Origin of the sequence: Shewanella livingstonensis (genome assembly GCF_003855395.1) — a bacterium.
GTDB classification, from domain to species: domain Bacteria; phylum Pseudomonadota; class Gammaproteobacteria; order Enterobacterales; family Shewanellaceae; genus Shewanella; species Shewanella livingstonensis.
The window spans coordinates 57672-115342 of sequence record NZ_CP034015.1 but is presented as its reverse complement, the minus strand read 5'-3'; the positions used below and the strand labels follow the sequence as shown (position 1 = coordinate 115342).

Annotated in this window: 50 protein-coding genes (2 of these 50 cut by a window edge); 16 read left to right on the top strand and 34 right to left on the bottom strand. The window is 41.3% G+C overall.

The window, feature by feature from the left end; all coding sequences use genetic code 11:
• Nucleotides 1-881: the 5' portion of an imidazolonepropionase gene (gene hutI, locus EGC82_RS00525; protein ID WP_124729037.1), read on the bottom strand. Its footprint begins 352 nt before the window's first position; 881 of the gene's 1233 nt are visible here — the first part of the coding sequence; it begins with the start codon at nucleotides 879-881; its stop codon lies off the left edge, out of view.
• 133 nt (nucleotides 882-1014) lie between these two features.
• On the opposite strand from hutI, the gene hutC reads away from it, so the two are divergent.
• The 5 genes from hutC (at nucleotide 1015) to EGC82_RS00500 (ending at nucleotide 8125) form a co-directional block, all read left to right on the top strand.
• On the top strand, nucleotides 1015-1722 hold the full coding sequence (gene hutC / locus EGC82_RS00520) for a histidine utilization repressor (protein ID WP_124729036.1): 708 nt from the start codon (nucleotides 1015-1017) through the stop codon (nucleotides 1720-1722).
• A 94-nt stretch (nucleotides 1723-1816) separates the two neighbouring features.
• Nucleotides 1817-3487, top strand: a complete 1671-nt coding sequence (gene hutU, locus EGC82_RS00515) for a urocanate hydratase (protein WP_124729035.1) — start codon at nucleotides 1817-1819, stop codon at nucleotides 3485-3487.
• A 3-nt stretch (nucleotides 3488-3490) separates the two neighbouring features.
• Nucleotides 3491-5029, top strand: a complete 1539-nt coding sequence (gene hutH, locus EGC82_RS00510) for a histidine ammonia-lyase (RefSeq protein WP_124729034.1) — start codon at nucleotides 3491-3493, stop codon at nucleotides 5027-5029.
• Nucleotides 5030-5374: 345 nt separating this feature from the next.
• The gene (locus EGC82_RS00505) at nucleotides 5375-6643 is read left to right on the top strand and encodes a mechanosensitive ion channel family protein (protein WP_124729033.1); all 1269 of its coding nucleotides are present in this window, start codon (nucleotides 5375-5377) and stop codon (nucleotides 6641-6643) included.
• A 27-nt stretch (nucleotides 6644-6670) separates the two neighbouring features.
• Nucleotides 6671-8125, top strand: coding sequence for an alpha/beta fold hydrolase (locus EGC82_RS00500; protein WP_124729032.1), 1455 nt, complete (start codon nucleotides 6671-6673; stop codon nucleotides 8123-8125).
• A gap of 71 nt (nucleotides 8126-8196) precedes the next feature.
• Here the strand turns inward: EGC82_RS00500 and EGC82_RS00495 are convergent, their stop codons facing one another.
• The 5 genes from EGC82_RS00495 to EGC82_RS00475 form a co-directional block, all read right to left on the bottom strand.
• Nucleotides 8197-8751, bottom strand: coding sequence for a lysophospholipid acyltransferase family protein (locus tag EGC82_RS00495; RefSeq protein WP_124729031.1), 555 nt, complete (start codon nucleotides 8749-8751; stop codon nucleotides 8197-8199).
• 447 nt (nucleotides 8752-9198) lie between these two features.
• Nucleotides 9199-9666 carry a DUF2489 domain-containing protein gene (locus tag EGC82_RS00490; RefSeq protein WP_124729030.1) on the bottom strand — a complete coding sequence of 156 codons (468 nt, stop codon included), beginning with the start codon at nucleotides 9664-9666 and terminating at the stop codon, nucleotides 9199-9201.
• Between the two features lie 95 nt (nucleotides 9667-9761).
• Nucleotides 9762-10310 carry a Der GTPase-activating protein YihI gene (gene yihI, locus EGC82_RS00485; RefSeq protein WP_124729029.1) on the bottom strand — a complete coding sequence of 183 codons (549 nt, stop codon included), beginning with the start codon at nucleotides 10308-10310 and terminating at the stop codon, nucleotides 9762-9764.
• Nucleotides 10311-10365: 55 nt separating this feature from the next.
• A complete protein-coding gene (locus tag EGC82_RS00480; RefSeq protein WP_124729028.1) occupies nucleotides 10366-11028 on the bottom strand; it encodes a methyltransferase domain-containing protein in 663 nt (220 codons plus the stop codon).
• A gap of 841 nt (nucleotides 11029-11869) precedes the next feature.
• Complete coding sequence (locus tag EGC82_RS00475; protein ID WP_124729027.1) at nucleotides 11870-12493, bottom strand: c-type cytochrome; 624 nt, start codon at nucleotides 12491-12493, stop codon at nucleotides 11870-11872.
• A 264-nt stretch (nucleotides 12494-12757) separates the two neighbouring features.
• Here EGC82_RS00475 and yihA point away from each other — a divergent pair, with 264 nt between their 5' ends.
• Entirely contained in the window at nucleotides 12758-13432 is a 675-nt protein-coding gene (gene yihA, locus EGC82_RS00470; protein WP_124729026.1) for a ribosome biogenesis GTP-binding protein YihA/YsxC, read from the top strand.
• A gap of 687 nt (nucleotides 13433-14119) precedes the next feature.
• Here yihA and polA read toward each other — a convergent pair.
• Complete coding sequence (polA, locus tag EGC82_RS00465) at nucleotides 14120-16876, bottom strand: DNA polymerase I (protein ID WP_124729025.1); 2757 nt, start codon at nucleotides 16874-16876, stop codon at nucleotides 14120-14122.
• A gap of 531 nt (nucleotides 16877-17407) precedes the next feature.
• On the opposite strand from polA, the gene elbB reads away from it, so the two are divergent.
• A complete protein-coding gene (elbB, locus tag EGC82_RS00460) occupies nucleotides 17408-18061 on the top strand; it encodes an isoprenoid biosynthesis glyoxalase ElbB (RefSeq protein ID WP_124729024.1) in 654 nt (217 codons plus the stop codon).
• Nucleotides 18062-18155: 94 nt separating this feature from the next.
• Here elbB and glpG read toward each other — a convergent pair whose 3' ends face one another.
• From glpG to EGC82_RS00435, 5 genes are all read right to left on the bottom strand, one after another.
• Complete coding sequence (gene glpG, locus EGC82_RS00455; RefSeq protein ID WP_124729023.1) at nucleotides 18156-19007, bottom strand: rhomboid family intramembrane serine protease GlpG; 852 nt, start codon at nucleotides 19005-19007, stop codon at nucleotides 18156-18158.
• Nucleotides 19004-19312, bottom strand: coding sequence for a thiosulfate sulfurtransferase GlpE (glpE, locus tag EGC82_RS00450; protein ID WP_124729022.1), 309 nt, complete (start codon nucleotides 19310-19312; stop codon nucleotides 19004-19006). Before glpE ends, glpG begins: the two co-directional genes overlap by 4 nt.
• Before the next feature lie 121 nt (nucleotides 19313-19433).
• Nucleotides 19434-20459, bottom strand: a complete 1026-nt coding sequence (gene tdh / locus EGC82_RS00445) for an L-threonine 3-dehydrogenase (RefSeq protein ID WP_124729021.1) — start codon at nucleotides 20457-20459, stop codon at nucleotides 19434-19436.
• 24 nt (nucleotides 20460-20483) lie between these two features.
• A complete protein-coding gene (locus tag EGC82_RS00440) occupies nucleotides 20484-21677 on the bottom strand; it encodes a glycine C-acetyltransferase (RefSeq protein ID WP_124729020.1) in 1194 nt (397 codons plus the stop codon).
• A 335-nt stretch (nucleotides 21678-22012) separates the two neighbouring features.
• Complete coding sequence (locus tag EGC82_RS00435; RefSeq protein WP_124729019.1) at nucleotides 22013-22669, bottom strand: TetR/AcrR family transcriptional regulator; 657 nt, start codon at nucleotides 22667-22669, stop codon at nucleotides 22013-22015.
• A 117-nt stretch (nucleotides 22670-22786) separates the two neighbouring features.
• Between EGC82_RS00435 and waaA the strand changes: the two genes are divergently transcribed.
• The gene (waaA, locus tag EGC82_RS00430; RefSeq protein WP_124729018.1) at nucleotides 22787-24049 is read left to right on the top strand and encodes a lipid IV(A) 3-deoxy-D-manno-octulosonic acid transferase; all 1263 of its coding nucleotides are present in this window, start codon (nucleotides 22787-22789) and stop codon (nucleotides 24047-24049) included.
• 90 nt (nucleotides 24050-24139) lie between these two features.
• Here waaA and EGC82_RS00425 read toward each other — a convergent pair whose 3' ends face one another.
• Nucleotides 24140-24868, bottom strand: coding sequence for a 3-deoxy-D-manno-octulosonic acid kinase (locus tag EGC82_RS00425; RefSeq protein WP_124729017.1), 729 nt, complete (start codon nucleotides 24866-24868; stop codon nucleotides 24140-24142).
• A 110-nt stretch (nucleotides 24869-24978) separates the two neighbouring features.
• Here EGC82_RS00425 and EGC82_RS00420 point away from each other — a divergent pair, with 110 nt between their 5' ends.
• Nucleotides 24979-26010 (top strand): glycosyltransferase family 9 protein, encoded by a 1032-nt coding sequence (locus tag EGC82_RS00420; RefSeq protein WP_164839071.1) that lies wholly within the window; start codon nucleotides 24979-24981, stop codon nucleotides 26008-26010.
• A gap of 42 nt (nucleotides 26011-26052) precedes the next feature.
• On the opposite strand, the gene EGC82_RS00415 is transcribed toward EGC82_RS00420, so the two are convergent.
• Both EGC82_RS00415 and EGC82_RS00410 read right to left on the bottom strand, forming a co-directional pair.
• Nucleotides 26053-26901, bottom strand: coding sequence for a glycosyltransferase (locus EGC82_RS00415; RefSeq protein WP_124729016.1), 849 nt, complete (start codon nucleotides 26899-26901; stop codon nucleotides 26053-26055).
• Nucleotides 26902-26942: 41 nt separating this feature from the next.
• Complete coding sequence (locus tag EGC82_RS00410; protein ID WP_124729015.1) at nucleotides 26943-28058, bottom strand: glycosyltransferase family 9 protein; 1116 nt, start codon at nucleotides 28056-28058, stop codon at nucleotides 26943-26945.
• A 218-nt stretch (nucleotides 28059-28276) separates the two neighbouring features.
• Here EGC82_RS00410 and EGC82_RS00405 point away from each other — a divergent pair, with 218 nt between their 5' ends.
• Both EGC82_RS00405 and EGC82_RS00400 read left to right on the top strand, forming a co-directional pair.
• A complete protein-coding gene (locus EGC82_RS00405) occupies nucleotides 28277-29335 on the top strand; it encodes a CDP-glycerol glycerophosphotransferase family protein (RefSeq protein WP_124729014.1) in 1059 nt (352 codons plus the stop codon).
• Nucleotides 29336-29343: 8 nt separating this feature from the next.
• Nucleotides 29344-29736: an FAD synthase family protein gene (locus EGC82_RS00400; protein WP_124729013.1), complete on the top strand. Its 393-nt coding sequence runs from the start codon at nucleotides 29344-29346 to the stop codon at nucleotides 29734-29736.
• Between the two features lie 100 nt (nucleotides 29737-29836).
• Here EGC82_RS00400 and rfaD read toward each other — a convergent pair whose 3' ends face one another.
• The 6 genes from rfaD to EGC82_RS00360 all read right to left on the bottom strand — a co-directional run bounded on the left by rfaD (nucleotide 29837) and on the right by EGC82_RS00360 (nucleotide 36614).
• On the bottom strand, nucleotides 29837-30790 hold the full coding sequence (rfaD, locus tag EGC82_RS00395; RefSeq protein ID WP_124729012.1) for an ADP-glyceromanno-heptose 6-epimerase: 954 nt from the start codon (nucleotides 30788-30790) through the stop codon (nucleotides 29837-29839).
• A 322-nt stretch (nucleotides 30791-31112) separates the two neighbouring features.
• Nucleotides 31113-32114 (bottom strand): glycosyltransferase family 9 protein, encoded by a 1002-nt coding sequence (locus tag EGC82_RS00380; protein ID WP_124729011.1) that lies wholly within the window; start codon nucleotides 32112-32114, stop codon nucleotides 31113-31115.
• A gap of 420 nt (nucleotides 32115-32534) precedes the next feature.
• Nucleotides 32535-34721, bottom strand: a complete 2187-nt coding sequence (locus EGC82_RS00375; protein WP_124729010.1) for a YjbH domain-containing protein — start codon at nucleotides 34719-34721, stop codon at nucleotides 32535-32537.
• Nucleotides 34722-34723: 2 nt separating this feature from the next.
• Nucleotides 34724-35503: a capsule biosynthesis GfcC family protein gene (locus EGC82_RS00370; RefSeq protein WP_124729009.1), complete on the bottom strand. Its 780-nt coding sequence runs from the start codon at nucleotides 35501-35503 to the stop codon at nucleotides 34724-34726.
• Nucleotides 35500-36219 (bottom strand): YjbF family lipoprotein, encoded by a 720-nt coding sequence (locus EGC82_RS00365; protein ID WP_124729008.1) that lies wholly within the window; start codon nucleotides 36217-36219, stop codon nucleotides 35500-35502. Before EGC82_RS00365 ends, EGC82_RS00370 begins: the two co-directional genes overlap by 4 nt.
• 92 nt (nucleotides 36220-36311) lie before the next feature.
• A complete protein-coding gene (locus EGC82_RS00360) occupies nucleotides 36312-36614 on the bottom strand; it encodes a hypothetical protein (protein WP_124729007.1) in 303 nt (100 codons plus the stop codon).
• Nucleotides 36615-36826: 212 nt separating this feature from the next.
• On the opposite strand from EGC82_RS00360, the gene coaD reads away from it, so the two are divergent.
• Nucleotides 36827-37333 (top strand): pantetheine-phosphate adenylyltransferase, encoded by a 507-nt coding sequence (coaD, locus tag EGC82_RS00355; RefSeq protein ID WP_124729006.1) that lies wholly within the window; start codon nucleotides 36827-36829, stop codon nucleotides 37331-37333.
• A 4-nt stretch (nucleotides 37334-37337) separates the two neighbouring features.
• Complete coding sequence (locus tag EGC82_RS00350) at nucleotides 37338-38825, top strand: capsule assembly Wzi family protein (RefSeq protein ID WP_124729005.1); 1488 nt, start codon at nucleotides 37338-37340, stop codon at nucleotides 38823-38825.
• 90 nt (nucleotides 38826-38915) lie between these two features.
• On the opposite strand, the gene mutM is transcribed toward EGC82_RS00350, so the two are convergent.
• The 7 genes from mutM to EGC82_RS00315 form a co-directional block, all read right to left on the bottom strand.
• A complete protein-coding gene (gene mutM / locus EGC82_RS00345; protein ID WP_124729004.1) occupies nucleotides 38916-39731 on the bottom strand; it encodes a bifunctional DNA-formamidopyrimidine glycosylase/DNA-(apurinic or apyrimidinic site) lyase in 816 nt (271 codons plus the stop codon).
• An 8-nt stretch (nucleotides 39732-39739) separates the two neighbouring features.
• Nucleotides 39740-40198 (bottom strand): hypothetical protein, encoded by a 459-nt coding sequence (locus EGC82_RS00340; protein WP_124729003.1) that lies wholly within the window; start codon nucleotides 40196-40198, stop codon nucleotides 39740-39742.
• 265 nt (nucleotides 40199-40463) lie between these two features.
• Complete coding sequence (locus EGC82_RS00335) at nucleotides 40464-42281, bottom strand: bifunctional molybdopterin-guanine dinucleotide biosynthesis adaptor protein MobB/molybdopterin molybdotransferase MoeA (RefSeq protein ID WP_124729002.1); 1818 nt, start codon at nucleotides 42279-42281, stop codon at nucleotides 40464-40466.
• Nucleotides 42282-42298: 17 nt separating this feature from the next.
• Nucleotides 42299-42889 (bottom strand): molybdenum cofactor guanylyltransferase MobA, encoded by a 591-nt coding sequence (gene mobA, locus EGC82_RS00330; protein ID WP_124729001.1) that lies wholly within the window; start codon nucleotides 42887-42889, stop codon nucleotides 42299-42301.
• Nucleotides 42873-43622 carry an energy-coupling factor ABC transporter ATP-binding protein gene (locus tag EGC82_RS00325; protein ID WP_124729000.1) on the bottom strand — a complete coding sequence of 250 codons (750 nt, stop codon included), beginning with the start codon at nucleotides 43620-43622 and terminating at the stop codon, nucleotides 42873-42875. Before EGC82_RS00325 ends, mobA begins: the two co-directional genes overlap by 17 nt.
• 1 nt (nucleotide 43623) lies before the next feature.
• Nucleotides 43624-44331 (bottom strand): ABC transporter permease, encoded by a 708-nt coding sequence (locus tag EGC82_RS00320; protein WP_124728999.1) that lies wholly within the window; start codon nucleotides 44329-44331, stop codon nucleotides 43624-43626.
• A complete protein-coding gene (locus EGC82_RS00315) occupies nucleotides 44328-45092 on the bottom strand; it encodes an ABC transporter substrate-binding protein (protein WP_415837573.1) in 765 nt (254 codons plus the stop codon). Before EGC82_RS00315 ends, EGC82_RS00320 begins: the two co-directional genes overlap by 4 nt.
• 353 nt (nucleotides 45093-45445) lie before the next feature.
• Here EGC82_RS00315 and EGC82_RS00310 point away from each other — a divergent pair, with 353 nt between their 5' ends.
• Entirely contained in the window at nucleotides 45446-46834 is a 1389-nt protein-coding gene (locus tag EGC82_RS00310; protein WP_124728997.1) for a sigma-54-dependent transcriptional regulator, read from the top strand.
• A 56-nt stretch (nucleotides 46835-46890) separates the two neighbouring features.
• On the top strand, nucleotides 46891-48981 hold the full coding sequence (locus tag EGC82_RS00305; RefSeq protein WP_124732520.1) for a sensor histidine kinase: 2091 nt from the start codon (nucleotides 46891-46893) through the stop codon (nucleotides 48979-48981).
• Between the two features lie 577 nt (nucleotides 48982-49558).
• On the opposite strand, the gene EGC82_RS00300 is transcribed toward EGC82_RS00305, so the two are convergent.
• Both EGC82_RS00300 and EGC82_RS00295 read right to left on the bottom strand, forming a co-directional pair.
• Nucleotides 49559-50239, bottom strand: coding sequence for a 7-cyano-7-deazaguanine/7-aminomethyl-7-deazaguanine transporter (locus tag EGC82_RS00300; protein ID WP_124728996.1), 681 nt, complete (start codon nucleotides 50237-50239; stop codon nucleotides 49559-49561).
• Between the two features lie 304 nt (nucleotides 50240-50543).
• A complete protein-coding gene (locus EGC82_RS00295; RefSeq protein ID WP_415837570.1) occupies nucleotides 50544-51902 on the bottom strand; it encodes an isochorismate synthase in 1359 nt (452 codons plus the stop codon).
• 385 nt (nucleotides 51903-52287) lie between these two features.
• Between EGC82_RS00295 and EGC82_RS00290 the strand changes: the two genes are divergently transcribed.
• Entirely contained in the window at nucleotides 52288-53481 is a 1194-nt protein-coding gene (locus EGC82_RS00290; RefSeq protein WP_124728994.1) for a cyclic di-GMP phosphodiesterase, read from the top strand.
• 34 nt (nucleotides 53482-53515) lie between these two features.
• On the opposite strand, the gene EGC82_RS00285 is transcribed toward EGC82_RS00290, so the two are convergent.
• The 4 genes in view from EGC82_RS00285 to EGC82_RS00270 are tightly spaced (at most 17 nt apart) and all read right to left on the bottom strand, a layout consistent with a single transcriptional unit that may run on beyond the window.
• Nucleotides 53516-53947 carry a group I truncated hemoglobin gene (locus tag EGC82_RS00285; RefSeq protein ID WP_124728993.1) on the bottom strand — a complete coding sequence of 144 codons (432 nt, stop codon included), beginning with the start codon at nucleotides 53945-53947 and terminating at the stop codon, nucleotides 53516-53518.
• The gene (locus EGC82_RS00280) at nucleotides 53947-54771 is read right to left on the bottom strand and encodes a DUF3034 family protein (RefSeq protein ID WP_415837574.1); all 825 of its coding nucleotides are present in this window, start codon (nucleotides 54769-54771) and stop codon (nucleotides 53947-53949) included. Before EGC82_RS00280 ends, EGC82_RS00285 begins: the two co-directional genes overlap by 1 nt.
• A gap of 17 nt (nucleotides 54772-54788) precedes the next feature.
• Nucleotides 54789-57119, bottom strand: coding sequence for a putative bifunctional diguanylate cyclase/phosphodiesterase (locus EGC82_RS00275; protein ID WP_124728991.1), 2331 nt, complete (start codon nucleotides 57117-57119; stop codon nucleotides 54789-54791).
• A gap of 1 nt (nucleotide 57120) precedes the next feature.
• Nucleotides 57121-57671 carry the 3' portion of a cupredoxin domain-containing protein gene (locus tag EGC82_RS00270; protein WP_124728990.1) on the bottom strand. The gene runs 133 nt beyond the window's last position, so only the last 551 of its 684 coding nucleotides appear in the window; its start codon lies off the right edge, out of view; it ends in the stop codon at nucleotides 57121-57123.

Here is a 57671-nt window from a genome sequence, read left to right as displayed (position 1 = left end):
AAGTAAAATGCGCCGGGTAACAAGGTTGCACAGGTACCGCTTTCGCTTATGGCTTTAATACCTGCTTCATCTAGAAACTCAATATGATCGACCGATTTAGCCCCAAGCTTGGCTGCTAAGGCGCTGCCGCCCATATTGGTTAATTGCTCAGCATGCAGTTTAATCTGCAGACCGGCCTGTTTAGCCGCAGTTAATACTCGCTCAGTTTGCTCAAGATTAAAGGCGATATTTTCACAAAATACATCAACGGCATCAGCAAGGTTTTCGGCGATTACCGCGGGGAGCATGTCATTAATAACGAGGTCGATATAGGCATCTACATTGTCTTTATATTCTGGCGGAATAGCATGTGCGCCCAAGAAGGTGGTGCAAACGTCAATGTGATGATGCTCGCCTAGCTCACGTGCAACGCGCAATAGTTTAAGCTCTGTTTCGGTGTTTAAACCGTAACCGGATTTAATTTCAACCGTGGTGACGCCTTCTCTGGCGAGAGCGTTTAAGCGTTGTCGGCCTAGCTCAAATAGTTCAGCTTCATCAGCATCGCGACAAGCATTAACCGTTGAGAGAATACCACCACCTGCGCGAGCTATTTCGGCGTAAGTCGCGCCTTGTAAACGTTGTTCAAATTCGTTAGCGCGGTTACCAGCAAAGACTAAGTGGGTGTGTGCATCGATAAGCCCTGGTGTTATCCAGCCACCTTTGCCTCTGTAAACTGGGGTTGCCAGTACATCAAATTCAGGTAGTTCACTGCGCGGGCCAACCCAAGCAATTTTGCCATCTTTTACTGCGATAGCCGCTTGAGGTATTACACCGTAAGCCCCTTGGATATTGGTATCCATGGTGGCCACGTTTACATCAATCCACACTTGATCCCACGACATGAAAACCCCTAAAAATGCATTAATTATTGATTGCTAAACAATACTTGTTTTAACTTGTATATACAAGGTAGGATGAATGATGTGTTTTTAAACAGCAATGACATTATTGTCTCAAAAACTGAGAGCTGCTGATATGGCCCAAGCAAAGTTTGCCCAAATAAAACAATTCATTTTGAGCCGTATTGAAACGGGCGAATGGCAAGAAAACGACCGCGTGCCGTCTGAAAATCAGTTAACTGAATTGTTCGCCTGTAGCCGTATGACAGCAAGGCGGGCGTTAACTGAGCTGGTGGACTCGGGCGTGTTAGAGCGCACTCAGGGAGTGGGTACGTTTGTTGCCGGATTAAAGTCGCAATCGTCATTGCTGGCTATTCGTAATATTGCCGACGAGATAAAAGACCGTGGCCATGGCTACAGTGTTAACCAGCTTGAATTGACACAAATCGAGGCCAGCACTGCGGTGGCTAATGCACTGGGGCTGGAATTGGGCAGCCCTGTATTTTATTCGGTGTTGGTACATTGCGAACAAGGCTTACCACTACAAGTTGAAGAGCGTTATGTAAACCCACTACTTGCGCCTGATTACCTACAACAAGATTTTAACTTACATACACCCCATGAATATTTATCGGCGGTGGCGCCACTGACAGAGGCTAAACATACCGTTGAAGCCATTATGGCTAATGAGCTGTTGCAGCAACGTTTAGCTATTACGGCGAGTGAACCCTGTTTACAAATTTTACGTCGTACCTGGTCACGCCAAGGTGTGGTCAGTTTTGCTCGTTTAGTTCATCCGGGTAGCAAATTTAAACTAGGCGGCCATTTAACGTTTGCGCGTTAAAAGGTGGTATCGAAAATGAAAACCGTAAGACATTAAACATACACACCAAGACCAATAAAAAACCAAATCGAATTAATCGGTTGAAGAGGAACATATGGATAAAAGACATGATCCAAGCCGTCGCATTATTGCGCCGCACGGTACTCAATTACAGTGTAAAAGTTGGCTAACCGAAGCCGCGATGCGTATGTTAATGAATAACTTACACCCTGATGTTGCCGAACGCCCTGAAGATTTAGTGGTGTACGGCGGCATTGGCCGCGCCGCGCGCGACTGGCAAAGTTACGACAAAATTATTGAAGTGCTTAAACGCCTTGAAGACGATCAAACCTTATTGGTGCAGTCGGGTAAACCTGTTGGGGTGTTTACCACTCATAGCAATGCGCCACGGGTCATTATTGCTAATTCAAACCTAGTGCCACATTGGGCTAACTGGGAACACTTTAACGAACTGGATAAGAAAGGTTTGGCCATGTATGGCCAAATGACTGCGGGTTCGTGGATTTATATTGGTTCGCAAGGCATTGTGCAAGGCACTTACGAAACGTTTGTCGCCATGGCTAAACAGCACTTTAATGGCTCGTCAGCGGGTAAGTGGATTTTAACCGGCGGTTTAGGCGGCATGGGTGGCGCACAACCACTGGCTGGTACTATGGCGGGTTATTCGGTATTAACCTGCGAAGTAGATGAAACCCGTATCGATTTTCGCATGCGTACTGGTTACGTCGACAAAAAAGCCACTTCATTAGATCAAGCATTAGCGATGATTTACGCAGCAAACCAAAGCGGCAAGCCTGTTTCAGTCGGCTTATTAGCCAATGCTGCCGATGTGTTTACTGAGCTAGTGACCCGCGGCATTGTGCCTGATGTGGTCACCGATCAAACCTCCGCGCACGACCCATTAAACGGCTATTTACCTCAAGGCTGGAGCTTAGAATACGCTGCTAAAATGCGTAAAACTGACGAAGCAGCAGTCGTTAAAGCGGCGAAGCAATCAATGGCGGTGCAAGTTAGAGCAATGTTGGCATTGCAGGCAGCTGGTGCCGCAACCACAGATTATGGTAATAATATTCGCCAAATGGCCTTTGAAGAAGGCGTCACGAATGCGTTCGACTTCCCTGGGTTTGTACCAGCATACGTGCGACCGTTATTTTGTGAAGGCATTGGACCATTCCGTTGGGTAGCCTTGTCTGGCGATCCGCAAGATATCTACAAAACAGATGCCAAAGTCAAAGAGCTTATTCCAGATAATCCGCAGTTACACAATTGGTTAGACATGGCGCGTGAGCGGATTGCGTTTCAAGGCTTACCTGCACGTATTTGCTGGGTAGGGCTTAAAGATCGTGCCCGCTTAGCGTTAGCTTTTAATGAAATGGTCAAAAACGGTGAGTTATCGGCACCAATTGTTATCGGTCGTGATCACTTAGATTCTGGCTCAGTTGCCAGCCCAAATCGTGAAACAGAAGCCATGTTAGACGGCTCTGATGCGGTGTCAGATTGGCCATTAATGAATGCCTTACTCAATACGGCTAGTGGTGCAACTTGGGTGTCATTGCATCATGGTGGCGGCGTTGGTATGGGCTTTAGTCAACATTCTGGGGTGGTGATAGTGGCCGACGGAACCGATGAAGCTGCGGTACGTTTAGGCAGAGTATTGTGGAACGACCCTGCTACTGGGGTAATGCGTCATGCAGATGCTGGCTATGACATTGCAAAAAATTGTGCCAAAGAGCAAGGCTTAGACCTGCCAATGTTAGGAGCTTAATCCATGTCGACTTATTCATTTGAACTTATTCCAGGTACGCTGACATTAGCGCAGACTCGTGCGATCAGCCGTAATAGTGTCAAGCTGACCCTTGCGAAAGAAGCGATTAAAGACATTAATCAAAGTGCTGAAATCGTCCAGCAAGTATTACGTGAAGGCCGTACTGTTTACGGTATCAATACTGGCTTTGGCTTGTTAGCCAACACTAAAATTGTTCCAGAAGATCTGCAATTATTGCAACGCTCTATTGTATTGTCCCACGCAGCTGGCATTGGTAAATACATGCAAGATGCTACCGTGCGCTTAATGATGGTGTTAAAAATTAACTCATTAAGCCGCGGTTTTTCAGGTATTCGTTTAGAGGTTATCGAGTTTCTCATTCAGCTAGTGAATGCCGGAGTGTATCCATGTGTGCCAGAAAAAGGCTCAGTCGGGGCATCGGGTGACTTAGCGCCATTAGCTCACATGTGTTTACCTTTGCTAGGTGAAGGTGAAATGAGCTATCAGGGGCTGATTATCTCAGCAGCGGAAGGTCTTGAGATTGCTGGGCTAAAACCTATTGAATTAGCGGCCAAAGAAGGGTTAGCGTTACTGAATGGTACGCAAGCCTCAACAGCGCTGGCGCTTGAAGGTTTGTTTAATGCAGAAGACTTGTTTGCCGCCAGTTCAATTATTGGTGCCATGAGTGTTGAAGCCGCTATGGGCAGCCGTAGTCCATTTGATGCGCGCATTCATGCTGCGCGTGGGCAAAAAGGCCAAATTGACTCAGCAGCCATTTTCCGTCATTTGCTCACTAACGAATCGGAAATTAGCCTAAGCCATACCAATTGCGAAAAAGTGCAAGACCCATATTCACTGCGCTGTCAGCCACAGGTATTAGGTGCGTGCTTAACTCAAATTCGTCAAGCAGCAGAAGTGCTTGGCGCTGAGGCAAACGGCGTTACTGATAATCCATTGGTGTTCCAAGATACGGGCGATATTATTTCGGGCGGTAACTTCCATGCCGAACCCGTTGCGATGGCGGCTGATAACCTCGCGATTGCGATTGCTGAAATGGGCTCTATTTCGGAACGCAGAATGGCGTTGTTGATTGATTCTAGTTTGTCTAAGCTACCGCCATTTTTAGTCGATAACGGTGGGGTGAATTCTGGCTTTATGATTGCTCAGGTCACCGCGGCTGCACTTGCATCGGAAAACAAAACCTATGCACATCCTGCTTCTGTAGACAGTTTGCCAACGTCGGCAAACCAAGAAGATCACGTGTCGATGGCGACGTTTGCTGCACGACGTTTACGCTACATGAGCGAAAATACCCGTGGAGTATTGGCTATTGAGTTGTTAGCTGCTGCGCAAGGGCTAGATTTTAGAACGCCGCTACAACCAAGTGTTGCAGTGGCTAAGGCCAAAGCTGAATTGCGTGAAATCGTATCGTTTTATGATAAAGACCGTTATTTTTCACCTGATATCGAGAACTCGGTCGACTTGTTGTATAGCGCCAGTTTTAACCGATTGCTACCGCAGGGCATGTTACCGAGTTTTTAATTGAGTGAAACTACATGTCATGAATAGGATATGTTTAGAGTAATTTGACAAAGGACCGCAAGGTCCTTTTTTATTGTCTTTTATTGCCACCGCGTCAAAGCTAATTTTTGTTTAATCTTGTGTGGGTATACTCACATTCATTGTAACTGTTAACATAATTATGAAAATAGTAACTTGCATTAAATTTATCATCTTGACCGATAGAGTCGATGTTTCGGTAACGTTATACATCAACACCATGCATAATGAGCACACTGATAAGCCTGTGAATGTTTGCTTGCATTTATGCGGTTTAATTTAAGTCTTTTGATTGAGTAAAGGGCAAACGTGGCTAAGGATTTGTTTGTGAATACAGAAGTGCGGATTGAAATTGCGGCTTGGTTAACCCGTTTGGGTATTAATAGCCAACCATCGGATGGTGTCGCGACATCGATATTAATTTTGGCTTGTGTGATTGTGGCAGGTTTAAGTTATTACATTACCCATCGATTTGTAGTTCACGGTGTGAATGCAGTGATCCGCCGGTCTTCGGTGACCTGGGACGATATTTTCATGCGCTTTAATGTGTTTGAACGTCTCGCTATTTTGATCCCCATTTTAATCCTCGATTTATTGGTCCCTATAGTACTCACCGAGCATGAATTGATTAGCGCTTTTATTGACCGTTTTCTTAGCGCGTTGTTAGTGTTTTTTATGATTAGAGCCGTGTATAGCGGATTAAATGCCATCGATGAAATTGCTGATCTTAATCACGTTAATCGTCGTTTACCGGTAAAAAGCTTTGTTCAGCTAACTAAACTATTCTTATTCTTTATTGGGTTAATTGTGGTCTTTGCTATTTTAGCCGACCAGTCGCCTATTTATTTTTTTAGTGGTTTAGGTGTTGCAACCGGTTTGGTTATGTTGGTGTTTCGCGACACTATTTTAGGCTTTGTTGCAGGTATTCAGTTAGCGGCTAACCGCATGGTGAGTAAAGGCGATTGGATCCAAATGGATAAATACGCTGCAGACGGCGCGGTTGAAGATGTCACGTTGACCACCGTTAAAGTACGAAACTGGGACAATACCATCACCATGATCCCAGCTTATGCATTAGTGTCAGATGCATTTAAGAACTGGCGCGGCATGTCCGAGTCAGGCGGCAGGCGCATTAAGCGGTCAATTAATATCGATGTGAATAGCATTCAATTTTTAACTGATGAAGAACGTTTACGCCTAGGTAAGGTCAATTACTTAAAAGAATACTTACCCCAAACCTTCAGTGAAATCAGTGTCGCTAATGCCAATATCAGTGATATTGAAATGAAAGTGAATGGTCGTCGGTTAACCAATATCGGCACATTCAGAGCCTACCTACAAGAGTATTTACGTCGTCATGACAAAATACATAAAGACATGACTTTGATGGTTAGGCAGCTTGCACCAACGACCGAAGGCTTACCCATTGAGCTGTATATTTTTACTAATGATATTCGCTGGACCTATTATGAAGCCATTCAAGCGGATATTTTTGACCATATTTTTGCGATATTGCCCGAGTTTGGTTTACGTGCATTTCAAAACCCAACAGGTACTGACATTCGCAGCATAAAGCAATGCACCGAACAACATTGATAAGCTGTCTGATAGGCGATATCTGCAGTGGTTAAATTATTGGTATTAGTATCATTGCTGTTGCTGTGGTCGGCGATGCCCGTGCAAGCTAATTGGTTTAATGATATCAATAGGCAAGTTCGTTCAATAGGCGCTGCAAAGCCAGTGACAGCCGAACCGTTAACCGCCGCAGAGTTAGCGGATTATCCTGCAAACTATCAATTTGAACGAGTGATGGCACCCAGTCACCAAGCGCCGCTGTTTGTGGTGCAAGCTGGGCTTGAGCATAGTGATACCGTTGTGCTTATTCATGGTTTGGGAGATTTAGCCTCTAAAGATTGGTTAACGGTTATTCCTGCACTAGCTAAGCAGTACCATGTTGTTGCTATCGATTTACCCGGCTTTGGCTTATCACAAGGGGCGGTATTTACCTACTCGCCAAAAGAATATGCCAAAGTTATCGATTGGGTTATTAACCATTATCGCCATCACAATGCTCAGGTACATCTTGTGGGACATTCGATGGGGGCGGCGATCAGTTTATACTATGCCAGCCAATATCCAGGTAATATTAAGCAACTTGTGTTAGTTGATGCGGCGGGTATTTTAGACCGTACCGCCTATTTAAAGCAGATTTCGAAACGAGATATGGCTAACAGTGAATTACCCCAAGGATTACGCCGGGTGTTGGCGCGGGTTGATAATTTTGCGGATAAAATATTAGAGAAAACTGGAACGGGATTCGATCCCACTAAGTTGTTAAGCCGTAACGAGTCTATTCGTAATATGACCATTGGCGAACAAACGAATACTAATGCGGCATTAGCGCTAATGGAACAAAACTTCTCTGTGCTTAATTACCAACAGATGCCCGCTACGCAGTTAATTTGGGGTGCCGATGATCAAGTTGCGCCACTGCGGACCGCTCAAGCGCTACTGCATGTATTACCTACTGCACAGCTAAAGGTTATTGCTGGTGCAGGGCATGTACCGATGAAGTCTCACCAACATATCTTTAATCAGCTGTTACTCACTAGTCTTGTAACTCCTCCTTCACCCCGCCAGCCACCGCCTGAAAATAAAAGTCATCGTGTGGGTAAATGCTATCAAGATAGCCAACAATATTTTTCAGGCCAATATGAGCAGTTAATTATTGAAGACTGTAAATTGGTGTTTATAGATAATGTTACTGTAAATCAGCTCAGTATTAGTGATTCTATCGTGGCTATTAAGTCTAGCCGTTTAGGTGCTGCGTTGAACAATATGATGATTACGCGCAGTACTGTTAGTGCCACCGATAGTCATTTTTCGGGTGTGCTCACCAGTACTCGTAGTCGGTTTGATTTGGCAGGAGTCACCTTTTGGGGAGAATCACCGGTGTTTATCTCGCAAGAGTCGACTCGGTTAGTGCTATCTTTAGTACGGATCCACACCCCAACCCATATTACCCGTTTAGGTGGCAGTTACGTATTGGCCACAGAAAGTTTAGAAAGCGTATTGTAGTATTGGTAAGTGATGCTCTGATAGCATTTCAACTGAGCTGTATGAGTTCGTTAAAATGTAATGATTAGGCCCTAGTTTTGTTGATAATCAGGCACTAATTTTGGATGAACTCCTTTGATTGAACGATAAAAATCCATTAGTTGGTTTATTTCTGCTTCAATATCTCCCGCCGGTCTTAAAGGCTTGGCAATCACAATCGCTTTACGGCTAAAATCTAATCCTATTGGCACAATATCCACATTAGCTTTAACGGCAATATGGTAAAAGCCACTTTTCCAACGGGTTACTGGGCCGCGAGTTCCTTCTGGTGCTAGGGCCAGTTTATACAGTGGATCTTGTTGGAATAACAGCACCACGCCATCAACCAAGTTATTGTATTTACGTCTATCGACAGGGCTGCCACCCATGGCGCGAAAAAGCCATCCCCAAGGTGGAATAAACAGCTGATGCTTACCTAAAAAGTGGATTTTGGTGCCTAAGGCGCTGCGGGCGATAATACCAATGATGAAATCCCAGTTACTGGTATGTGGGCCAACAATGATGACGCATGGCGTAGTTTTATCGAGTTGACCATCTATTTTCCAACCCAGTATTTTGAGTAATCCTGAGCAAAATGTACTGAACATGATGTTATTCCAATTATTGAGCTTTGTAGGCTTCTTGTTTTATTGTGTTGACACACCATCAATGCGACGTCATTAAATGCAGTCAAAAACGTTTTTATCTATTGCGGCATGTCAGTTTATCTTAGGTCATATCAGCATAGTCGGTCATAGTGTCAATTTCATGCTTAATCCAAAATAGCAAATAGCAAATAGCAAATACTAACACTCAACGTAGAATAAAAGCGGAGAGAGATTAGATAGGATTAATCCATAACAGTTAGATTAATTTTCCAGTATTTGATTTGAATGTGCTATCACTAACAAAAGTGTTCTTATTCATTTTATGGCGAGTTTATTACGTTTCAAAGCAACTGTGTGAGTATTGGCAACGCCTTACATATTAGCTGGGCAAAGGTTATGCGTTAGCCGTTTATCATAGGGAGCAACCACTAAGCTGTTGGGAAAGTGCTAGTGAGTAGTTGGTTGATTAAACTCTGCAATGCGTTTTGCTTCGTCCAGGATGACGGGTTCTAATTCTGCTTCTGATTTCATCCGTTCAAAATCAAATTTCATCCGCTGCTGCTTAGGTAAAGCTGTGCGGGCTTCCATGATGGGATGGTTTCTAATCAACTCGTAATGGGTAAATAGGTTAGGGAAGTCGGCCATAACTTGTTCTGACATGGATAATGCATCAAATAGTTTTCCTATGCGCATAACGCCTTCAGACAGCTCACAGCGGTCTTCTAGCATTGCTGCGGCAATGTATCGAATATCAGTCAGTATTTGCTGTCTGCGCTCTTCAGCTTTAGCCTTACGTTCTGACAGTGCAAGTTGATTAGCTTGGGTTCGACGCTTAAGGGTTAACAGTAAGTGTGTTGCGTAGGTTGCAAGGGCTACAATAATGAGTAAAGCAATAACGATGGCGGTTGTAGACACAATTTATCCTTTTTTGAATACAAAACTGGCGCCATATGCGCCAGTTTTATGATATCAAACCAAGAAATAGCTTGGTATTACTTTCATCAAGCAGATTAATCTTTCTGCTGATAATCTTTAAGCAGATCGGCACCTGATTCAAAACGACTCAATAGTTCATCATCACTCAGTTGCTTTTTAGGGCTTTCCATTGGCGTATCATCACCTTCGGTTAGGCCTAAACTCAACATCAGTTGTTCAATTTTATCTAGCTGAATATTCAACCACTTTTGATCGGTGTCAGATAAATTACGACCTTCTTCAAGTTGGTCTAGTAGCTGATTCAATCTTGGATCGTCTTCAAGTTGCAATAATTTTTGCTCGTCAGTCAGTTTAGGCTGTTTAGGCTTAACCACTAATGGCTTAGTTATTGATGTCGGTAATATTAATGCAACCGGCTTTTTACTGCCATGACGTGCATCTTTATTTTTAGCCGTTGCGCTACCCGCTGCTTGTTTAAGCATCGCTTCATTATGGCGGCTGCCTGATTTTCGGCCGGTTTCTGATTTTTTACCATCGACCGCATTGCGATCAACTTTTTTTACTCTTGGTGCAAACTTAGCGCCGTTTTCGCCGCCTTTGCGAGTTTTTTTACTGCGAGCCATGATGTTCTCGTTAGGTTTTCTAAACACGTTCTTGCAGAGCAATTTCTACAAGACACTAAATAAGGATGCGCTTTATATCAGATTCTGATGATTTTTGCATCAAAACCAGATCTTTCGATGCAAATAATAGCTCAAAATCACTATTTAATGCTAAATATTCGAATGTGGAGTGCTGATAAAAGCTTACATGAGTTGGATTGTTTTTGTAATGCCATTTGGCAAAATGCTCTTTATCAGTCAATAAGGGAGTGCTTATTGCTAACCAGCCGCCGGGTTTAATCAATTGATTGAGCAATATCCATTCTCGATGAGGATGACGAAAGTGCTCAAATACTCGATAACAACACACAAAATCATAAGTTTGTTTTAGTACCGACTGATCTGCAGCAAAAAATGGATCGTACTCATTAACAATATGGCCTGCATTTGCAATGGACTGCCTACTTTGGTCATCAAGTAAACGACCAAAATTAAGGCCAGTAAGTACACCACTTTGTTGCTGAGATATTTGAACTAATAGTGGCAGAATAAATTGTGATAATGGCTTTTGTTTCGATGACTTTTGCGCCTGACCATAACGTTGGCGCTCAAGATCTGGCATCAGGTTTGATTTTGGGTTAGCAAAGACTAAACCACATCGTTCGCAGCTGTAGAACGCTCTTTTTTTGTCTTGAACAAAAAAACCAGCACAATGATTACAAAGCGGACATACATTCATCAAATACAGCAGCACCTAAGTATTGACTTAATAAATGATTATATAGTGAATGCAGCTAATTAAAAGTAAGTATTTGAAATCATGTCAAGATTAATACTTTTTAGGAATAAAAAAAGGTGGCAGTATAAACTGCCACCTCATAAAAATAGTGCTTAACGCACTTTATTCTGATTCCAAGTATCCGTACTTGCTATGTGACTATCCCGGTCAGATCTTTATTTATTCTGCTTTCCATGCCGTTTTTAGTTGTTATTGGTCATCTATGACGCTTTTTTATATTCTGTTGCCGTCCTGACTACAGCTTCTGTAGATGGTCTTCAATGACGCATCAATATCCTAATTGTCTTCAATGACATTAGTTAACCATCCTTGTTACTTTGTACCTTCGAGCGATAAAGCCTCCAGTTAATGCATCCTCAGCAATAAGCTTTGTTTGCTATTATTTGAATCTTCAAATAATACTCTGGGTTATCAGTCACTCTGTTGTGTAAGGCAGTGCTAAACAGCATGTCGACCAATCGGTCTATTCCTTACAAATTTTACGACCAGCATTTCAAAGTGAAACAGCGACTCATATTGTTATTATTAGTGAGTGGTCTTAAATTATTATTATTATAAATTTACTTTATTCTTATATCTTAAATGTATCAGTCCGAAACCTGCTTGATGTTATTAGTTTTATGTTGCAAACAGCTGGGTTTGTCTCGGTACGGGGTGTATTTAACGCTAAAAGTGTGAACAATGTCAAGTAATAATCGATGAAGCTTACGTCAACGTCAACTTTGTAGTGTAAAAAAAGGGCTCGAAAGCCCATTTTTTTATTCGCAAAAATTCAAGGGTATTAATGCTTAATACTTGAAATATATTTAGATAATGCTTCGATATCAGCATCAGATAATTTTTTAGCTACATCTTGCATCATGCCATTTAAATCGTTGTGACGAACTCCATCACGAAATTGTGTTAGCTGAATTTTGATATAGTTAGCATGCTGACCACCTACGACAGGGAAGCCTGCAGCAGCAGCGCCTTGGCCTTCAGGACCATGACAGGCAACACATGCAGTAATACCACGAGCGGCGTCACCGCCTTTATACAGTTTTTCACCTGCAGCAGGTACGTCGGTAACGTCGGCGACAACTTGTACTTGGCTTGCAAAGAATGCTGAAACATCAGCGATATCTTCATCACTGAGCCCCATTGCAAAACCAATCATAATTGGGTTCATACGACCCTCTGCGCCACCTGTTTTAGCAGCAAGACGAAATTCTGTTAATTGTTTTTCAAGATAGGCAGGGTGTTGTCCTGCTAATTTAGGATACATATCAATCATGCTATTGCCGTCAGCACCGTGACAGGCAGAACATACGATTGCTTTAGTTTTGCCTGCTTCAGCATTACCTTCAGCCATAACTGATGATGACATAGCGGCGACTACAGACAGCGCAAGAGCTAACTTTTTCATGGCGTTCCAACTTCTAGTTAATTTATTGTCCTGAGCTTACTAGGAAGACCCGCAAGCGTGGTAAAATGTTTTTTCCAAGCGCTCTGATGTAGTTTACGATGCTCGTGAAGAGCTAGATCATTTATGACTACATCACACATATCAGCGTTGCTTGGGTATATAATGTGATCAGGCTAATATTTTACACGAAAATGTGCAAAAGTAAGCAATTGTTAAAAATTTATGGTAATGCGTTTACTAGAAGTAATTTAATTGGAGTTAAGAGTGACAGAATCTCGTATCGATTTCCGTAGGGCTAAGTTTTTAATCAGTGCGCCAGACATTGCGCATTTAGATCAGTATCTTCCTGGGGATATCGGGATTGAGATTGCATTTGCAGGGCGCTCTAATGCTGGTAAATCCAGTGCATTAAATGCGCTTACTGAACAAAAAAGTTTAGCCAGAACCAGTAAAACACCGGGTCGAACCCAATTAATTAACGTATTTCAGTTAGATGATGATCGTCGTTTAGTCGATTTACCAGGTTATGGTTTTGCACAAGTCCCTCTAGCATTAAAAAATAAATGGCAAGAGGCGCTGGGCGAGTACTTACAAAAGCGTGCCTGTTTAAGCGGTGTGGTGGTATTGATGGATATTCGTCATCCGCTGAAAGATCTCGATATGCAAATGATTGAGTGGGCAGTATTGAGCAATATTCCAGTATTAGCCTTATTAACTAAATCCGATAAATTGACTCAAAGCGTCAAAATGAAGACGGTTAATGATGTGCGTGCAGCCCTAAAGAGTTTTGGTGATAAAGTACAGGTAGAGACTTTGTCGTCACTCAAAGGCACAGGTAAGCCTAAGGTATTGAGTATTTTAAACGATTGGTGCCATCCTGAATGGTTAGCTGAACAGAAGGCTGAGCAAGCGTCAGCGTCGGAATTAGCACCAGAGTAGTGGTCGAGTGATATTATAGATTAGTAAAACTAAGAGCCGGCAGCGATGTCGGCTTTTTTGCATCTGTGTTTTCTATATTGTAATAATGGTGATTTTTAAGCAAAAAAAAACCGATAACCAAACGGCCATCGGTACAAATAAATTAGCTCTTTTGGGGAGAAGCTAAATTCAACAAGACTCAAGTGCCATCAACTCAATTTGATGGCGCTCAATAACGACATAATAACTGTTTTTTTATCAACATTAAAGTATTTACTCTAAATATTTTTAATGATGGAAAAAAATCAAAAAAAAAGCCCCAGCAACCTAGATTGCTGGGGCGCCGAATTTGGCTAGTCACTATCGCTAGTGAAATAAAGGTTTGAAAGATTGAACATCTTAACCTCTGTACCCTACGAAGAATATAATAGCGTATCCGCCTTAAAATGAAAAACTGTTTCCTATAAAAAGATATAATAACTGTGACTATGTGAGCAAATCAAAGTAAGTTTGTTAACTGAGCCGGTGAATATGTTGTGGTATTAGGCAGGATATTGGTTGTAGGTTAATTTTTTAAGGTTTATATCACGTGATAAAACAGTTTGCATAAGTTAATAAAAATGCCGTATCTCAATGAATACGACATTTTATGCTTAACAGCTGGTGCTACTTGTAGTAAACATAGCGCAAATCAATAAAAATCTATAATTAGTGGGCTTCATCCCAATTATTGCCAATGCCTGCCTCTGCCAATAAGGTGACGTCTAATGATGCTGCTTGCGCCATTAAGTCGCACACTTTAGTTTTGAGCGTTTCAGCTTGAGCTTCATCCACTTCAAACACTAATTCATCGTGTACTTGCATTATCAGGGTTATTTCACCTTGAGTGTCTTGGTTAATCCACTGGTGAATGGCAATCATGGCTTTTTTGATAATGTCTGCTGCAGTACCTTGCATTGGCGCATTAATCGCAGCGCGTTCAGCAGCCTGGCGACGCATGGCGTTGCGGTCGTTGATTTCAGGCAAATATAACCGACGTCCGAATAACGTTGATACATAACCTAGTTCAGCCGCAATGGCACGGGTTTCTTCCATGTATTTGAGCACGCCTGGATAGCGAGCAAAATAAGTGTCGATGTAGGTTTGGGCTTCGTTACGTGGAATATCTAACTGCTTGGCTAAACCAAATGCTGACATACCGTAAATTAAGCCAAAGTTAACCGCTTTAGCGCGGCGACGCTGCTCTGTCGTCACTTCTTCGAAATGTACGCCAAAAACTTCCGCTGCAGTAGCTTTATGAATATCTTTATTTGCAGCAAAAGCTGTTAATAAACCTGCGTCTTGGGATAAGTGCGCCATGATCCGTAATTCAATTTGTGAATAATCGGCTGCTAAAATCTTACGACCCGCGGGAGCGATAAAGGCTTGGCGAATACGGCGGCCTTCCTCGGTACGAATGGGAATATTCTGTAAGTTTGGCTCACTTGATGACAAGCGGCCAGTTGCAGCATTAGCTTGGTGATAACTGGTATGAACTCGACCTGTAGTAGCGTTAACCATTAGTGGTAGCTTATCGGTATAAGTGCTCTTTAGTTTGGCTAGACTGCGATGTTCAAGGATAATTTTCGGTAAAGGGTAATCAAGTGCCAGTTCTGCTAACACGTCTTCAGCTGTTGATGGCGCGCCTTTAGGCGTTTTTTTCTTCACTGGGTAACCCAGTTTTTCAAAAAATAACGTTTGCAGTTGCTTAGGCGAGGCTAAGTTAAACTTCTCTTCAGCAATTTCGTAGGCTTTATTTTCAAGATCATCGAGTTTTTTGGCTAATTCACCACTTTGCTGACTCAGTAACATTGAATCAATCAATACACCTTGGCGCTCAACGTCTGATAATACTTGAATTAACGGTAGTTCTAATTCGGTAAATACCGAAGCTAGCTCAGGTTCTTTTTCCAATCTTGGCCATAGGTGTTGATGTAGACGCAGGGTGATATCGGCATCTTCAGCAGCATATGGGCCAGCTATATCTAAATTAACTTGGTTAAAGGTCAATTTTTTTGCACCTTTACCAGCGACCTCTTCGAAACTAATATTTTTATGGCCAAGATATTTAAGCGCTAAACCATCCATGTCGTGGCGCGATGCCACTGAATTAAACACATAGGATTCGAGCATGGTATCAAAGCGTATGCCTTTGAGAGTAATTCCAGCATTGGCTAAAATACTCATATCATACTTAAGGTTTTGGCCCACTTTCTGTGGCGTTTCACTTTCAAGTATCGGTCGCAGCTTTGCAAGTGCACTGGCTTTATCTATTTGCTCTGGTGCGTCAAGGTAGTCATGTGCTAATGGTAAATAAGCTGCTTTACCTGCTTCGGTAGCAAATGATAAACCGACAAGTTCTGCTTCCATGTAATTGAGACTAGTGGTTTCAGTATCAATCGCAATCAGGTCGGCGCTATTAAGCTGTTCGATCCATTTGTCGAGAGCTTCCATAGTCAGAATCGTTTCATATTCAGCTTCAATAGTTGGCGATACGATGATTTCTTCATCACTATCGTCGTTAACGGTGCCACGAGGTTGCTTGTTATCTAATACTTCAGCTAACCAACGCTTGAACTCCATTTCACCAAAGCATTTAATCAGTTCATCACGATCTTGTGGCTTAACATTGAGCTCATGCCAGTCTTGTTCTAGTTCTACGTCCGTTTTAATGGTGGCTAGCTCGTAAGATAGCTTTAACATGTCGGCATTATCAATAATTTTAGTCGGCATTGTTTTTGAGCCCCGAAAACCCATGTCGACAACACTCTGTGGATCGGCAAGTAACTGGGCAACACTGCCTGCTCCGGTTAACATGGCCAAAGCGGTTTTTTCGCCGACGCCGGGTAAACCTGGAATATTGTCAGATTTGTCACCCATTAGTGCTAAGAAGTCGATTATTCTATCTGGGTTAACACCGTACTTCGTCTTGACTTCTTCGGGTCCCATAATGGTATCTGTCATGGTATTGATTAAGGTGACATGCTCATTGACGAGCTGCGCCATGTCTTTATCGCCGGTACTGATTAACGTTGCTCGGCCTTCTTTACTCGCTTGAAGGGCGATGGTGCCAATAACATCATCGGCTTCGACACCAGAAATACTGATCAATGGTAAACCCATAGCGTGAATGATTTTGTGTAACGGTTCTATTTGACTACGCAGATCATCGGGCATCGGTGGACGCTGGGCTTTATATTCGCCATACATATCGTTACGGAAGGTTTTGCCTTTAGCATCAAAAATGACAGCAATATGACTTGGGCTGTAGCGATTGAGCAAGCTACGAAGCATATTAACAACACCATAAACGGCGCCTGTAGCTTCACCTTTTGAATTGGTTAAATGAGGCGGCGAATAATAAGCGCGATAAAGATAAGATGATCCATCAACGAGGATGAGCGGGTTATTGGGAATCGTTGGCATAATTAATATTCGTGTTCATTATTTTGCGAGACTAATAGGATGACATTATACCCACAGCACCTCAAGATGCTTAAGAGATTGTCAGTTATTTATCCAATATAGTGCTCAATAACCATCATGGCAGACAAGTGGCGTAACCATTGAGGTTTTATGGATAATTTTATCGAGAAAAGCCAACAATCAGCCACACTAAAAGGCTCCCAGCCTGTGGATAAGTCTGTGAGTGAAATAATCAACGTTGCTGGATAGATTTTCTTACGGCTTGAAATGAAATCAGTAACTAGTTGAATTGTATGTTTTATTTTTATTTTTGTGAGCTAAATATTAATTCTAATAAATATTACTAATTTGTGGACTTTTTTATTGATGTCAGTTAAGTCACAATGAATTTTAATGATGTTTTATGACTAAAAAAAGCGCATCTACTAATTTCGACGTTCTAAGTTAGCACGATTTTTAATCAGATCAATCGTTTTGTTGGTTTTTTGTTGTAAATTTTACATTATCAATTAAAAGTTGAAGGAGGGTGTCATGAAAAAGATTGCTGTTTTATTGAGTGGCTGTGGGGTATTTGACGGAACTGAAATTCACGAAGCGGTATTAACCCTGCTGGCGATAACGCGAGCAGGTGCACATTATCAATGTTTTGCGCCAGATATTACTCAAATGCATGTGGTGAATCACCTAACTGGTGAGGTTAACACCGACGAAACGCGTAATGTACTAGTTGAGTCTGCGCGAATAGCACGTGGTGAAGTACTTAATGCCAGCACGTTAGATGTTAGTCAATTTGATGGTTTGGTTATTCCTGGTGGTTTTGGTGCCGCTAAAAATTTATCTAATTTCGCCACCACTGGCAGTAATTGCGATATTCAGCCTATTGTAGAAAACTTTATTCGTGAGTTTGGGTTAGCACATAAACCGGTGGGTTTTGTGTGTATTTCACCTGTGATGATCCCTAATATTTATGGCAAAGGAGCCATTGGCACCATAGGCACTGATGTTGAGACCGCGCATGCATTTAATGAAATGGGCGGTAAGCATAAAAACGCCCAAGTAGAAGATATTGTTGTTGATGAAGTGAATAAAATAGTCAGTACGCCTGCTTACATGCTAGCAACATCAATTTTAGAAGCACACATAGGTATTGAAAAACTGGTTAATAAAGTACTTGAAATGGCGTAACGATTAGGTGTGAAATACTGCGTGAGTATGAGTGGATTAATGCCAAAGTAAATGCCACTGTAAGTGGCATTTATTATTGGTGAGCAGCAGGTTTCTAGCTGCTTTTAGCCAGTTGAGATTTTCTGCTATCAAATAATGCTTGAGCTAAGCCAACACAGAGCCCTGCAATATGGGCACCATTAGCAATAGGCATTCCCAGAATATCAGTAAAGCCTAAAACTAACCAAACAAGCATAAATCCCATATAAGATTGCGGCAAACTAATACCACAAGTGGGGTTTCGAATACCCATTAGCCAGGTGTAACCCACCACAGCGTAAACCACACCAGACAGCCCGCCAAAGTTAGGTCCTGTCATGTAAAACTGCACAATATTAGGTAAAGTACCTGCGACGACTAATAGGAAGAGTAATGGTCGGGTGCCTAATTGGGTTTCAATTTTACCACCTAAGTACCACCACCACAGGATATTGAAAATAATATGCATTGCAGAAAAGTGCATTAGACTTGGAGTGAATACTCGCCAAATTTGGCTTATATCACTGCTTGGAACAGCGTTAAAAAAAGATAATTTTGTAAAAATAGCATCAGCAAAGCCAAGGTTCATGCCCGCGAAAACGGCAACACAAGCAAAAAAGCACACTAATGTCAGTGGGCCTGCACCGGTCATAAACTGTTGAATTAAGCCTTTAGTTCCTGGGCCATAGTCAAATTTGGTATCCGTTGCACCGTTGTCCCAAGAGGCTTGCAAGTATTTACTATCGTATGGGTTTTTAGCAAACTCAATTAACTCAGCTCGAGCTTGGATTTCATCAGCTGGGTTAATAATTTCTAGGCCAACACCCTGAGAATGAGTCACAGCATGGCATTGAATATTTAACCCTTTGAGGTAGTCAATAAACGCTTGTGCTGCACGTGCATTAGGTAGTTGGCCAATTTCTATCATGAGTTAGCTAAGCTCCACGCACTAAAACCACCGTCTAGGCTATAAACATTATCAAAACCTTGTTCATTTAGGTAAGTTGCCGCGCTTTGGCTGCTCATACCGTGATAACACACTACCACTAAAGGTTTGTCCATATCAGCAGCGCCAATAAAGTCTGCTAGATTTTCGTTGGTTAAATTGGTTGAACCTTCAATGTGACCAGCTGTAAAACTTGCAGCATCACGAATATCAACAACTTGTATGTCGTTAGATTCGGTGGACATATGGATAAGTTCATTAATCGACAAATGTTTAAAACCAGACATGTTATTACCTATGAAAGTGGACTAATAGCGTTAGGCTTAGTATTAGTATTAGTATTAGTTTGCAACAAGGGGTTGTACAAATACAACCCCTTGTTAGTGTGGATGAGCTAGACGTTAATAGTTAATCCCAGCTTAAGATGACCTTACCAGATTGACCTGAACGCATAGCATCAAAGCCTTTTTGGAAGTCATCAACACTAAAGTGATGCGTAATGATAGGAGACAAATCTAAGCCCGATTGGATTAAGCTTGCCATTTTGTACCAAGTTTCGAACATTTCACGGCCGTAAATACCCTTAATGATCAGACCTTTAAAAATGATTTTGCTCCAATCAATTGCCATCTCGCCACCAGGAATACCTAGCATGGCAATTTTGCCGCCGTGGTTCATGGTGTCCAACATGGCGTGGAATGCAGAGGGTACGCCTGACATTTCTAAACCTACATCAAACCCTTCAGTCATGCCTAGTTCTTTCATGACATCTTTAAGGTTTTCTGTAGCGACGTTAACAGCGCGAGTCGCGCCCATTTTTCGGGCTAGATCAAGTCGGTATTCGTTTACATCGGTAATTACCACATGACGAGCTCCGACATGTTTACACACAGCAGCAGCCATAATACCAATAGGACCCGCGCCAGTAATTAATACGTCTTCGCCAACTAAATCAAACGACAATGCGGTGTGAACTGCGTTACCGAAAGGATCGAATATAGCCGCTAAGTCATCAGAAATATCTGCAGGGATCTTGAAAGCGTTAAATGCAGGTAGGACTAAGTATTCGGCAAATGCGCCGTCACGGTTGACGCCAACACCTGAAGTATTACGGCATAAGTGGGTACGACCAGCACGACAGTTACGGCAATGACCACAGGTAATATGACCTTCACCAGAGACGCGATCGCCAATGCTAAAACCTCGCACTTCTTGGCCAACACCGACCACTTCACCGACATATTCATGACCCGCAATCATAGGTACTGGAATGGTTTTTTGTGACCACTCGTCCCAGTTGTAGATATGGACGTCAGTACCACAAATAGCCGTTTTACGAATTTTGATTAGTAGGTCGTTATGACCCATTTCTGGTTTTGGTGCATCGACCATCCAGATGCCTTCTTCAGGCTTTAACTTACTTAACGCTTTCATATTGATGACCTATGTTCTGTAGAATTAGATAATGCCCATTTCTTTACCAATACGGGTAAAGGCACCAATAGCATGATCAAGTTGTGCGCGAGTATGCGCTGCAGACATTTGGGTTCGAATTCGTGCTTGGCCTTTAGGCACGACAGGGAATGAGAATCCAACCACGTAAATATGTTGTTGCAATAAACGGTTGGAAAAATCACCCGCTAATTTAGCATCGCCAATCATAACCGGAATAATGGCATGATCTGCACCACCTAAGGTAAAGCCAGCCGCCGACATCTGCTCACGGAAATAGCGACTGTTTTCCCAAACGGCTTCACGTAAATCTTGACCGGTTTTTAGCATTTCCAGTACACGAATTGACGCGCTAACAATAGAAGGCGCTAATGAATTTGAAAATAGGTAAGGGCGCGAGCGCTGACGTAACCATTCAACGACTTCTTTTTTCGCTGCAGTAAAACCACCCGAGGCGCCACCTAACGCTTTACCTAATGTACCGGTAATAATATCGACCCGATCCATGACGTTGCAGTATTCATGAGTTCCACGACCATTTTGACCGATAAAGCCAACAGCATGAGAGTCATCTACCATCACTAATGCACCGTACTTATCCGCTAAATCGCATACGCCTTTCAGGTTAGCGATTACGCCGTCCATCGAAAACACACCATCGGTTGCGACTAAGATATTGCGAGCGCCAGCTGCTTGGGCTGCAATAAGCTGAGTTTCCAAGTCGGCCATGTCGTTGTTGGCATAGCGAAAACGCTTAGCTTTACATAAACGCACACCATCAATGATTGAGGCATGGTTAAGCGCATCAGACACAATGGCATCTTCAGCATCTAATAAGGTTTCAAATAAACCTGCGTTAGCATCGAAGCAAGACGAATATAAAATAGTGTCTTCCATGCCTAAAAATTCACTTAGGCTAGCTTCTAATTGCTTATGAATATCTTGAGTACCACAGATGAATCGTACCGACGCCATACCAAAACCATGACTGTCTAAACCGGCTTTTGCTGCTGCGATAAGATCAGGATGATTGGCTAAGCCTAAATAGTTATTGGCGCAGAAATTAATCACTTCTTCACTGTTAACTTGAATGGCGGTTTGTTGAGCTGAAGCAATGATGCGCTCGCTTTTGTATAAGCCATCGGCTTTTACATCGACAATTTGCTGATTAATTCGGTCGTAAAAAGAGGTAGATGTCACCTGTGTTCTCCTAAATATGGTTATTATGCTTATCCAAATCACGCAGTAAAACACTGCGATAAATGACAGGGTGTTTTGGAGTTGTTGGCATTCTAACCTTTATTTTTGCCGCTCTACAGCGTTTTTTTAAGACGTCAGACCAACATGAGTTAGTTTAGGTCTAGCGACTTATTCACATTAAAAAAACTAATCTTTAACATTGCCAGTAACGAAGTTGAGGACGAGGGTGACAACCCCCTACGTAATCAGCAAGTAACCAACTCAATTGTAGTTAGTTATTTACTGATTGGAAGATCAGTTACGCAGACGAGATAAGCGATAATGTCAGGATTTAATTACGCAGCGTTATGGCGTTCTTGACTGGCTATGTCTAAGTAATGCTGTTCTAAACGGCAGAATGTCGCGCTTGACGTGGGAGTTGAGTAAGCCTGAAAAATCATCAATACTCTTAATAACCCATCGTATAGGGTGGCTTTGGTAATCGTTGATGTGCTGGATTGAGTTAACTGATAGCTAATCCAGAAGCTAACCATCATTTTAATAGTGTCGGCAAGTGCGGTGACTTTATTATCATCGACGTCTAGGAAACCGTCTTTTTTGAGTTTGCGTAGTACATCACTTGAACGATTAAGCACTTGTTGTTGAGCATGCAAGTAGCGTTTTTTTAGCGCATCATCACGGCTTAAAATGTCAGCTAAGTTGGCATACATAAACCTAAACTGCCATAAAGTATAAAACATGGCATCAAAGTAACCCATTAATAATTCAATGGTAATAGGCACGTCATCATAAGGTTTAAAGCCTGATTCTAAATGACTCTCATATAAACCAAATATGCAATTGATGATGTCTTCTTTATTACGAAAATGATAGTACAAGTTGCCTGGGCTAATGCCTAAATGCGCAGCAATATGGTTGGTGGTAATACTACGCTCACCGTGTTCATTGAATAGTTCTAAGCTGGCAAAAATGATTTTATCGCGGGTTTTCATGTGATTTCCATATTCATTATTGACTTATTGTCACTCAAATAATTCGTTAAGCCGACTTAATATGAGTATGTTAACATTGTGCTTATCTGACAAGCAAAAATCGATGACCCATCTTACATGAACCGTATTGTTTATTCTTTGTTCCTATATTTGTTGTTTCCGCTGGTGATTCTTTATTTAGCATTTCGTGCCATAAAAAGTGTCGACTATCGTAGCCGTTGGTCTGAACGTTTTGGTTTTGCTAAGTTAACCAAAACTGATGTGTTGATCCACAGTGTGTCGATGGGAGAAACGTTAGCGGCGATTCCGTTGATTAAGCTGCTGATGACTGCGCACCCAGATTACGTATTTACCGTTACTACAACCAGTCCAACAGGGTCTGCTGAAGTGACTAAAGCATTTGGCGATACGGTCCAGCATTGCTATTTACCGTTTGATTTTTCATATGCAATTAAACGTTTTTTACGCCAATTACAGCCCAAAGTGTGCATTATCATGGAGACCGAGTTGTGGCCAAACTTAGTCCACTTTGCAGAGCAGCAAAACGTGACTCTGATTTTAGCCAATGCACGCTTATCGCAAAAGTCCGCTGATAAATATGCTAAAAAGCGTCGTTTGGCTGTGCCGATGTTAAACAAACTCCACTTGATTACCGTACAAACTAAAGCTGAAGCTGAACGGTTTATTACCCTAGGAGTGACTAGTCAGCGCATACATGTGTGTGGCAGTTTGAAGTTTGATCTCACTATTGATCCTATCAAAAAACAGCAAGCCAACACGCTTCGAGCCAAGTGGGATCGGGTTAATTCACCTATTTGGGTTGCAGGGAGTGTTCACCCCGGCGAGTTTGAGGCCATTTTGAGTGCTCATAAACAGCTATTAGCTTGTTTCCCTAATGCATTATTGATTATGGCGCCCCGACATCCTGAGCAATTTAATTTAGCCGCTATTACCATTACCCAATCTGGATTGGTGTTAGCGAGACGCAGTATGAATGATGAGGTAAATGCGAAAACTCAAGTATTGCTTGGCGATACTATGGGAGAGCTAGTGATGTTATATGGTACAGCGGATCAGGCATTTGTTGGCGGGACATTGATTAATAATGGTGGTCATAACCCACTAGAACCTGCTGCTATGGGGTTACCAGTGTATGTTGGCCCCAACCATTGGGATTTTGCTGAAATAACCCAGTTACTTGCCGATGCTGGTGCATTAACCTGTATTAGTTCTGCAGATGAATTGGCGCAAGAATTACAAAATAAGTTTACCGATAACCATATGTATCAATCTGCGTCCTTTGCTGGATTAGCAGTCGTTGAGCAAAATCGGGGCGCGCTTTTAAAGCAGTTTACCCTCATTAACGAGCTCATCGTGTAACATTTTGCTGTCAGTCATTTGAACATAAACGTATAAAAATAGACGCTCATTAGCGTCTATTTTTATCACTACGCCATACCAGAGTTAGCTTTAGATTGGGTTTATGCTTTGGTAACCGGCAAGTAATTGCAGCCAATGCTGTTGACTAAATTGCAGCGTAGTCAGTTTAGCGTGCTCTTTGTTAAAAGAACGTAGCAAGCGGTCTAAATTGGCTTGTTGCCATGTAGGCTGTGGTGTACGTAATTCACCTCGATCAAAATCAATCAAATAGAATTCCCCATGCGCCAGTAAGATGTTTTTGGCATTTAAATCGGCGTGATATACCCCACGCTGATGAAATTTGGCAATGGTTTCACCTAATAAATACCATTGCGATTCTGTCATTGGGTTGTGGCTTAAGTAAGCCACTAAATCATTTGCACCAGCAACATGTTCAATAATTATATCGGCTCGATACCATAAACCAAAACGTTCAACATTTGCCGCAATAGGGCGTGGAACTGCAAATCCTTCTTGATATAAAACTTCAAGAATTGCTAACTCTGACACCGCACGGGTTCGTTGTAGGCCGGTATAGAAGTAGGCATCTCTGCTGAATTTTTCTATCATTCCACCGCGCCAATAATGGCGTAATACCCATGTTTGCGGGCTGTCCGAGTTATCGGTTTTGACAAACCATGTGGTGTAACGGCCTTTGGACTGACCCACCACTGCATTTTTTTCTCGCCAACCATCAACCGCGAAGTCTTGCGGTGCTAAGTGTTGGGCTGTGGTTTCACACCATGCAATATGGCCAAGTTGGGTGTTTTTTATTTGCATCTAATGATCAATAGCATTGGTTAGATTGTGGATCGAAATAACATTATACCTTAAGATCACTCACTTGCCTTCACCGCCTTAATTCTTCACTCAAGCATATTGGATAATCAATGAAAGCTGACTTTAGTGCGATACGTTCATTATGTTTACTGCGTTTGTCTGCCATTGGTGATGTTTGCCACGCAGTAGCAATGGTGCAGGCTATTCAAAAACAGTATCCAGACCTGAGTATTACGTGGATTATTGGTAAGGTTGAATATCAATTACTCAAGCATTTGCCTGGAGTCCAGTTTGTTATTTTCGACAAGTCCAAGGGCTGGCGTAGCTATATTCAGTTACGTCGTGATTTACAAGGCCAACGTTTTGATGTGCTGCTACATATGCAAGTTGCACTTCGTGCGACCATAGCCTCATTAATGATCAAGGCGCGAATTCGGGTCGGATTTGATAAGGCCAGAGCCAAAGAAGGCCAGTGGTTGGTGACTAATCACGCCGTTGCTCCCTTGGCCACACCGCATGTATTAGATGGTTTTATGGGCTTTGCTAAAGCCATTGGTGTAGAAGACTTAACGCCAAGTTGGAATATTCCTGTACCACAAACCGACACCGACTTTGCCAAACAACTGGTGGGCGATGGTAAAGTCATGGTGATTTGCGCAGCAGCCAGTAAGGCCGAACGTAACTGGCTGCCAGAGCGTTACGCTGCCGTTGCTGATTATGCTATTACGCAGGGATTCAGAGTAATGTTGTGCGGCGGTCCAACAGCGTTAGAAAAAAATCTAGCGGATGTGATTCAATCTCATAGCCAACAGCCATTGGACAACCAAGTAGGCAAGACATCTTTGACTCAGCTACTTGCAGTGTTAAAACAAGCCAAGCTAGTGCTCGCACCTGACACCGGACCTTTGCATATGGCTGTTACTCAAGGTACGCCAGTGATTGGTCTATATGCTCACTCAAACCCAGGGCGAACTGGACCTTACCTTTATCGCCAGTACACTGTCAGTGTTTACCCACAAGTGATAGCGAAGCAATTTGATGCCCCAGTGAAATGGGGCACGCGTGCTAAAGGTGAGCATTTAATGGTGATGATAGAAGTTGATCAGGTAAAGGCTCAGTTTGATCAATTCATTAAGCAGTAAAAAGCTCGCTTTTAAGCGAGCTGTCATTATCTGAATTCGGGTTTAATATTTATACTTGCCGCGGAATAAACCAAATATCGCACTTAGAAGTGCTACAGGTAGCTTTGTTTTTTGATGTTGTTTGAGTATGTACCAATTCCAAGCTTGTTTTTTATACTCAAGAATTTGTTCATTTGTTAATGTATCGTTGAACATATCGCAGAAATCGATGATGTATTTCAATTCTCTCATCGGGATATCTTGGCGATAACCTCTACCAGAATAATGAATGAAATCTGCTTTTTGATAATCATCATGCCCTAAAAGCTGCATACGGTTAAAGTTTGCTTCTACACCTATGCTTTTTATATTATCTCTCCTGATGAGATAGTTAATATAGGTTTGGTCGTAAAATTTAACGTTGTTACAAATGGCCTGCATTTCTTCAATATTGGCTTTATCAAATAGGCCGGTTTCTTTCGATAGCAGAAACATTCCAGAGTTGTAATAAACTATTTTATTGTCTTCTTTTGGCCAATCGACTTCGCCTAAGATATTATTGATTTGCACCGCTTGCTCATTTCGATCGCGATGACGTCCCTCATTGAACATATAAACTGTATCAAGGTCTGAATATAGTTCAAATATATCTCGTGCCCATGGCGTCACGATAATATCTGCATCTAGATATAGTACTCGATCATATTCTTTGAGTATCTCTGAAATATACAGCTTTTCAGACCATGCCGGGCTTGAGTCAAATTTAGGGTTACTGACATGAATTTTATAATGCAGTTGATCTGAAACGATGACATCAGCGCCAATTTTTTCGCCATAAGCTTTAAAGCTGGCAACGGCAGCGCGATACATTGGATTATCGCCAATAGCGAGTGTAAAAATAGCCTTCTTCATCGATTCACCTTGTTTAAATTTATGTTTTTGGTGTTAAGTTTTTAACTGAGTGAGTTCATTTTTTTATATTGTTGGAATACTTGGTCAACGCTAATATCCTCGATATAACCTCTACCTTCAGTTGCATACATTACGTGCGACACTTCGCTTTCCGGTGGTGCCCAATAAGGTTTTTTCTCACGCATCATGGCTAATAAAGGACGTTGAGCGGCAAAAGCAAAGTGTAATATAGCGGTATCGACTGTGATGACAAAATCAGCGTGTGCAATGAGTGACGGTAGTTCAAAAAAATGCTCGTTCACGGTAAAAACAGCCGTTTGTATATTTGTTCGAGTGGTAAATTTTTCGGTTTCCATACTAACAGAATCAAAGTTTTCTTTAGTCACATTGACGACAAAGCGTTGAGTCGCATCAATAGCCGATATTTTTTCAATAAGAGAAAATAATTGCGTTAACTTCCAATCTTTTTTGTCGTTAGTCGATAAGTGGTTTAAAAAAAGCAATCTTCCTTGTTTTTTTAAGTCACTAAACTTGCTGCTTAGCCACGACTGAGTAATAGGTTCAATAGCCGCAGGAACCTTTAAGGTAGGCATTAATTGCTCAGACGTTAGATTAAGCCCTAAAACCTGATTAAATACCATATTGTATCTATCGGTAATATGGTGAGCCTTGGGAAGGCTGTTTTCATTCAATATGAAAGTGTGGTTAGAGTGACTAAAAAATAGTTTGTTGAGCCATCCAAATGAAGCACTTTTAGGGATACTCGATACAATAAAAGCACTGCTACTTATACTGCGCGCTATGTGCGAATATTGTCGACTCTTACTGACGGAATGGCAGAATATAATGTCATATTGACGAAGTTTAGCTTGTTCAATATGGCTTTGCATGGCTTGTTTTGAATCTGTGCAGCCATAAGTTAACGAAAATGCGCCCTCAGTATCCATCCATTGCTGTAAAATTTTACTTCGAGATAAGCGCCAACTATCACTATTACAACGAATATCATCTAACCAGATGTCGATTTCGATATGAGCATATTGCTTTTTTAAAGCGATAAGAAAGGTTTTTAAGTAAAGAAAGTCACCTAACGCAACTGGCGAAATAAACAGTAAGCGTTGACACGTTTGTAATTGCTTTTTAGAAACTATTGGCATGTGAATAGGCTGCTTTGTTGATCGTTATACCTTAAATAATACCTTGAAAAGAGCGCTTTTTAAATCAATACCTTGAGAAAACCTAGTAGAAGTATTGATTTCATTTGATATCGGATTAGTCAGTAGAGAGGATTAGAGGTAGATTGAGGCGTGTTATCATTTATACTAGTGATCTTTGTAAACTCTGATGCGGAATAATTAATAGGAATTGACTTGCGATGATTTGTTTTGATGTGTTACATCCCTATTATTTACCACAATATTTCCCTGTAGCGGCTGAACTCCAAAATCGTTCGGTGTCTGTTACCTATGTAATATACAAGAGTGTTGATCAGCAGTCGGTATTAGAATCACTCGTGAACAAGCACCAACTTAATGTGGTGTGGGTTAATGATGAAGCAGAAGCGCTTGAGTTCTATTTATTGAATAAGCCTAAATGGATTATCTTTGGTAATGCATTTGCATCAGTATCGCGATTAAATGGTATTAGTAAAACTGCGTTGATGCAACATGGCGTTGGGCCTAAATCGGTATATTATACTGTCTCAAAAGGCGATATTGAGGTTCGCTTTGTTGAGGGGCAATACCGTTTGAAGCGGTTACAAAATATGTTTCCTAAGAAAGTGTTTATTGATACGGGTTATGCAAAATTAGACCCTATTGTTCGTGGCGAGGAGCCGGGTTTAGATTTAGCCTCTTTAGGCTTAGACACTCGAAAAAAAACCTTATTATACGCGCCAACATTTTACCCAAGCAGCATTGAAGCAATGGCTAAAAATTGGCCCTCTCAATTTTCTGAATATAATATTTTGCTTAAACCACATTATTTTTCATTGAGTAAATCCAATTATAAAAAACAAAAAGCATTGCTTACTCATTGGGCAAGTTTTGATAATGTATATTTAGCACCCGCTGAAGAAGCAAATTTATTACCGTTTATGGCTTCAGCAGACGTATTAATTAGTGATGCATCTTCGGCATTATTTGAGTTTGCCGCCTTAAATAAACCGGTTGTATGGTGTGATTTTTATCATTTACGTTGGTCTTATCGAGGGATTTTTAAATTTAGGTTTAAAAATCGTGTTGATCAAGATTTATACCGCTACGCAGATATCGCTGCGCACGCCAAAACATATAAACAATTAAAGCAGGTTGTTGACCAGCAGATTGCACAACCAGAGTTATTTTCACCCCAAAGAATGCAATATACGGCAGAGTTAGTGGGTGTGGTTGATGGTCTTTGTAGTCAGCGAATTGTGGACTATTTATTAAGCTAAGGATTTAGATGAACATAATTACATTCGGTACTTTTGACATGTTTCATATTGGTCATTTAAATATTTTAGAAAGAGCCAAAGAGCTCGGCGGTACATTGACCGTTGGGGTGTCATCTGATGCGCTCAATTTTAGTAAAAAACAACGAAATCCTATTTGCGATGAAATAGACCGCATGAGAATTGTTGCAGCGTTAGCGTGTGTTGACCACGTATTTTTAGAAGAGTCTTTAGAGCTTAAAGCTGAATACATTCAAAAATACAAAGCTGATTACTTAGTTATGGGGGATGATTGGCAAGGTCGTTTTGATCATCTATCACATTTGTGTAAAGTCGTATATTTACCAAGAACCCCTGCTATTTCAACAACTATGTTGATAGAGATCGTTAAAGAAATTAGATAGTGAGTTAGTCATTTCTATGAAACAGAAACATGCGCTGGATAAAAAATACCATAGCATGTTTCTGTTAAACTATTTTTCGGCTCGTGAGAGTGATAAACCGTTATTGACCAATAAAATGTTGGGTTTTAAGCCAATCTAAATATTCAGGTACGGCTTGCTCAACTGTTTTAAACTCAGCTTGGTAACCAGCAGCTCTTAATTGAGTTAAATCAGCTTGGGTATAACTCTGATAAGCACCTTTCAACTTGTCTGGGAAAGGAATGTACTCAATATGCCCTTTACCATGATAAGCAATGACGGCATTGGCAACATCATTAAAGCTTTGAGCTTGGCCGGTTCCGCAATTATATATGCCCGATACAGATGGGTTCTGCCACAACCATAAATTGACTTTAACCACATCTTCGACAAACACAAAGTCACGCAGTTGCTGACCATTTTCATAACCATCAACACCTTCAAACAAACGACACACGCCATTAGCGTTAATTTGATTGTTAAAGTGGAACGCCACACTGGCCATGCCGCCTTTGTGTTGTTCACGTGGGCCATAGACGTTGAAATAACGTAATCCCGCCACTTGAGCCGTGAGTTTTTGTTGTCTTACATATTGATCAAATAAGAACTTAGAGTAAGCGTAAACATTGAGTGGCTTTTCAAGTTCACGTTGCTCAATAAACTTTTCGCTGCCACCATAAACAGACGCTGAAGATGCATAAATAAATTGGCAGTTATTGGCTTGGCTGTAATGCAATAATGTTTTTGAATACTCGTAATTATTGGCCATCATAAACTTGCCATCCCACTCGGTGGTCGATGAGCAAGCGCCTTGATGGAAAATGACTTCAAGTTTGTTATCAAAATCGCCCGCTTTGATTTGCTTGATGAAATCATCTTTATCAAGATAATCAGCAATTTCACAATCGGCTAAATTGAACATCTGGGTGCCGTCGGTTAAGTCGTCTACCGCAATAATGTCATTTCGGCCCATGGCATTAAGTTGTTTTACTAAATTACTACCAATAAACCCGGCTGCGCCTGTCACAACTATCATATTCGTATTTCCATTATTGTTGCTCGCGATGAGCTTAATTTAACACATTGCTAAGGCCTGTTGATCTTTGCTGATTGAATTTTGTTCGAGTTAAAAACGTTTTAATCGCGGCAAATGGATTGCAGCCTAGTCATCTAAGCAAAATGCATTCAACAAAGAGTAAAACGTTTTTAGCCGAACCCTCCGGGCAGCGTTTGTTGACCATTTTTACAGCGTTATCGACTTTTTATGTAGAATAATTACAACTCAAAGTCTCTGCCTTGTACAAATGGTCACCCATTCGCTGCAAAAACAATCTTGAAAGATCAACAGGCCTTAGAATCTAAGATTGTTTGTTCAAAAAGTCGGCTATGTCATTCGATACCTGATCAAAATCGATTAATGCCATATTACGACCGGTTCTTTTTCCGACTGGAGGCGTATAAGCAAATCGCTTGCTTGGCTCAGATAATGTTCCCCATCTAATATGAGGTGTTGAGCGTCTTCCTGCGTAAAATCCAACAGTGGGTACATTATGTAAGCCCGCTATGTGTAAAGGCCCTGTGGAGCCTGCAATAAACATGTCTGCTGCGACTAATGACTCGGAAAAATCAATCAAACGATCTAACGGCTTCGCTAGGGATATTTTAATTGATGTATTGGCCAGTAACGTTTGAATTTCTTGTGCAAGCTCCAGTTCACTTCCATTGAATGTTAAAATGAAGTGACATGCCGGTTGAGTCTTTTTATCGATATTTATTATCAGCTTAACTAGTTTTTCTATAGGAACGCAACCAGAAGAACCGCCAGTACCTGGATGAATAAAAATCAGCTTTTCATTAGCTAACATTTGGTAGTATTGCTGCCAATATTCCTTGCGGGCACTCATATCCCAAAATCTAGAAGGTAGCTTAGGAATAGCATAACCGTGATGAGTTAAGAAGTGCTCTACCAGCATGCATGCACCTCGCCAGCAACCTTCACTGTTTAAGTATTCATTGCTTGCCCGATGTTTATATAAATATTGATACCAATTATGTTTAGGTACTAATTTATATGGAATATTGCTTTTGCTAAGGATTTTATAAATTCGAAATTCTGATAAAAGCACGATTACAGCATCATAATGTTGCTGTGCAATTTGTTCTGCAATACTAGCATCATCTTTTGAGTCGATAAGGGTATTATCTACGTACGGACAGGCGTCAGCAAAAGACTTAACCACAGGAGCGACAAATACATCTATGGTTGCCTCTGGGAGTGCTTTTCTGAGTAGATAAAGTGCTGGCCATGTCAGTACAAAATCACCAATTTTATCGTGCTTAATGACTAAGATTTTTTTCATATGAATGTCTGAAAGATAAAATATTAACTCAATTCCATCGTATGATGGGGCTTATACTATTGTAAATTTTAACGATTGTCTTAACCATCAATATGAATGGAGTAAGAGCTTTTACAGAGTATATCAACTCAAGACGGTTTATTGATAGTGTTGCACTAACAATGGTAACTGCAGTTAACAATTGAATTGATTGCTGTTGTTACTATCTACAAGTTCACGGGTAGGTAGGGGGTTTCAAGCGGATTATTATAGAGTTTTTTGATTTTATATTTTGAGCTTTATATTTTGAGCTTTGTTGAAGTAGACAGCAATGCCAGTGTCAATCTTAAGTCTATTGATTTGTATTTGTTATGGTTCACTTAAAGCTACTATTCATTAAATATGGGGATATTAATCACCTTAATATCCCCATATTAGCATTTACTTTGTTGAAGGCTTATTTAGCCAAGGCGCCCTTGCGTCAGTGCCACTATAGAGTTCAAATTTACGTCCTAGCTTTTGCCCTCCATCTCGCGTGAGTGGTTGCCATGCAAGGTTACCGCGATTGGTTACAGGCGTTGGTAGTATTGCATCAAATGGGATCGAGATATAAAACCCTTTAGTGAAACTACCTTCACCGAATTGGTCAGCAGATAAGTTAGTTTTAGAAGCAAATGCACCCACAATGACGCCGCTATCAAATTGTTTAGATAAATCGACAGTGACCCCGCGATCTTCTGCTAAGTATTGACCGTAACTGACCCTAAGCAATACATCATCGAACCAGCTTGGTTGATAGTATACGCTAGCATGACCCGTGAATGTGCCTGTTTGAGCTCGGTAAGATATGCCTAAGTCGGGGTCAAAATTGATCTCATTTTCAAAAAGGCCAAATATATTATCAGGATCGCGCTGCTTCACATAGTTTGCATCAATCCCAAATGCCCATTCGCTATTCATTGGACGATAAAGAACTTCAGTACCCACGCCAGCAAACATCATTTCTAAGTAACCAACATAGGCTTGTGCATAGATATTCTCACTTAATTTATCTAACCAAGTGAACTGCAGATTATCTACACGCACAGGATTGTCCGACACGTATTGTCTAATCAACGTTCTGACGCGCTTTAAATCAGTACCGTCTGGTGGAGTCAAATATTTAAACTGGTCATAGTTATCGAGTATGTTTATATACATCGAACTACTTACTTCAATATTGTCAGTTATCCAGCGGCTTGCAGATCCATTGATACCAAAATTAAACAGGTAAAAGTTTTCTGAACCACCAAAAGATTGCACAAGTTTGGGTGCAAAACCATAGTTCCATTGGTCGGGTGTTTCCCAATCCGGCGTTTCAGTTGGCAAAGTAGGTTCTACAACTTTGGTGCTATTTTCAATGTTGGCATTAATATAGTTGTGCTGTACTGCATCTTTAAATTGTTTAGCATCAATCTGTGTTTCTGTCGTAGGCAAATGACCCGTACTTTCAATTATGTTGAAGGTTTTCGCATCTGGAAACTGGTTTGCTAAAATGCGTCCTACCTGATCATGAGCGTTTTTTCTGTCGCGATATTTTGTTTGTGTCGCAACTATGGTCACTTGATCATTTTTGATGTAAATCTTAGCGCCCTTATAACCAGCATCAAAAGCGAGTTGCTTATTTAATTCAGGTAAATCAACTTTGCGGTCGGCCATATCAGGTTTATCTTCAATAGCTTGCTTGGGCGTATCACGCCAGTTCGATTTTAAGCTATTAAAATTAGTGGCTAAACTAAAGCCTAATGTCCAAGTATTACCACGCTCATAACTTAATTTAAAGTCACCCCAGTTACTGACTCGATATAATAAACCGTAGTTTATTGGGCTACTTTGATTAAGTGGATTACCGGTTTGTAAAGCTGCAAAGTCAGACTTATAGTCATTACCATCGTACTCAACCTTTATGCGTAAAGGATCCCAAGGGGTTTGATATTCAACACCGGCAAAAATAGCACTACAACCTTTAAACCAACGTTCAAAGTCAACATTACCACCTTTACCTTTAAAGCCTGTATTGCGATTACAATCGACAGATGATGATTTGTTAGTATCGGTTAAATTACCGCGGTTGCCTATATAGCCCCAACCGACACCAACAGTGGCGTCAAAGGGACCAAAGCCTTTAGTCATTGCAATATATTCGCTATCAAATAGGCCTGTGCCACCAATATCTCTTACCCCAATAGAGGTTTCAGGTATCCAGTAGCTTTCCTCTAATAAACGCAACTTTACGTCGATGCCTTTATCGGTGTAATAGGTATCACCACTAAAGTTAGGATCATTGCTGTAAAGCACATCGGGTACTTGAGTATAGCGAATCGTAGTTTCTAACCAAGGAAACAGTTGCAGTGATAATGCACCATGATAGTAGTCTTCGTTGAAGGTGGCATTAACACTAAATTCACCTTCTGCTGCCATTCTGCCTGTTGGCATTTGAATCAGGCCTACACCGCCAAAATCGTATTGTGAAGGAGTGATTTTTTGTGTTGATAGTTCATCGCTTTGTGCCGCAGCGCAAAAAAACAAGCCGCTTACCATGAAAGGAATGGCGAAAAGAGAATAAATAGTCTGCTTTGCGTGACTCATGGTTAACGTATCCAATGTCTTAATAATTCGAGAATTTGCTGATTCAACTGTTGTTCATTATCTCTAACACCTTGAAAGTCAAGATAGATAATGGCACCTGGTGCGATATCAATATGATGTTGATTCCAATAAGCAATAGGATAATGTTCTAACTTTCCATCAGGTTGAATAAGCCAAGCGTAGCTACTTTCTGAGTCATTTAACGGTATTGCATTATTAAGATACTCAGTAGCGCTTTGTCTGACAATAAAGGGTTGAGAACCATTTTGTTCAACAGCTCCAAGTACCAACACATGTTCTGGTTTGCTTGGTAAAGTAAGTAAATAGCGGCCTGTTAAAAGTGGGTTTAACTCATCTTCTAGTCTAATTGAATCGTAATCAAGTTGAATAAGTTCGCGCTTCATAAACTTATTAGCTGTGAACCATGCCGATAGTGATTTTAACGCCTTAATATTTTGAGGCGTTTCCATATCGTCGTATTGAGTTTTGAGCAAATGAATAATCTGTTGCTGTTTCTGCTGAAACTCCGCTTCTGTTGAATAGTCATATAGCCCAGCTGCTAACCAGTAAATGGCTAATGACTTATGTTGGTTTGCTAACGGGGCACTATTTTCGAGGCTGTCTTTTATGACCTGAACTAAACGAGGTGATTGCTTATATTGTAATGATACCGGTTGTTTAGCAGAGTTAGATTGACTCACTGTAATGACTGTTTCAGCTTTGATATTTTGTGAACAGAGTATTAATACCACCACTGAACATAATTGAATTAATAGTTTCATTTTACGTCCTTAAATTCATAAGGTTTCAGCACGGTTATATCAATATATGCTAAATTAGGGGCGATTTTTTGATAGCTTTTGATGACTTGTCCGTTCGAGGGGTCGATCCAAAATTGATTGTCGTATTCAATATCTATATCAGGAACGATAACATGCTCATTAAACTTTTTGAGAGTAATGGGTTTATCATTAATGGTAAGTGTTTCATCTGCAACAAAGCTAAACGTAGATAGCTGTTGATAACTGACATGGTAATCGGGTTGCCAATCAATGGTGCTTTGCCATTTTATAGGTGTGCTGGCAAGATGAAGCCCTAATGCAACAGGATCAGTTTGATTGCTGTTAATGTTGATACGATTACCTTCAAATAGGTTTACCGTTTTCAATAAACGACCATTACGAGTAACCAACATACCGGCATCTGATGATATCCACTTTAACTCTACATTTTGAGTTGTGATTATTGTTGTAGGCATAGTTTGCGGTGCTTCAGCCAAAGCTAAGAGTACATAAGCTTGATGAGAGTCTTCTATTTTGACATAAACACTTGAATATGGACTGTTTTCAATTTCACTTGCAGAAATATTATCATCAGGAAGACCAACAATGCTTTCTTTAAGCATACCGCCTATTTGCACAAAGGTATTACTGCATCCGGTAAGGGCTAAAAAGAAAAACAAGGTGAGTAGATTTTTGTTATTGAAAATTGAAGACATACGAGCTCAATTCCTTAAGCTTCAAAGTAACGGCAAAAAAAAGAAAATAAAAAAGCACATTAAAAATGTGCTTTTTTAATAGTCTTACGAATTTAGTTTGTAACTGAAGTCGTAGTCGTTCCAGTACCAGTACCAGTACTAGTCGTTGTAGTACCAGTTCCTGTACCTGTGTTGTTACCACTTTCTTCATTGCTGTCATTAACTGCAGTTGCTATAACAGCAACTGTAATAGCAGCAGCTGCAACAACTGGACCGCTAACAATAGAAGAGCCATCTTTTGGCTGAGTGTTACCAGTTTCTGCTGCATAAGCAGAACCGATCATTAATAAAGCTGATGTTAACGCGATAGCGATAGCTGATTTTTTCATCTCAAAGTCTTCCCATAAAATATTCAAATACACCTAAATGGAAGATTAGCATATAATCGATTCACTTCCATATATAATTCGATACAATTGCTTAATAAACATCCAGCGAGATCGATTCGCTAATCTACACGATTTTATGATTTTTTACAAAAATTGTTTAATTAATTCTCGATTACAAGTGGGTTGAGCATCAATGAGCTGCTAAAATCACGATAAATTCATCACCATGGCCTTATTTTATGCATAGAAGAGCAATTTATCCTGGCACTTTTGATCCAGTTACTAATGGTCATGCCGATTTAATTGAGCGCGCTGCGCGCTTATTCAAACATGTGATCATTGGTATTGCCTCTAATCCGTCAAAACAACCACGATTTAGCCTTGAAGAACGCGTCGAACAAGTTAACCTTGTTACCGCACATTTAAAGAATGTAGAAGTGGTTGGTTTTACTGGATTACTCGTCGACTTTGCCAAAGAACAACATGCGAGTGTATTAGTGCGTGGACTACGTGCTGTGTCGGATTTTGAATATGAATTTCAGTTAGCCAACATGAATCGTCGTTTAAGCCCAGATCTTGAAAGTGTGTTTTTGACACCAGCCGAAGAGAATTCATTTATTTCGTCTACGTTAGTGAAAGAAGTCGCATTACATGGGGGGGATGTGAGTCAATTTGTTCATCCACTCATAGCAATGGCATTAAAGCAGAAAGTGGCACAAATTAAAGCCGAAAAAAAAGGTCAGTAATTTTATGGCAAAGGGATTTCGCTTCACAAAGCTAACCGCTGCATTAGGGTTAAGCGCTATGTTCATCTATACGAATGCAGCTCAGGCTGCACCATGGGTTGACACTTCAGATATTTATTTGCGAGCAGATATTCAAGTATTAGCGGATGCTGGGGTGATCAATGCGCCAATTAATACCTTTCCATTAATGTGGTTCGGTATTGGAGCTGATTTGGTTAAAGCTGAGCCCGCGTTGTTAACGCCTGATTTAGTTGATGCTTTCGCTCGAGTTAATTTTTACTATCAAAATGCTGTTGGTAATCGTGGCAACACCAGTATTAAAGTGGCTGCAGCATCAGATTCAGCGCGTTTCCAACATTTTGGTTCCGACTATCGTGAAAAAGGCCAGTTACAAGGCTCACACGAATACACTGGTGAGCGTTTTGCTTATAAACTTTCAGCATCAGCGAATTATGATCCTAGTGATAATAAAAATGTGCGTTTTGATGATAATTACATCGCGCTAATATTAGGCAACTGGGTTGCAACGTTTGGTGCTGCTGCTCAATGGTGGGGGCCTGGATTCGATTCCTCTTTGCATATGTCTACTAACGCAAGACCGATGCAATCTTTAACCATAAGTCGACATAATCCGCAAGCATTTGAAACCCCTTTACTCTCTTGGTTAGGTGCGTGGACAGTGACAGCGGGTGTGAGTATGACCGAACAAGAAAGATATGCTCCAAATGCGTTGTTATGGTCTCTGCGAGGTTCGATTAAACCGTTAAAGCAGCTTGAAATTGGCTTATCTTGGACAACGATGTTTTGTGGAGAAGACCAAGAATGCAGCTTTGATAGTGCGTTTGAATCAATTACAAATCCACAAGATTGCCAAGATGGTGAAGAGTGTATTAGTAAAACCAATCAAATGACTGGTTTTGACGTGCGCTACAGTGATATTTGGTTCGGTATTCCGCTTGGTTTGTATGTAGAGCAAACTTGTGAAAATGCATCCGGCGGTGCCACTAGTATGTCTGATTGCGGACAGATGTTCGGTGTCGACTCGCGATTTAATTTTTCAAAACAGCAATATAAAGTGTTTTTTGAATATTCAGACACTATGGTGAATTGCGATACAGAATCTCAATATAATTGTTTTTATGAGCACTCAACGTACCAAAGTGGCTCTCGTTATTATGGTCGTACCTACGGCAGTACCTATGACAGTGATGCACAAACCTATGTATTAGGGCTTATAGGGCAGTTTGAAAACAGCCATAGCTTTACCTCTATACTGCGTTTTGCTCAGTTGAATAAAGATGGTTTAAATAGTCTTTTTGATTGGGCTCCGAAACCTTTGAAAGAAGATATTATGATGCTAGAGTTGTCATATCGTTTGCCGATGTTTAATGGCATGTTGACGTTAGGTGGTAGCGTTGCTAACTCTGAATTCGAAGTCAAAGATGATGATACACAAGGTACTGTTTTTTCAACTTATGAGTATAGATTTTAGCGTGTATTGTTGATTACATCAGGGAGCCATTTGGCTCCCCTTTTTATATACTCATTAAATGCACTGCTTGTTGTAATGATTATGTTTGTATTAACGCTGCTGGCACAACCCACAGAATACCGTTGTCCGTTGACCGAGCTTTATTTCGCTCAATAAGTTGCCACAGCTAGTACACATTTCACCGCCACGACCATAAACATGCAGTTTTTGCGAAAAATATCCTGGCTTACCATCAGCATTAGTAAAATCTTTTAATGTTGTGCCACCTTGCTCAATCGCATGAGCCAAAATTTGTTTTACTTCAGTGACTAAAATGGTTAACCGTTCTAAATCAATACTTCCGGCTGCAGCTTGCGGATGAATACCCGCAGCAAATAAAGCTTCGTTGGCGTAAATATTACCGGCTCCCACCACGATGTGATTATCCATTAAACACAGCTTAATCGCTTTTTTCTTGCCGGCAAGTGCTGCTTGCAATTGTAATGGTGTGAAATGAGGGCTTAGTGGTTCTGGGCCAAGCTTTGATAGCAATGGATGGGCTTCTTCTGGTAACTCATACCATAGCCAAGCGCCAAAACGACGTGGGTCGTTAAATCGCAACATGCGGCCATTGTCTAAAACCAAATCAATATGGTCATGTTTTTCAACCGGAGTATGACGCGGCAAAATACGCAAACTACCTGACATGCCTAAATGCACTATGGTGATGCCGGCATCGGTATCGATTAATAAATATTTTGCACGACGACGAACATTGTTAATTCGTTGACCGACAATATTCTGTGCAACGTCAGGCACTGGCCAGCGTAGTGAACCATTACGGACAATAAGTTCACTGACAGTTTGATCAATGAGATAAGGGCTAATCCCTAGTCGGGTCACTTCAACTTCTGGTAATTCAGGCATAAAGACTCTTATTTTGATTGAGGAGCAACGGCAAGAATCGGTTGTAAATTGGCACGTAAACTTGGCGGTACTTGATACCAATTCTGGTTAGACGATTGCAATAGGCCTTCGTTTGGAAAATAACGCCATTGTTGTGCCGTGTGGACATTATTAATTGCGATAGTTAGCGTTTGCTCTTTAAGGCTATGCTCTGGTTGTTTTTGTAATGGCGACACACTAATGTTTTGCCACGACTGCGCCCATTGTTGGCAATTAAGTACCTGGGCATGACATTGCCATTGGCCGTCTTGTAGACTTAGCCATATATCATCGAGATGCAATTGCTTTAAAGGTAATTGCGAATCGAATAGAGCCACTGCATCATCGGGAGCATTTGCCGTTTTATCATTGATAAAAGACAGTACCGCAATCATAAACACACTGGCACCGATAATAATATAGTTCCAATTTTTGCGAGAAAGTGCCATAGCCATACCTTAAGCGGATGATGTTATCAAAGCAGCATTGTGCCTTTGGATTTTTGAGTGTATCACCCGCGAGATAAAAAACGAATTAGCTCAGTAGCTATCTATTGTCGATGCTCAAGTCAGTTAATCGTTGTATTCGATGTCTTGATACGATTGCGAGCAGGGTTTTAGATTAATGATAAGGAATTTATCGTGTGGATTAAAGCTCTCCCTCCTCGATAGCCTAATATTACTATTATGACTATCGAGGTGTGTTTAGTGCGGATTAGAGTAAATCGGCAAATGGCTGAATAAATACTGAGCCACCTGCGGGTACCGTGTCATTGTCATCACCAATGACAATAAGGCAGTTGGCATTGACCATTGAACTGAGCATGCCTGACCCTTGTGCCCCCGTGGTACTGACATGGATTTTACCATCGGGGCCGATAGTATAAATACCACGTAAAAATTCAGTGCGGCCGGTTTTACTTCGCAATGCTTGGCTAGCAATGGCTGGCATAAATGCAGGTTGCCAGTTTACTTCACCAGCCAATTTACGAATAGCAGGTTGAACAAACTGCAGAAATGCCACCATTACTGCCACAGGATTACCTGGCAAGCCAAAGAATAAACTCTGATTGATATGACCTACTGCTAGCGGGCGTCCTGGACGCATATTGATCCGCCAGAAATGAGTGCTACCTACATTTGCCAGTGCCATTTTAATGTAATCGGCGTTGCCCACGGACACGCCGCCTGAACTAATCACAATATCAGCTTTAGATCCCGCGTCACTGAGCGTGTTGGTCAGCGTTTGTTCGTTGTCATCGATAATGCCGAGGTCAATTACCTGACAACCGAGCTTTTTCGCCATTGATAAAATGGTGTAGCGATTGGCATCATAAATACAATTGGGTTTCAGTAAATCGCCAGGCTGGCTAACTTCATCACCGGTAGAAAATACCGCCACAATGGGGCGTTTAAATAAAGGTAATCGATGAAAACCAAGTGAGGCCATTAGTCCAAGTTCTGCTGCGCCCAATCGGGTGCCGGCAGCTAAAGCGACTTCCCCTTGGGCAATATCTTCACCTGCTAAGCGAACATGCTGGCCTTTAACGATGCTTTCTGGTTCAAGCAGCGTTAATTGCTGCCCTTGCTCACATGTTAGTTCTCGCGCTTGGATGGTATCAGCGCCTTGTGGCACCGTCGCCCCAGTCATAATCCGTACCGCTTCACCGTCTTGCAAAATATTAGGGTAGTTATGCCCAGCTAACACTTCTGCGACAATCTTCAGAGTGGTGCTAGGTATGCTGTTGAATGCAAATGCATAACCGTCCATTGCAGAGTTAGTTTGTTGCGGTACATTAATTTCAGAAATAATATCTTGTGCTAACACATGGTTATCGATATCAATAAGGTCAACCAATTCGGTTTGATTCGTTGGTTTTACTTGCGCCAATACAGCAGCTATACCTTGGGATACGCTAATACCGTTTGAGTTATTTTCCGAGTTGTCTATTGTTGTTGCGTTACTCGCATCAATAGGCACCTTAATGGCTGCAGCTTGCCAATTTTGTTGATAGTGCTGAACAAAATCAGCAATTTGCGCCACATTATTTAAGTCTAAGCGCGTTAATGAATCAGGTACTATTGTTTCATCACAGCAAGCAATAGCGACAATGTTTTCATCATGCATGTGAATCAAAGGTTTATTGTGCGCCGCGCGGTGTAATTCAATTTTAGGTAATGCTAGTTTTTTAAAGCCTTCCACCAACACTATATCAACTTTATCTGCTTCAATTTGACGTAACAAATGTTGTAGCTGTGGGTCGTCATCAACAGGGTCTTCAGTCATTAATGCCCAGCGTACATGAGACGCCACCAATACTTGCCTGGCCCCCGCTTTACGCATCTCAAAGCTGTCTTTACCCGGAATATCAACATCAAAATTATGATGTGCATGCTTGATCACCGCTAAGCGTAAGCCGCGTTGATTAAGTAATGGGATTAGCTGCTTTAGTAGAGTCGTTTTGCCGGTGCCACTGTATGCACAAAAGCCTAAAACGGGGATCGGTAATGGGTTAGAAAATAATGCTGTCATGAAATACCTCTACTGAATTACTTGGCAATTTGCGCTGCTAACTGGTGTTTTTGTTCTGGTGTATTAATGTTGACGAATGCATTGGGTTGGTCGGCAAAGCTTTCTACAGCAACGTTATGTTGGCGATACCATAAATCAATTTTACGTTCACCCGCATCTAAAAATGCCTGCATCGATGTTGCTAAGTGAGGTGTTAATAGTAATACAACGGGTTGCTCATACTCACCATCACTGGCAACTGCAAGATCAGCCTGTTGTTGCTCTAAAGCTGTCAATAATCTCGCGACTAAGTCAGTCGGTAACATAGGGCAATCGCATGGAACCACCAGAAGATAGTCAGCTTGAGTCTGTTTTAAGGCGGTGACCATGCCAGCCAAGGGACCTAAATAGCCACTGTCTTGGTCGCTAAAAACCTTATAGCCCCACTGCTCATATTGAGCCTGGTTACGATTAGCGTTAATAACAATTTGATTCACTTGAGTCGTTAGCTTATCAATAGTGTGGCAAATCATTGCTTGGCCATTAAGATCAACTAAGCCTTTGTCATTTCCGCCCATACGTCTAGCCATGCCGCCAGCTAAAATCACCGCATCAATTTGTGGTGCCATAATGTAATTCCGTTGTGTGGGTATCATGTAAATCATCTGTTTGCGGTACATGAATACTGGTATGAATTGTGCGCTGCTTTATATGCCAATGTTGTTGACACAACGCGGTCAGGCCACAAGTTTGATGGCTGCTAATTAGCAGTCCTGTGCCGTCTTGTTTTAGTTGGTTGATCATTGCGAGGACTAAACGCTGTGAGTGCTTGTCCATATTTGAAATAGGTTCATCGAGCATTAATAGTTTCGGTTGTGCAATCCACGCTCTTGCAATGGCAAGGCGTTGTCGCTCACCACCAGAAAGATCGCACGCATTATGATTAAGTAAATCGGTTAATTGAGCCATATTAATAGCTTGTTGAATACGTTTTTTACGTTGCTCAGGCGCTAAAGCTCGTTGATCTAAGGCGTAGGTTAAGTTGTACTTTACTGAGCCGTCAAAAAGATAAGGATGTTGATGTAAGTAGACTGCTTTACCCAATATAGACGAGGTTTTCCACCAAGCTTGAGAGGCAAACCCCTGACTCGTTATCTGGCCTTGGCCTGGTTTAATTAACCCTGCAAGGAGTTTCATTAAGGTCGATTTACCTGAACCGTTGTCGCCTTGTAAATAAATCACATCTCCTTGACTGAAATGTAAATTGTCGGCGCTAAATAATATCTGCTGATTAAATGTCACTAGTAACTTGGTCGCATGAATACTCGCCAACTGTGTGTTTGAATGATGAGATAATGTCATCCTAGTGGCTCCTTGGGAGGGCCTTGCCTCGCAATGAACCTAAGATAAAGTTTAATACTATTGCTAATATTAATAACACTAATCCTAGTGCGATAGCTTGCGCAAAATCACCTTTACTCGTTTCCAGCGCAATAGCGGTGGGGATATTACGGGTAACATTCATAATATTACCCCCTACCATCATCGAGCAACCTACTTCTGTTAAAATACGGCTAAATGCCGCGATAATCGCTAACAACAGTGGCCCTCGAAGTTCACGACATAAGGTCCAAACCGCACGTAGCCATGATGCTCCTAGTGTGCGCGATGTTTCCCACGCTCTACGATCCACACTGGCAAAAGCAGCCTGCGACAAGGCGATTAATACTGGAGCGCAAATTAACATTTGGCCTAAAATCATCCCTTTTTGGGTAAAGAGCCATTTTAAGTCACCTAAAGCACCATTGCGTGTTAACAATAAATACACTAATAAACCGATCACTACAGTGGGAATAGACTGTAATGTTTGCACAAGATTTAACACCACCCAGCGGCCTCTAAAATGGCTAAAGGCAAGGATAAAGCCTAACATTATTGACGGAAAAATAGTGATCAACAATGCGGCAAAAGACACCGAAAATGAGATGTTAATAATTGCCCACACATGAGGGTCAAAAGAGAGCAGCAAGCTAAATGCTTGCTGCAATAGGGCTAACCAGCCGTCACTCATTTTTTATACGTTGCCTTAAACAATTGCTCTCCTTGCACTTTATAATTATTAATCAAGGTTTGTGTTGCAGGGCTGATAAACCAATCGCTTAACGCTCTGGCACCTTTATGATTAAGGTCTGGGTATTTTGTTGGGTTAATCAACATAATTTGATAAGGGTTAGCCAACTCAGCACCGCCTTCAAAACTAATGTTAAGGTCTAGTTTAGTTTTATAAGCAATATACGTACCGCGATCTGCTAATGTATAAGCTTGGAACTCATTAGCCATCAATAAGGTTTTACCCATGCCTTGGCCAACAGAAGTATAGCCATTAAAATCAGGGGTAACGCTAGCATCTTTCCAAATCGCGAGTTCTTTCATATGGGTGCCAGAGTTATCACCACGAGATACAAATTTGCTTGGCTTATGAGCAATTTTACTGAATGCTTCGGTAGCATCTTTGCTCGACTTTACCGCTGCAGGGTCATTTTTAGGGCCCAATACAATGAAATCATTTTCCATAATACCGCGAGGCTCAATACCGTAACCGTCAGCGACAAACTTTGCTTCGGCTTCTGGCGCATGAGTCATGACTACATCAACATCTCCCTGACTTGCCAGCTTCAATGCTTTACCTGTACCCGTAGCAATCACCTGTACACTATAGCCTGATTCTGCTTCAAATTTTGGTAACAGCGCACCCAGTAATCCTGAGTTTTCAGTGCTAGTAGTGGTCGCTAATTTGATCACTTCATTTGCGAGTACACTTTGGCTGAACATTGCTCCGCTGAGTACCGATGCCGCCAACAGAATACTAACGCTTGCTTTGAGTTTTAACATTGCCGCTCCTTGATATATTAATAATCATGATGTTCATACTGAATTCTTGTACAAAACATTAAGCCATCTTGCTTAATTACCAATGCAATAAGCAAGTTAGATGCCAAGCAGTGTTAATGCAAATACAGTTCACGCATAAAATCGAAACTGTGAACTTGCTCCCAAGCTGTAAACATTTATGTTAGACAAATTGTCCCACGATCACTTTTCTGTGGTTCATAGTGACCAAGTCATTTGGTTTAGGTGATACAGTGTTGTAAAGCGCGTCAAAATGTCCACATAAGAGTCCATTTATGAGTCCAAATGAACATATTTCCCCAGTAAGCAAGACCACCATGTCAGTTCTTATCGTTGATGATGAACCAGGTATGAGAAGTTTTTTGATGAAAGCCTTGGCAAAAAAGTTTGCCCTAGTTGAAACCGCCTCTACCATTGCTCAAGCAGAAGAGTTACGCAGCCATGGTCATTTTGATTTACTGATTGTGGATATTCGCTTACCCGACCGTTCCGGTATCGAGTGGCATGAAGCGCTGAATGATCCCGAGCGTCAATCCGATATTATTTTTATGACCGGTTATGCTGATATGGATGTAGCCATCAAAGCATTACGTGCGGGTGCGTCTGACTTTATTATGAAACCATTTCACTTAGAGCAAATGGTCACCGCTGTCGATCGTTGTATCGAAAAACGTTTACTTAAGCGCGAAAACTTTATGCTTAGGCGAGAATTATCGCACGGACAATCATCCACTATTATCGGCAACAGTGAAGCTATTCGTGATGTTAAAGAAGTCATAGAACGCATCGCCCCGACTAACGCAGTGGTATTAATTGAAGGTGAATCTGGTACCGGTAAAGAGCTGGTGGCCAGACAGTTACATCAACTCAGTGGCCGAAGTGGTGCTTTTGTCCCCGTTAACTGTGGCGCGATAGCCCCGGAATTATTAGCCAGTGAGTTGTTTGGTCATACTGCGGGCGCGTTTACTGGCGCAAAAGGTAATCGAGAAGGGCTATTCAGTTATGCTTCTGGCGGCACTATATTCTTAGATGAAATTGGCGAAATGCCGATGAATATGCAAACAGCCTTACTGCGAGTACTTGAGCAGCGTGCTATTCGGCCTGTTGGAAGTGAAAAAGAAATTGATATAAATGTGCGCGTTATTGCGGCAACTAACCGTTTACTGATTGATGAAGTTGAAGCGGGGCGTTTTAGGCGCGATTTATTTTATCGTTTAAATGTGTTGAATATTGTTATTCCATCTCTGCGCTCTCGTCCTGATGATGTTGTTGAACTGACTCATTTTTTTACTTTGCAGTTGTCACAAGAGCTAGGCATAAAAGATGTTATTTGGAGCCACGAAGACCTACAAGTACTACAGCAACATGATTGGCCCGGCAATATTCGTGAACTACGCAATATGATTGAACGTTGTATCTTATTAGGTAAACCTCCTGCGGAATATTGGAAAAAACCGATGTCGGTTACGGTTAACGATGCCATGGGCTACCCGTTAAACTGGCCATTGAAAGAAGTTGAAAAGCAACATGTTACTAAAGTGGTTGGTAACCATAATGGTAATAAATCCGCCGCAGCACGCGATTTAGGTGTGTCTCGAAAAACCTTAGACCGGAAATTTAAAGACTGGTTTAATCACCCAGAGCAAGGTTTCGAGGAAGTCTAAACGTGGTGCATTCTACAGGTGTTTTTACCCGGATTTTTGGTATTAGTTGGCAGCAAATGCAAGCCAAAGTACGTTATCGTATTTTGTTTTTGACATCGCTGCCTATTTTATTAACGTTGATTAGCTTGGTGTTTATTACTATTTACTGGAATGTAATCTACACAGGCAAGCAATTGTTTATGAAGGTAAAGGCAGACTTAGTTGTCGCCAATAGCACTTTAGTACAGGTGCAGGAAAGACAACAAGACCGCTTAGATTCAATCAGTGCATCATGGGACTTTCAACACGCATTTAGGCTATTAAAACACACGGAACAACAACCGAACCCCAATGCAATTAATGCCTTAAATATACTATTAGCACAGCAACAACAAACGTCAGGATTAGACTTTCTCCGGTTAATTAGTGTCGCAGATGCTGCCGCTGACCCAGACTTACGCATGATGTTGCACCAAACTCAACAAAAAGCTTTTTCAGGCTTTATGGTATTATCAGCCAAACGTCTTGAAAGAATTAATGCCAGTTTAGCAACTCAGGCTCAAATTACCCTGGTTCCGACATCGCATGCCAAACAACCGCAACAAAATATCGAGACTCGTGGATTATTAAGTCGAACTTTATTACCCATAGCTGATCTCTCGGGAAATGTGTTTTGGTATTTAGATGGTGGCATGTTGTTTAACCGCAATACCGCCATAGTCGATAATATTCGGGATCTCGTCTACGGTAAAGGCACCTTGCCTGAACGCTCAATCGGTACCGTTACCCTTTTTCTAGATAATATTCGAATTAGCACCAATGTGCCGTTGGAACAATTTCCAAAAGACAGGAGTAAATCCAATCGAGCATTAGGCACACTGGTGTCTGATGAGGTTTATCAGCAAGTACTTGTTGAAGGTCAAACCTGGATAAATCGTGCCTTTGTGCTTAATGATTGGTATATCTCTGGTTATTTGCCTTTACGAGATGTGCGCGGTAAAAGGATTGGGATGGTATATGCGGGTTTTTCTGAATCGCCTTTTCTGCACAATTATTTACTCAATATTATCGAGCTGGGCACCATTTTAGTGTTCGTATTATTGATTTCAGGCTTTCTGGTATATCGAGGTGCAAACAGCTTGTTACAGCCAATTGAATATATTCATCAAGTGGTTACTGCAGTGCAATCAGGGCGCAACATCAGGATTGGTAAATTAGATATCAATGGCGATAACGAACTGGCGCATTTAGCTGAGCAATTTGACAATATGTTGGATTTATTACAAAGGCGTAATGCCCAAATTCAAGCCGCTGCAGAGCAACTTGAAATTAAAGTTGAGCAGCGTACCCGCAGTTTGCAAGATAAAACTGAGGAGCTCGAGCGTAATGTGGCGTTATTACATGCAACCCGGCAACAACTGGTTACTAACGAAAAACTCACCGCATTGGGAGAACTGATAGCGGGTATCGCCCATGAAATTAATAATCCTACCGCGGTTATTTTGGGCAATATGGAGCTATTAAAATATGAACTTGGTGATAATGCTGCGGTAGTTGAAGAAGAAATTGAATTGGTGATCCAGCAAGTGGGCCGGATTACGACGATTATTCGAAGCCTGTTGCAATATAGCCGTCCAGGGGAGTTCAACGCACCTATAACATTACAACCAGTGACTCAAATTGTTGAAGAGATGCTGCTATTAGCCCGCCATTCTATTGAGCAGCAAGAAGTCACACTGATCAAGGAGTTCACCGCTACAGGCTCTGTTGAAGTCAATCGTCCCCAGCTATTACAAGTACTGATTAACTTAATGGTGAATGCTGCTCATGCGATAGAGAACAAAGGTCGGATTTGGCTACGAACTTACGACTGGCTAGAAGATGGTAAGGCTATTGGGGTTAAAATTGAAGTTGAAGATGAAGGTATGGGAATAACGAAAGAAGATTTGAGTCGTATCTTTGATCCATTTTATACCACACGTAAAGATGGTACTGGTTTAGGTCTCTCTTTGAGTTATGGCATTATTAAACGACTTGGCGGGACGATAGAAGTGAGCTCGACGGTTGGAAAAGGTACTATATTTACCATTGGGCTTTATCATAAAGCGAAAGATGATCAGCAACTTGGGCCTTATGAGGGTTTACATTTTGGCGATAGAATTCAATAACTCAAAAAACAGGTAAAAAAAAGCCGGATGATTAATCCGGCCACAAAGAGTGTGTGAGCAATGTCGTGCTTGCGAACTCTGAATACTAATTAAAGGTGATGAAGTCTCTAATTATTAAGCTGAGTTTTGGAACGCGACTTAATAGTAATCATTCTCATTATCGTTTGCAAGTGTTTAACGTTATAAATCTCATCTTTACATTCAATTAATTATAAATTAAGGCTTAGCGGTTGATTTTTATAGTTAAATTATTCCGTTGCTTTGTTGCTCTGTGGTTGTATTTAAATTAACGCTATAAAATATGATTATGTTGATGCGCTTATAATGGTGTTAAAGGTTAGTTTTCTTCAAGATTAGGTTACGGTTTATGATTGTTATTAACTTCGAAAGTAAACACATTGGCCAACGATCGGTGGAATCTTCGTATAAATCCGCTAAAGATCATATTCATGTTCTTTAGCGGATTTATACCGCACGAACCTGAGAAACATGTAGCACATTAAATGAGTCAAGCATCGTCGGCGCAGTTATTAAAGTCGACGATGCTTTCACTTGTCTACCTGAACGATAATTATGATTATTTAGATACTTGAACAATAGCGCCGTCATTATCGGTAACACTATTAAGCAGAATCTTGTCTTGCAGAACTTTCAATAACACGCCATATGCGGGTAGAAACAACCCTAAGCTCACAATCAATTTAAAGGCGTAATCAACTGTGGCTATTTCTGGCCAATGAGTTGCCATAAACACATCACTTGAGGCATAAAATGCCACACTGAAAAACACTAAGGTATCGACTAAGTTACCCACTAATGTTGATGCTGCGGGGGCGACCCACCAAGCCTTTGCTTGACGTAATTTAGCAAATACAGTGATGTCCATTAGTTGGCCAATCAAGTATGCCACGAAGCTGGCAAAGGCAATGCGGAACACAAAATTATTCCACTCGGCTAAGGCGTCAAGCGCTTGTAATTGACCTTGATGAAACAATACGCCAACTAAATACGACACCACAAGTGCTGGTACCATGGCTTTGAGAATAATACTTCTAGCGGCTTGCTGACCAAACACTCTAACAGTTAAGTCGGTAGCTAAATATACAAAAGGAAAGCTAAAAGCACCCCAAGTAGTGTGGTAGCTAAATAGCTGGAATGGTAATTGAACAAGGTAGTTACTTGCGCAAATAATTAAGATATGAAAACTGACTAATAGCATCAGTGCTCGGCGATATTTCGCCTGGGTTAATGTCAACATATTGTGGCCTTTTTAATTGGTTAGCACGGGGTGAGGGAACCCGCTATTAATTTGATTAACAGTACTTGCTTGTGCTAATGAGGCTATTTAGCCGCAGTTAAACAGATAAGCTAATGTCTGTTATAGAGAATATTATTATTTTAGTTTATATGCAGTGCTTGCTTTAAGCACACCCGTTAGCCGGCCTATTTCAAGGCAATAGCAAGGTATTGGCAAACACGGGGGCCGGATAATAGCATGTGTTTTGCTCAAGCGAAAGATTTTGCTGAGGTTAACCTCATTGGTGATGGACAGTAGTGGAAGATTAAAAGTCGATCAAAATAGACAAAACGGTGGCTAACTTATTTTCCAGTTCTTGCCATTCTGCCTCAGGATCTGAGCCTGCTACAATGCCTGCTCCAGCAAACAAATTAATTCTTCTAGGCTCTATGAGTGCACTTCTAATTGCGACAGAGAACTCTGATTCATGGCGATTTAAATACCCACAAGCCCCAGCATACCAGCCTCTAGCATAACCTTCTCGTTGACGAATAAAGTTCAGTGCAGCATCGCGTGGTAAACCTCCTACAGCAGGCGTTGGATGCAAAGCCCGTAATAATTCAAAATCACTCACACCGGGTTTTAACTGAGCTCGGATAGCGCGGTGCAAATGTTGAATATGATTAAGCTTAAAAATTTTGGGTTGCTCATCAGCACCTACATATTGGCTCAATGGCGTTAGCACATCGACAATATGTTCTCTGACTAATTGGTTCTCGTGGCTATTTTTAATGTCATCTAATAACGCTTGTGCTAATAAATTATCTTCATCTGGATTAAGTCCTCTAATCGTCGTTCCCGCTAATGCTTCAGTAAACAGTTCTTGCTGACGGCGTAAGTATAATCGTTCTGGTGAGCAAGATATAAAGGCGCGTTCAGGGCTAAATTGGAATCCAAATTGGAAACTATTTGGATTACGCCCTTGCCAGCAAGCTAGCACTGTCCAGGGGTCAATATTATCATCTACATCAATTTGGCTGTGGCGTGATAATACGACTTTGGGTATCGATTTGATGAAATTAGCTTGGGTGACCTGTTCAACTAATTCCTTCCAGCGGGCAAAATTAGGTAAATCACTCCGACCCATTAATGTGAGTTTGTTGGGCGGCGATAAGGGACGTGGTTTTTGCACTGTTTTTATAGCATCAAGTGCAGCTTGGATTTCGGCTTCAGTTTCACCATTTTCAAAATTAAGGTTCACTAATACCCTAACGTGATTCCCACTGCGGCGTAATTCAATTCTGGGCAATATAAAGTGTGCACGACCAAATTCAGGCCAACATTCTACTGTACGATCGAAGGCTAAACCGCCGTAGTAACGAATATCTTGATGATTGGTTTTGCTTCGCTGTTGCTGATAAATTTGTGCTAAAGCATTATCGTCGATTTGGTCAGCAAAATAAAACGTCTTGCATGAGCCTATGGCGGCGACATCTTCGTTTCTATCACGGCCGTGCCAATAAACTTTGGGGTATAATGTTTGAGCACTTAACCACGATATTAATGGCAGTGCTGGAGCGTTAACAGACAGTTGCACAATAGGATCACAGATCGGTATGTTGCGCAGTTGTTCGATCTTAGTGATTAATTCGCTAAATTGTGATGAAAAAAAGTGACCTGTCAATCTGCGCCTCTCGTATAACAGCATGAGGGTTAACGTTAATAAACCGATGAAACAGTGTCAATTGGCAAGGTTAAAGCGTGTGATCTGAATTGCTAATATAGTCAGTTACGTTAGTGATTTTTGTATTCGACAAGTATCGGGGGTATTATTTAGCGATTCAATTCCGTTGTTAAACTTATAGCCTCCTAAGTTGCAATGGTGGGGTTATATGTATTGTTCAGGTGCTTTAAAAGCATAATCAACATTAATATGGTCATATGAAGTAAAAATTAGCTGAACTGAGTAAAATAGTTCAAAATATAGTTCAAAATATAGTTCAAAATATAGTTAAAAATATGTAAGTTTGATCTCGCTTTTAGTTTTCTCTCCTGGAGTAACTTGTACAATGAATGATTCTGTTGAATCAAGCAACGTCATCAAAATCCCCACAGATAAACTTGCTTTAGGCATGTTTGTTACGGCGATAGATCATCAGCTCAATAAAGTCGCCATTCGTAACCCTGGCCAAATCAAACATCGTGATGCAATCGCAAAACTGAAGAAAAATAATATTGCACTGGTGTGGGTCGATGTCGATAGGTCGTCAGATAATTGTGGCTTAAAAAAAGCCCCGAGATCAAGCTCTGCTAGTAGTCCGCTGATGCGTAAAGCCACGGTAACTCGAGATGTTCAGCAGCTACAAGCTAAAAAATTACTTGCCGAAGCAAAAGGATTAATCCAAAAAGTAATGTCCGAAACCTTCGGTGGTAAAGCCATCGATGTGGATCAATTTGAAGATGTCGCCGATAAAATGATTGAGTCGGTTATGGACGATGCCGATGCGTTTAAGTGTATCTCTGCTTTACGTACCAAAGATGCTTATTTACTCGAACATTCTATTAATGTTGCTTTTTTACTGGTGACATTTGGCAAACACCTCAATCTTGATCGTGAACTGTTAAAGCAGATGGCAGTAGGTGGGATTTTACATGATATCGGTAAAATTCAAGTCGATAACGAAATATTGCACAAACCTGGCAAGCTAACGCCAGAAGAATTTGAACACATGAAATTGCATCAATACTATGCAATGGAAATCATGAACGAAACAAAAGGACTATCACAAGTCAGTAAAGATGTGTGCTTAATGCACCATGAAAAGCTTGATGGTAAAGGCTATCCTAACGGCTTAAAGGGCGAGCAACTTCCCCAGCATGGACGTATGAGTTGTATTGTTGATATTTTTGATGCACTAACCGCTGCCCGTTGCTACAAAGAAGCCATGAGCCCTGCTGCAGCATTTAAAATACTCATCAGCTTGACCCCATTTCATCTCGATCAAAAACTGGTATATGAGTTTATTCGTTGTGTGGGCATTTATCCTGTTGGTTCCATCGTGCAGTTATCGGATCAACGTGTGGGAATAGTATGGGACTCTAAAGGGCGTGATGCGTTGCATCCCATTGTGAAGTGTTTTTATTCAATTAAGCATAAACGTTACACCGAAGTCGTTATGATTGATTTAGTTAAATCGGAGTTACATATTGAGCGCGGTGTATCACCTGGATCGCTCGATGTTGATCCCAGTCCGTTTTACTAACCGATTATTAGCGGTATAAACGGTTTCACAGCAACTAATGCTCGATAATGTCTTGATACATTGGTGCTAACTTAGCAAGTAATGCATTACGTGTTGCTAAAGGAATATGCTGTTGTTTTAATGCTTCAATCAAATGACTCACAACGGCATCAAAGTCCGCCTGGCTAATGTGCAAACCAATATGTGCATTGAACATGGATGCACCTTGATAAATACACTCACCACCGCTGACCACACATAAATGCTCAATAAGCCGTTGACGAAAAATATCAATATCAGTTTGTTCAAAGTGATGCAAAATGCGTTGGTCTTGAGATAAATTGACGAGAAAATTATCGGTAATCTTACTGATCCCTTCATTTTCGCCTAGCTGTTGATAAAGGCTGGTAGGTTGATTTGCGCAACCAGTAGACAGTAATAACAGCACGCTCAGTATCATCAAACGATGTTTAATATTATTAACCATTACAGCGTTCCCTCAACCGATAAATACCAGCCTTGTTGTTGCTTCAATCCGGCAATATTCCCTAAATCAACATAAGCGCCAACAACCGAGAGGTGTTTATTGACAAACCAAGCCACAAAAATATCCTGCCAATCTTGCTCTTGTGCAAAAGTTAACTTATCTGGCTTTTGTTTGTATTCATAACCCAGAGCAATGTTATCAGTTAATAATACCGCGATAGAGGCTTCAGTTTGTAAGGTGTAATCATTGTTTGTTGCCGTGCTAAATCCAAGTAAGCCTATTTGGTTAGCTTTTGTGGCTCTAAGCGTTAAGTTTGTCACCAAGTTACGACCAGCAAAGGCATCAAAATAGACTTTGCTGGCGGCTAAATACACATCCAGCCCCCAATCATCTCTTGCACCAACAGCTTGTGGTAACGCAAAATCGTCAACACGTTTGTACTGTAATCCTAAGCTAATTTGTGGCATTGCGGTGTAGAGTACTTCACCAACTAGCTTATATTTTACGCCTACAATATCTTGGCCGAGTTTGCCGCCGAGGGTGTCTAGGTCGAAAGTTTGTTTAGCTATACTTAGTTCAAAGCGGTTATCAATGCTTAACGATGCCCCAATAGAATGCAAGGTAAAGTCGTCAACATAAACGGTGGTATTCATGGCGGTTAAAGACCATTGATCGGAGCTTGCATAGCCATTAATTACTGCCCAAGGTACTATGCCACCGCCTGCACTACCCTCAATGGTGGTCGCGCCGCCAGTAGCGATAACTTTGCTGGTATCAGCTTGGGCAGAAGCGACGACTAGGCTTAAAAGTACCGAGAATACCATACCTATGAGTTGATACATTAGCGCACCGTATCTTTTTTAGGATGATTAATGCTTGAATGATTAAACTGTTGGAACCACACAATAAAATCATCTGCTTTTAATGGTTTAGAATACACATAACCCTGGATGATATCGCAATTCAGCTCGCGTAGAATATCAATCCCTTCTACGGACTCAACGCCTTCCGCTACTACAGATAAGTTAAGTCCTTTAATCAGTCTAATGCTGCTGTCGACAATCATTAAATCAGTTGCATCAGTATGTATATCTTTAATAAAACTGCGATCGATTTTCACTTCATTAACCGGTAATAACTTTAAATAAGCTAACGAAGAGTGTCCAGTGCCAAAGTCGTCGATAGCAATTGCCAAACCGATATTTCTAAATTGTTGTAAAACGGCAATAACCGTTTGTGCATCTTTCATCACAGCACCTTCGGTTACCTCTATCGACAAGGCGGTAATTGGCAAATTATTACTTTTGAGTAGCTGTTCAATGTCTAATGGTAGCTGCGGGTTAGTTAAGTCATGTGCAGATAAGTTAATTGCTACCGTAAGTGAAATGCCTTGTTGTTGCCATTTTGCAAGCTGCTTAATGGTGGTATTTAGCACCCAGTCGCTGATCATCGATATATTGCCTGAGTTTTCGGCTAAACGAATAAACTCATCTGGCGGTATAAATCCTAGGTCGGGGTGCTGCCAACGGATGAGGGTTTCTGCACCATGGCAATGATTAGCTTGAATATCAACTTTAGGCTGAAACACTAAATGCAATTGGCCCTGGGTTAACGCTATGGGTAAATCACGAATAATCATTAACTCACGCAGATAGCGCTCATCTTCGCCTTGTTGGTAAGTTGCAATGCCTAGTGATTCAACTCGGGCCTGATTTAGGGCAATTTCAGCATGGCGAATTAAGGTATCGATATCATTACTGTCGTAGCCTCGGGATAAGTCAACAATTCCGACTCGTACGTTGACCGTTATTTTTGACCCTTGAATAGCAAATGGGTGAGTTAATTGGCGTAAATAATTATTAAGCTGTTTAGTACTAATACTAGGTTGGAAGAGCAATAAAAATGAGTCGCCGTCCAAGCGTGATATTAGTTGAGCTGTAGGGGATAGGCTTTGTAAGCGACAGGCAAATAACACCAATAGGTCGTCGGCATTAGCAAAGCCAATAATATTGTTCAAGTGGCGAAAGTTTTTGATATCTATCATCACTAAGCCGCCATGCATTTTGTTTAGCAATAGGCTCAGTTGCTGCTTAGCAGCCACACGATTATATAAACCGGTGAGGTTATCGTGCTGCGATTGATACACTAAATCATTTTCGCGTGATTCAATATTTTCACGCATTGTCGATAGAGTGTCGGCTAACACTTGTAACTCTGCCGGAGCCCCTTTGATTGGCGTAGGGTTCTCACCTTGACCAACCTTTCGGGCAAAATTAACTAGCGCATAAATCGGTTCGGTTAAACCGCCAGCAAACCAAGCCGCTATCATGAATGCTAATAAACAGGTTATCGCGAATACGATTAACATTTTGGTACGTAAGGCATCGTAGCTTTGCTGCCACTTAACATTTGACTGATGTAATACCGCTAATTGATGACCGCTATTTTTATCTAACGCAATGGTGGTGGACAAATAGTCTGATGGTATGTCGTCGCTAACCACATCAACAGTTTGTGCTAGTTGGCTAATACGCGCTAAAACATCTTGTTGTTGAGCCTTAGGTAGGGTGGATACAATTTCAATTCTGCCGGCGGACTGGTTGATAAAACTGATATCGATGCCAGTAATCGTTTTGGCTTGGTCAGCGACGTTTTTATCCATCGAAAAACCCATACCGACCCAGGCTATTAATGTTGGTGCTTTAACGGGCTGCAACACAAATTGGTAGCTGCGGTGGTCATAGTTAACAATTTCAAAAGTAGTTGAGCGGTTTTTGGTTAATGAAAACAATCCATCAATATCGGATTGAGTCAGACCTTGTAAACTTGATGATAGCAATGCTCCCTGTGGAGATAGCAAAATAGCTGCATCAGCATTAATACGCCTACCATGGTTAGCTAACACTGAGGATATTGTATCTTGCTCGCCAGTGGCTACCGCGCGTTTAAAACCAAAATCTGCGCTGAGCAGAGATAAACTTTGGCTGAGCTGTTCACTGCGGTTCGACAACATTTCAACAAAAACATTAGAACCAATCTTAAGATTTTGAGTTTGCTGTTGACGATAATCTCGTTGAGTCGCACTTAACACAAACAACGCAGTAGTTAACTGCATTAACGTTAAGATAAATAGAAAAGCAATAATCAGTCTGTTGCGAAAACTAGTTGGCATGTTATCCCGTGGTATCGCTTACGTTGTGATAAGTTCCAAAGCCGCTAGGTGGCGCCGATGGTTTGTCTTGGCGTTCAATGTCCATGCTAATGGTTAATTGATTTTCACCATTTTGAAGGGTGAGCGAAGATGGCTGCTGAACGTTAACTTGCCAAGGATGCCAGATATTGACTTGATATTCACCTGCAGGTAAATCAGTTAACTGCATTTGACCCACTTCATTACTTATCGAGAAATAAGGACTTTTAGAGACGTAAATAAAAGCCTGCATATAATCATGAATATTACAGCCGATGGCAACTAATCCTGATTTATCAAATAAGATAGGGTCTCCGGTAGCGCCAACATACAATTGTAGTTCAAATTGTTTTGCTGTAGAAAATGAGTAAACATGATGCCGAGTACGATCTAAATTTGGGAAATCAACTTTTGCGCCTTGAGGCACAGCCAATACAAAAGGAGAGAATATTCGATTTTGTTGACGCATTTCATAGTGTGCTAACGTCGATTCTGTTGGTGGCGATGCGACTTCAGGCAGTGACACAGGTATCA

Bases quoted from the DNA above. Each gene is read 5' to 3' on its own strand.
- EGC82_RS00290 (WP_124728994.1), top strand. From the start codon at position 52,288: ATGAATGATTCTGTTGAATCAAGCAACGTCATCAAAATCCCCACAGAT.
- tdh (WP_124729021.1), bottom strand. From the start codon at position 20,459: ATGAAAGCGTTAAGTAAGTTAAAGCCTGAAGAAGGCATCTGGATGGTC.
- EGC82_RS00310 (WP_124728997.1), top strand. From the start codon at position 45,446: ATGAGTCCAAATGAACATATTTCCCCAGTAAGCAAGACCACCATGTCA.
- EGC82_RS00335 (WP_124729002.1), bottom strand. From the start codon at position 42,281: ATGACAGCATTATTTTCTAACCCATTACCGATCCCCGTTTTAGGCTTT.
- EGC82_RS00435 (WP_124729019.1), bottom strand. From the start codon at position 22,669: ATGAAAACCCGCGATAAAATCATTTTTGCCAGCTTAGAACTATTCAAT.
- hutC (WP_124729036.1), top strand. From the start codon at position 1,015: ATGGCCCAAGCAAAGTTTGCCCAAATAAAACAATTCATTTTGAGCCGT.
- EGC82_RS00410 (WP_124729015.1), bottom strand. From the start codon at position 28,058: ATGCCAATAGTTTCTAAAAAGCAATTACAAACGTGTCAACGCTTACTG.
- EGC82_RS00400 (WP_124729013.1), top strand. From the start codon at position 29,344: ATGAACATAATTACATTCGGTACTTTTGACATGTTTCATATTGGTCAT.
- EGC82_RS00370 (WP_124729009.1), bottom strand. From the start codon at position 35,503: ATGAAACTATTAATTCAATTATGTTCAGTGGTGGTATTAATACTCTGT.
- elbB (WP_124729024.1), top strand. From the start codon at position 17,408: ATGAAAAAGATTGCTGTTTTATTGAGTGGCTGTGGGGTATTTGACGGA.
- EGC82_RS00425 (WP_124729017.1), bottom strand. From the start codon at position 24,868: ATGCAAATAAAAAACACCCAACTTGGCCATATTGCATGGTGTGAAACC.
- coaD (WP_124729006.1), top strand. From the start codon at position 36,827: ATGCATAGAAGAGCAATTTATCCTGGCACTTTTGATCCAGTTACTAAT.
- polA (WP_124729025.1), bottom strand. From the start codon at position 16,876: ATGCCAACGATTCCCAATAACCCGCTCATCCTCGTTGATGGATCATCT.
- EGC82_RS00495 (WP_124729031.1), bottom strand. From the start codon at position 8,751: ATGTTCAGTACATTTTGCTCAGGATTACTCAAAATACTGGGTTGGAAA.
- EGC82_RS00415 (WP_124729016.1), bottom strand. From the start codon at position 26,901: ATGAAGAAGGCTATTTTTACACTCGCTATTGGCGATAATCCAATGTAT.
- waaA (WP_124729018.1), top strand. From the start codon at position 22,787: ATGAACCGTATTGTTTATTCTTTGTTCCTATATTTGTTGTTTCCGCTG.
- EGC82_RS00480 (WP_124729028.1), bottom strand. From the start codon at position 11,028: ATGAATGTATGTCCGCTTTGTAATCATTGTGCTGGTTTTTTTGTTCAA.
- EGC82_RS00350 (WP_124729005.1), top strand. From the start codon at position 37,338: ATGGCAAAGGGATTTCGCTTCACAAAGCTAACCGCTGCATTAGGGTTA.
- yihI (WP_124729029.1), bottom strand. From the start codon at position 10,310: ATGGCTCGCAGTAAAAAAACTCGCAAAGGCGGCGAAAACGGCGCTAAG.
- EGC82_RS00275 (WP_124728991.1), bottom strand. From the start codon at position 57,119: ATGCCAACTAGTTTTCGCAACAGACTGATTATTGCTTTTCTATTTATC.
- hutH (WP_124729034.1), top strand. From the start codon at position 3,491: ATGTCGACTTATTCATTTGAACTTATTCCAGGTACGCTGACATTAGCG.
- mutM (WP_124729004.1), bottom strand. From the start codon at position 39,731: ATGCCTGAATTACCAGAAGTTGAAGTGACCCGACTAGGGATTAGCCCT.
- EGC82_RS00305 (WP_124732520.1), top strand. From the start codon at position 46,891: ATGCAAGCCAAAGTACGTTATCGTATTTTGTTTTTGACATCGCTGCCT.
- mobA (WP_124729001.1), bottom strand. From the start codon at position 42,889: ATGGCACCACAAATTGATGCGGTGATTTTAGCTGGCGGCATGGCTAGA.
- EGC82_RS00280 (WP_415837574.1), bottom strand. From the start codon at position 54,771: ATGGTATTCTCGGTACTTTTAAGCCTAGTCGTCGCTTCTGCCCAAGCT.
- EGC82_RS00365 (WP_124729008.1), bottom strand. From the start codon at position 36,219: ATGTCTTCAATTTTCAATAACAAAAATCTACTCACCTTGTTTTTCTTT.
- glpE (WP_124729022.1), bottom strand. From the start codon at position 19,312: ATGTCTGGTTTTAAACATTTGTCGATTAATGAACTTATCCATATGTCC.
- glpG (WP_124729023.1), bottom strand. From the start codon at position 19,007: ATGATAGAAATTGGCCAACTACCTAATGCACGTGCAGCACAAGCGTTT.
- EGC82_RS00325 (WP_124729000.1), bottom strand. From the start codon at position 43,622: ATGACATTATCTCATCATTCAAACACACAGTTGGCGAGTATTCATGCG.
- EGC82_RS00375 (WP_124729010.1), bottom strand. From the start codon at position 34,721: ATGAGTCACGCAAAGCAGACTATTTATTCTCTTTTCGCCATTCCTTTC.
- EGC82_RS00285 (WP_124728993.1), bottom strand. From the start codon at position 53,947: ATGGTTAATAATATTAAACATCGTTTGATGATACTGAGCGTGCTGTTA.
- EGC82_RS00340 (WP_124729003.1), bottom strand. From the start codon at position 40,198: ATGGCACTTTCTCGCAAAAATTGGAACTATATTATTATCGGTGCCAGT.
- EGC82_RS00380 (WP_124729011.1), bottom strand. From the start codon at position 32,114: ATGAAAAAAATCTTAGTCATTAAGCACGATAAAATTGGTGATTTTGTA.
- EGC82_RS00315 (WP_415837573.1), bottom strand. From the start codon at position 45,092: ATGTTCAGCCAAAGTGTACTCGCAAATGAAGTGATCAAATTAGCGACC.
- EGC82_RS00405 (WP_124729014.1), top strand. From the start codon at position 28,277: ATGATTTGTTTTGATGTGTTACATCCCTATTATTTACCACAATATTTC.
- EGC82_RS00300 (WP_124728996.1), bottom strand. From the start codon at position 50,239: ATGTTGACATTAACCCAGGCGAAATATCGCCGAGCACTGATGCTATTA.
- EGC82_RS00475 (WP_124729027.1), bottom strand. From the start codon at position 12,493: ATGAAAAAGTTAGCTCTTGCGCTGTCTGTAGTCGCCGCTATGTCATCA.
- hutU (WP_124729035.1), top strand. From the start codon at position 1,817: ATGGATAAAAGACATGATCCAAGCCGTCGCATTATTGCGCCGCACGGT.
- rfaD (WP_124729012.1), bottom strand. From the start codon at position 30,790: ATGATAGTTGTGACAGGCGCAGCCGGGTTTATTGGTAGTAATTTAGTA.
- EGC82_RS00420 (WP_164839071.1), top strand. From the start codon at position 24,979: ATGAAAGCTGACTTTAGTGCGATACGTTCATTATGTTTACTGCGTTTG.
- EGC82_RS00320 (WP_124728999.1), bottom strand. From the start codon at position 44,331: ATGAGTGACGGCTGGTTAGCCCTATTGCAGCAAGCATTTAGCTTGCTG.